This is a genomic window from Actinosynnema sp. NPDC059335 (assembly GCF_042752395.1).
In the GTDB taxonomy this organism is placed as follows: domain Bacteria; phylum Actinomycetota; class Actinomycetes; order Mycobacteriales; family Pseudonocardiaceae; genus Actinosynnema.
Map to the genome: position 1 here is coordinate 1 of NZ_JBHYXZ010000044.1, position 57,671 is coordinate 57,671.

General features: G+C 73.8%; 42 protein-coding genes and 1 pseudogene (1 of these 43 running past the window's edge). 22 read left to right on the forward strand and 21 right to left on the reverse strand.

The window, feature by feature from the left end; all coding sequences use genetic code 11:
- Positions 1-96 precede the first annotated feature (96 nt).
- A complete protein-coding gene (locus tag ACFXGA_RS16230) occupies positions 97-1,056 on the reverse strand; it encodes a hypothetical protein (RefSeq protein WP_378088501.1) in 960 nt (319 codons plus the stop codon).
- Positions 1,057-1,197: 141 nt separating this feature from the next.
- Here ACFXGA_RS16230 and ACFXGA_RS16235 point away from each other — a divergent pair, with 141 nt between their 5' ends.
- The 7 genes and pseudogenes from ACFXGA_RS16235 to secA form a co-directional block, all read left to right on the forward strand.
- Positions 1,198-1,839: a dTMP kinase gene (locus ACFXGA_RS16235; protein ID WP_378088503.1), complete on the forward strand. Its 642-nt coding sequence runs from the start codon at positions 1,198-1,200 to the stop codon at positions 1,837-1,839.
- A gap of 185 nt (positions 1,840-2,024) precedes the next feature.
- Positions 2,025-2,702, forward strand: coding sequence for an MtrAB system response regulator MtrA (gene mtrA / locus ACFXGA_RS16240; protein ID WP_015104936.1), 678 nt, complete (start codon positions 2,025-2,027; stop codon positions 2,700-2,702).
- A gap of 164 nt (positions 2,703-2,866) precedes the next feature.
- Positions 2,867-4,576, forward strand: coding sequence for an MtrAB system histidine kinase MtrB (mtrB, locus tag ACFXGA_RS16245; RefSeq protein ID WP_378088505.1), 1,710 nt, complete (start codon positions 2,867-2,869; stop codon positions 4,574-4,576).
- Entirely contained in the window at positions 4,573-6,303 is a 1,731-nt protein-coding gene (locus ACFXGA_RS16250; RefSeq protein ID WP_378088507.1) for an LpqB family beta-propeller domain-containing protein, read from the forward strand. The genes mtrB and ACFXGA_RS16250 overlap by 4 nt, the downstream gene beginning before the upstream one ends.
- Before the next feature lie 81 nt (positions 6,304-6,384).
- Positions 6,385-7,005, forward strand: a complete 621-nt coding sequence (locus ACFXGA_RS16255) for a ComF family protein (RefSeq protein WP_378088508.1) — start codon at positions 6,385-6,387, stop codon at positions 7,003-7,005.
- A gap of 431 nt (positions 7,006-7,436) precedes the next feature.
- Positions 7,437-8,129, forward strand: a complete 693-nt coding sequence (gene hpf, locus ACFXGA_RS16260) for a ribosome hibernation-promoting factor, HPF/YfiA family (protein WP_378088510.1) — start codon at positions 7,437-7,439, stop codon at positions 8,127-8,129.
- Between the two features lie 569 nt (positions 8,130-8,698).
- Positions 8,699-11,195 (forward strand): annotated as a pseudogene (gene secA / locus ACFXGA_RS16265) (preprotein translocase subunit SecA); the annotation flags it as partial.
- A 1,110-nt stretch (positions 11,196-12,305) separates the two neighbouring features.
- Here the strand turns inward: secA and ACFXGA_RS16270 are convergent.
- On the reverse strand, positions 12,306-12,686 hold the full coding sequence (locus tag ACFXGA_RS16270) for an Rv3235 family protein (RefSeq protein WP_378088512.1): 381 nt from the start codon (positions 12,684-12,686) through the stop codon (positions 12,306-12,308).
- A gap of 57 nt (positions 12,687-12,743) precedes the next feature.
- Between ACFXGA_RS16270 and ACFXGA_RS16275 the strand changes: the two genes are divergently transcribed.
- Positions 12,744-13,154 (forward strand): HAD-IA family hydrolase, encoded by a 411-nt coding sequence (locus ACFXGA_RS16275; RefSeq protein ID WP_378088514.1) that lies wholly within the window; start codon positions 12,744-12,746, stop codon positions 13,152-13,154.
- 337 nt (positions 13,155-13,491) lie between these two features.
- On the opposite strand, the gene ACFXGA_RS16280 is transcribed toward ACFXGA_RS16275, so the two are convergent.
- On the reverse strand, positions 13,492-14,262 hold the full coding sequence (locus ACFXGA_RS16280; RefSeq protein WP_378088516.1) for a TrmH family RNA methyltransferase: 771 nt from the start codon (positions 14,260-14,262) through the stop codon (positions 13,492-13,494).
- Between the two features lie 63 nt (positions 14,263-14,325).
- Here ACFXGA_RS16280 and ACFXGA_RS16285 point away from each other — a divergent pair, with 63 nt between their 5' ends.
- Genes ACFXGA_RS16285 through ACFXGA_RS16295 form a run of 3 tightly spaced genes read left to right on the forward strand, consistent with a single transcriptional unit; the run spans position 14,326 to position 16,869 of the window.
- Positions 14,326-14,994, forward strand: coding sequence for a phosphotransferase (locus ACFXGA_RS16285; RefSeq protein ID WP_378088518.1), 669 nt, complete (start codon positions 14,326-14,328; stop codon positions 14,992-14,994).
- A 10-nt stretch (positions 14,995-15,004) separates the two neighbouring features.
- Entirely contained in the window at positions 15,005-16,381 is a 1,377-nt protein-coding gene (locus ACFXGA_RS16290; RefSeq protein ID WP_378088520.1) for a wax ester/triacylglycerol synthase family O-acyltransferase, read from the forward strand.
- Entirely contained in the window at positions 16,378-16,869 is a 492-nt protein-coding gene (locus ACFXGA_RS16295) for a DUF6912 family protein (RefSeq protein WP_378088522.1), read from the forward strand. Before ACFXGA_RS16290 ends, ACFXGA_RS16295 begins: the two co-directional genes overlap by 4 nt.
- Before the next feature lie 170 nt (positions 16,870-17,039).
- Here the strand turns inward: ACFXGA_RS16295 and rsgA are convergent, their stop codons facing one another.
- Both rsgA and aroA read right to left on the reverse strand, forming a co-directional pair.
- Positions 17,040-18,050 carry a ribosome small subunit-dependent GTPase A gene (gene rsgA / locus ACFXGA_RS16300; RefSeq protein ID WP_378088524.1) on the reverse strand — a complete coding sequence of 337 codons (1,011 nt, stop codon included), beginning with the start codon at positions 18,048-18,050 and terminating at the stop codon, positions 17,040-17,042.
- A gap of 1 nt (position 18,051) precedes the next feature.
- Positions 18,052-19,326 (reverse strand): 3-phosphoshikimate 1-carboxyvinyltransferase, encoded by a 1,275-nt coding sequence (gene aroA, locus ACFXGA_RS16305; protein WP_378088526.1) that lies wholly within the window; start codon positions 19,324-19,326, stop codon positions 18,052-18,054.
- A 97-nt stretch (positions 19,327-19,423) separates the two neighbouring features.
- Between aroA and ACFXGA_RS16310 the strand changes: the two genes are divergently transcribed.
- Positions 19,424-20,185 carry an SOS response-associated peptidase gene (locus ACFXGA_RS16310; RefSeq protein WP_378088528.1) on the forward strand — a complete coding sequence of 254 codons (762 nt, stop codon included), beginning with the start codon at positions 19,424-19,426 and terminating at the stop codon, positions 20,183-20,185.
- Complete coding sequence (locus tag ACFXGA_RS16315; RefSeq protein ID WP_378088530.1) at positions 20,182-20,796, forward strand: alpha/beta family hydrolase; 615 nt, start codon at positions 20,182-20,184, stop codon at positions 20,794-20,796. The genes ACFXGA_RS16310 and ACFXGA_RS16315 overlap by 4 nt, the downstream gene beginning before the upstream one ends.
- Positions 20,797-20,800: 4 nt before the next feature.
- Here the strand turns inward: ACFXGA_RS16315 and ybaK are convergent, their stop codons facing one another.
- Positions 20,801-21,277 (reverse strand): Cys-tRNA(Pro) deacylase, encoded by a 477-nt coding sequence (gene ybaK / locus ACFXGA_RS16320; protein WP_378088532.1) that lies wholly within the window; start codon positions 21,275-21,277, stop codon positions 20,801-20,803.
- Positions 21,278-21,492: 215 nt separating this feature from the next.
- Between ybaK and ACFXGA_RS16325 the strand changes: the two genes are divergently transcribed.
- The 3 genes from ACFXGA_RS16325 to ACFXGA_RS16335 all read left to right on the forward strand — a co-directional run bounded on the left by ACFXGA_RS16325 (position 21,493) and on the right by ACFXGA_RS16335 (position 23,081).
- Positions 21,493-22,119, forward strand: a complete 627-nt coding sequence (locus tag ACFXGA_RS16325; RefSeq protein ID WP_378088534.1) for a sigma-70 family RNA polymerase sigma factor — start codon at positions 21,493-21,495, stop codon at positions 22,117-22,119.
- A complete protein-coding gene (gene rsrA / locus ACFXGA_RS16330) occupies positions 22,116-22,433 on the forward strand; it encodes a mycothiol system anti-sigma-R factor (protein ID WP_378088536.1) in 318 nt (105 codons plus the stop codon). The genes ACFXGA_RS16325 and rsrA overlap by 4 nt, the downstream gene beginning before the upstream one ends.
- Positions 22,434-22,544: 111 nt before the next feature.
- Complete coding sequence (locus tag ACFXGA_RS16335; protein WP_378088538.1) at positions 22,545-23,081, forward strand: cytochrome P450; 537 nt, start codon at positions 22,545-22,547, stop codon at positions 23,079-23,081.
- A gap of 587 nt (positions 23,082-23,668) precedes the next feature.
- Here the strand turns inward: ACFXGA_RS16335 and ACFXGA_RS16340 are convergent.
- From ACFXGA_RS16340 to ACFXGA_RS16380, 9 genes are all read right to left on the reverse strand, one after another.
- Positions 23,669-24,673: a sugar phosphate isomerase/epimerase family protein gene (locus ACFXGA_RS16340; RefSeq protein WP_378088540.1), complete on the reverse strand. Its 1,005-nt coding sequence runs from the start codon at positions 24,671-24,673 to the stop codon at positions 23,669-23,671.
- Positions 24,670-25,809, reverse strand: a complete 1,140-nt coding sequence (locus ACFXGA_RS16345; RefSeq protein ID WP_378088542.1) for a Gfo/Idh/MocA family protein — start codon at positions 25,807-25,809, stop codon at positions 24,670-24,672. Before ACFXGA_RS16345 ends, ACFXGA_RS16340 begins: the two co-directional genes overlap by 4 nt.
- A 58-nt stretch (positions 25,810-25,867) precedes the next feature.
- A complete protein-coding gene (locus tag ACFXGA_RS16350; protein WP_378088544.1) occupies positions 25,868-26,914 on the reverse strand; it encodes a substrate-binding domain-containing protein in 1,047 nt (348 codons plus the stop codon).
- A 60-nt stretch (positions 26,915-26,974) separates the two neighbouring features.
- Positions 26,975-27,982 carry an ABC transporter permease gene (locus ACFXGA_RS16355; protein ID WP_378088546.1) on the reverse strand — a complete coding sequence of 336 codons (1,008 nt, stop codon included), beginning with the start codon at positions 27,980-27,982 and terminating at the stop codon, positions 26,975-26,977.
- The gene (locus ACFXGA_RS16360) at positions 27,979-29,493 is read right to left on the reverse strand and encodes a sugar ABC transporter ATP-binding protein (protein ID WP_378088548.1); all 1,515 of its coding nucleotides are present in this window, start codon (positions 29,491-29,493) and stop codon (positions 27,979-27,981) included. Before ACFXGA_RS16360 ends, ACFXGA_RS16355 begins: the two co-directional genes overlap by 4 nt.
- Positions 29,490-30,686 (reverse strand): ROK family protein, encoded by a 1,197-nt coding sequence (locus tag ACFXGA_RS16365; protein ID WP_378088550.1) that lies wholly within the window; start codon positions 30,684-30,686, stop codon positions 29,490-29,492. The genes ACFXGA_RS16360 and ACFXGA_RS16365 overlap by 4 nt, the downstream gene beginning before the upstream one ends.
- A gap of 320 nt (positions 30,687-31,006) precedes the next feature.
- The gene (locus tag ACFXGA_RS16370; protein WP_378088552.1) at positions 31,007-32,212 is read right to left on the reverse strand and encodes an ROK family protein; all 1,206 of its coding nucleotides are present in this window, start codon (positions 32,210-32,212) and stop codon (positions 31,007-31,009) included.
- A 316-nt stretch (positions 32,213-32,528) separates the two neighbouring features.
- Positions 32,529-35,471 carry a hypothetical protein gene (locus ACFXGA_RS16375; RefSeq protein ID WP_378088554.1) on the reverse strand — a complete coding sequence of 981 codons (2,943 nt, stop codon included), beginning with the start codon at positions 35,469-35,471 and terminating at the stop codon, positions 32,529-32,531.
- A gap of 341 nt (positions 35,472-35,812) precedes the next feature.
- Entirely contained in the window at positions 35,813-38,539 is a 2,727-nt protein-coding gene (locus tag ACFXGA_RS16380) for a hypothetical protein (RefSeq protein WP_378088556.1), read from the reverse strand.
- 402 nt (positions 38,540-38,941) lie between these two features.
- Here ACFXGA_RS16380 and ACFXGA_RS16385 point away from each other — a divergent pair, with 402 nt between their 5' ends.
- Positions 38,942-39,751, forward strand: a complete 810-nt coding sequence (locus ACFXGA_RS16385) for a transglycosylase SLT domain-containing protein (protein ID WP_378088558.1) — start codon at positions 38,942-38,944, stop codon at positions 39,749-39,751.
- A 44-nt stretch (positions 39,752-39,795) separates the two neighbouring features.
- Here ACFXGA_RS16385 and ACFXGA_RS16390 read toward each other — a convergent pair whose 3' ends face one another.
- Together ACFXGA_RS16390 and ACFXGA_RS16395 are read right to left on the reverse strand one after the other, a co-directional pair.
- Positions 39,796-41,187: a BNR repeat-containing protein gene (locus ACFXGA_RS16390; protein WP_378088560.1), complete on the reverse strand. Its 1,392-nt coding sequence runs from the start codon at positions 41,185-41,187 to the stop codon at positions 39,796-39,798.
- The gene (locus tag ACFXGA_RS16395) at positions 41,184-42,662 is read right to left on the reverse strand and encodes a hypothetical protein (RefSeq protein ID WP_378088562.1); all 1,479 of its coding nucleotides are present in this window, start codon (positions 42,660-42,662) and stop codon (positions 41,184-41,186) included. The genes ACFXGA_RS16390 and ACFXGA_RS16395 overlap by 4 nt, the downstream gene beginning before the upstream one ends.
- Positions 42,663-42,984: 322 nt before the next feature.
- Between ACFXGA_RS16395 and ACFXGA_RS16400 the strand changes: the two genes are divergently transcribed.
- Positions 42,985-44,115 (forward strand): substrate-binding domain-containing protein, encoded by a 1,131-nt coding sequence (locus ACFXGA_RS16400; protein ID WP_378088563.1) that lies wholly within the window; start codon positions 42,985-42,987, stop codon positions 44,113-44,115.
- 742 nt (positions 44,116-44,857) lie between these two features.
- Here ACFXGA_RS16400 and ACFXGA_RS16405 read toward each other — a convergent pair.
- From ACFXGA_RS16405 to ACFXGA_RS16420, 4 genes are all read right to left on the reverse strand, one after another.
- The gene (locus ACFXGA_RS16405) at positions 44,858-45,403 is read right to left on the reverse strand and encodes a snapalysin family zinc-dependent metalloprotease (RefSeq protein ID WP_378088565.1); all 546 of its coding nucleotides are present in this window, start codon (positions 45,401-45,403) and stop codon (positions 44,858-44,860) included.
- A 71-nt stretch (positions 45,404-45,474) separates the two neighbouring features.
- Positions 45,475-48,927, reverse strand: coding sequence for a TM0106 family RecB-like putative nuclease (locus ACFXGA_RS16410; protein ID WP_378088567.1), 3,453 nt, complete (start codon positions 48,925-48,927; stop codon positions 45,475-45,477).
- Positions 48,928-49,171: 244 nt separating this feature from the next.
- Positions 49,172-50,314, reverse strand: a complete 1,143-nt coding sequence (locus ACFXGA_RS16415) for an aKG-HExxH-type peptide beta-hydroxylase (RefSeq protein ID WP_378088569.1) — start codon at positions 50,312-50,314, stop codon at positions 49,172-49,174.
- Complete coding sequence (locus ACFXGA_RS16420; protein ID WP_378088571.1) at positions 50,311-51,441, reverse strand: FxsB family cyclophane-forming radical SAM/SPASM peptide maturase; 1,131 nt, start codon at positions 51,439-51,441, stop codon at positions 50,311-50,313. The genes ACFXGA_RS16415 and ACFXGA_RS16420 overlap by 4 nt, the downstream gene beginning before the upstream one ends.
- Before the next feature lie 217 nt (positions 51,442-51,658).
- On the opposite strand from ACFXGA_RS16420, the gene fxsA reads away from it, so the two are divergent.
- The 4 genes from fxsA to ACFXGA_RS16440 all read left to right on the forward strand — a co-directional run.
- Positions 51,659-51,826: an FxSxx-COOH cyclophane-containing RiPP peptide gene (gene fxsA / locus ACFXGA_RS16425; RefSeq protein ID WP_378088573.1), complete on the forward strand. Its 168-nt coding sequence runs from the start codon at positions 51,659-51,661 to the stop codon at positions 51,824-51,826.
- A gap of 107 nt (positions 51,827-51,933) precedes the next feature.
- A complete protein-coding gene (fxsT, locus tag ACFXGA_RS16430; RefSeq protein WP_378088575.1) occupies positions 51,934-55,668 on the forward strand; it encodes an FxSxx-COOH system tetratricopeptide repeat protein in 3,735 nt (1,244 codons plus the stop codon).
- Positions 55,669-55,687: 19 nt separating this feature from the next.
- Positions 55,688-56,650 (forward strand): hypothetical protein, encoded by a 963-nt coding sequence (locus tag ACFXGA_RS16435; protein ID WP_378088577.1) that lies wholly within the window; start codon positions 55,688-55,690, stop codon positions 56,648-56,650.
- A 31-nt stretch (positions 56,651-56,681) separates the two neighbouring features.
- A protein-coding gene (locus tag ACFXGA_RS16440) for a hypothetical protein (protein ID WP_378088579.1) crosses the window boundary here: on the forward strand, positions 56,682-57,671 show its 5' portion. It continues 126 nt past the right edge of the window; only the first 990 of its 1,116 coding nucleotides appear in the window; its start codon is at positions 56,682-56,684; the stop codon falls past the right edge of the window.

Genomic DNA, 57,671 nt, shown 5'->3' on the forward strand with positions numbered 1-57,671 from the left:
TTGTTATTATCTACTCGCCCCCAAACTCCCAGATCAACTACCTATACGCACTGGCGTCATGACGGGGGGGGCCCGTCGCGGCCCCCGGCCGTTCCGCTACGTCCACTCGACGCCGATGCCCGCGACGCCGGGCCCGACGTCCTGGAAGTAGGCGCTGACGAACCCGCCGAGCCCGCACACCAGCTCCTCCAGGTCCACCGGGGCCGCGTCGGCGTCCACCCGGAACTGCCTGGTGCACCGCGCGGGCAGGGCGCGGCGGTTGAACGCCAGTTGCAGCAGGTAGCCGCGGCACGGTTCGCGGAACGACCGCCGGTGGCCGGGCGTCGGCCCGCCGGTGTCGTCCACCACGGTGAAGCTGAACACGTGCTCCTCGCCCTCGGCGAGCCGGCGGTCGAACAGCAGCTCGAACACGAGTCCGCGGGTGGCGAGCTGCCGGCGCAGCCGGCCCAGCCGGCACCCCTCGCCCGGTCGCACGAGCGCGTTGTCGATCAGGCAGCCCTCGTCGCCCTGGTGCACGGCCAGGTACCGGTCCGGCCCGGCCTTCGTCGCCCGGACCACCAGCCGCGTGCTGATCGACCGCTGCTCCCGCTCGGGCCCGATCAGCACGGTGTCGTGCACGGACAGCACCTCGATGCCGGCGTTCGCGCCGACGTCGCCGACCGGCTCGAACTCCGACACCACCGGTGTCGGCGACCCCCAGGCGCCCGGCCGGGCGGGCCGCGGCTGCGGCCGGTTGCCGACCAGCGCCACCAGCGACTCCGCCGGCAGCCTCAGCACCGTCTCCAACGCCCGCACGGTGTTGATGGCGCGGGGCACTTCGGGGTGCCGCAACCCGCGCTGCCAGTAGCTGAGGGTGGACTGCCCGACCTGGACGCCCAGTTGCCCGAGGTGCGCGCGCAGCCGGGCCAGCGAGAGGCCGCGGTGCGCGATGGCGTCGTGCAGCGCCCGGTGGAACGGCCCGTAGCGCAGGGTCTCGGCGAGGCCGTTGGGCAGGCTCCCCGGCGGCTGGGCGGCCTGGTCGTCGACCGGTCTGGCGTGCCCGGAATCCGCGGTCACCGCGGCACCACCCTTTCGCGCAACCGGAAATGGGGTTCACCGTAGTCACTCAATCTGGTGACGCAAAGGATCTCTCATCACCCAACTGGGGGAAGTGGTGCCGCCGATCGTGCAGAGGTGGTGCCCCTTAGGGTGTGCCTCGTGGGAAAACTCGTCGTGATCGAGGGCCTGGACGGCGCGGGCAAGCGCACGTTGGCCAGGGCGCTGACCGACGCCCTGGGCGCGCGGGGCGCGAAGGTCTCGACCGGCGCGTTCCCCCGCTACGACCAGGACGTGCACGCCGACCTGGTGCGCGACGCGCTGCACGGCCGGCTCGGCGACCTGACCGACTCGGTGTACGGCATGGCCGTCCTCTACGCGCTGGACCGGCGTGGCGCAGGGGACGCGATCCGCGCCGACCTCGACCGGTACGACGTGGTCCTGCTCGACCGGTACATCGCGTCGAACGCGGCCTACGGGGCGGCCCGGCTGGGCCAGGGCGCCGACGGCGCGTTCGTGGCGTGGCTGCGGGCGCTGGAGGTGGACCGCTTCGGGTTGCCGATCCCGGACCTGCACCTGCTGCTCCGCGTGCCCCCGGCCGTGGCGGCGGACCGGGCGGCGCACCGCGAGGCCGAGGAGTCCCGCGACCGCGACCTGTACGAGTCGGACGGCGGCCTCCAGGGGCGCTGCGCCGCCGTCTACGACGGGCTGGCCGCAGCCGGGTGGCTCTCCCCCTGGGAGGTGCTGGACGGCACCGCTGACCTGCGCGTCGATCCGCTCCTCGACCGGTGGTTCCCCCGTTAGTGTAAAAAAGTAACGAAACGTCACCACCCCACCGATGAGTCGCTGAGGATTCGCGTTCAGCGGGACGAGGTGGGCTCGTGGATCGGCGGCACAGACCGGCTACGGAGTGGACGCGCACGGCGACCAGCAGCGATGACCGCTGGGGGGTGCGTGGACTTCCGACCACTAGTGGGACGATGTTGGGTATGAAGGCACGCGTGCTCGTCGTCGACGACGACCCCGCTCTGGCGGAGATGCTGACCATCGTGCTTCGGGGCGAGGGCTTCGACACCGCTGTGGTGGCCGACGGCGCCCGCGCGCTGCCCGCGCTGCGCGAGTTGAAGCCGGACCTGGTCCTGCTGGACCTGATGCTCCCGGGCATGAACGGCATCGACGTCTGCAAGGCGATCCGGTCCGAGTCGGGCGTCCCGATCGTGATGCTGACCGCGAAGAGCGACACCGTCGACGTGGTGCTGGGCCTGGAGTCCGGCGCGGACGACTACGTGGTCAAGCCGTTCAAGCCGAAGGAGCTGGTGGCGCGCATCCGCGCCCGCCTGCGCCGCACCGAGGCCGAGCCCGCCGAGGTGCTCCAGATCGGCGACCTGACCATCGACGTGCCCGGCCACGAGGTGCTGCGCGAGGGCAAGCCGATCCAGCTCACCCCGCTGGAGTTCGACCTGCTCGTGGCGCTGGCCCGCAAGCCGCGCCAGGTGTTCACCCGCGAGGTGCTGCTGGAGCAGGTGTGGGGCTACCGGCACGCGGCGGACACGCGGCTGGTGAACGTCCACGTGCAGCGGCTGCGGTCCAAGGTCGAGCGCGACCCGGAGCACCCCGAGGTGGTGCTGACCGTGCGCGGGGTCGGGTACAAGGCCGGGCCGCCGTGACGAGGCGCCTCCCCCGGCGACCCCGCGAGGGCGGGTCGGTCGTCCGCGACGCGCCGGCCGGCGATCAGGCGCCCGGATCGTCGGACGACCGGTCGCGGACCCCCGAGCCCGGTGCAGCCGGAGGCGGCGCTCTCCGTCACCCCAAGCCCCGGTGGTTCGACCCCGTGGCGCGCGAGGCGCGTCGCGTGGTGCAGCGCGCGCGTCGGCAGGTCGTCGCGTTCGGCGAGCTGTGGCGGCGCTCGTTGCAGCTGCGGGTCGTGGTCAGCACGCTCGCGCTGTCCTCCGCCGTGGTGTTCGTGCTCGGCATGGTGCTCCAGGTGCAGATCACCGGGCAGCTGCTGGAGACCAAGATCGAGGCGGCGGTCCGGCAGACCGAGGCCAGCGCGGCGGCGATCCAGCCCGACCTGGCGGGCCTCAACCCCGGCCCGGACAGCGTCAAGACGCGGTTCACCACCGCCCTGAACAAGATCAACACGTCGGGGGTCGACCTCGACCCCACCAGTTCCGGCGCGGGCGCGTTCGAGCCGGTGCTCCGCGACCCCGTCGGCACCGGCTCCGACGGCCTGCCGGTCGCCGTCGGCCAGTACGAGGACGTGCCGGACGGCCTGTTCAAGATGCTCGAACGGGGCAGCGCCGGCTACCAGATCACCACCGTGGAACGGGAGACCGGGCCGACGACCCTGCTCGTGGTCGGCAAACCGGTGAACAGCTCCGCCCGCGCCATGCACCTGTACCTGCTGTTCCCGCTGACCAGCGAGCAGGCCACCGCCGACGTCGTGCAGAGCACCCTGGTCGTCGGCGGCATCGTGCTGCTCCTGCTGCTCGCGCTGATCGCGAACCTGGTCACGCGGCAGGTCGTGCGGCCCGTCCGGCAGGCCGCCGAGATCGCCGAGCGGTTCGCCGACGGCAGCCTCGACGAGCGCATGCCCGTGGTCGGCGAGGACGACGTGGCGCGCCTGGCCGAGTCGTACAACGAGATGGCCGCCAGCATCCAGCGGCAGATCCACCAGCTCGAGGAGTTCGGCCAGCTCCAGCGCCGGTTCACCTCCGACGTCTCGCACGAGCTGCGCACCCCGCTGACGACCGTGCGGATGGCCGCGGACGTGCTGCACGCCTCCCGGGAGCAGTTCCCCGGCGGCCTGGCCCGCTCCACCGAGCTGCTGGTCGACGAGCTGGACCGGTTCGAGTCGCTGCTCGGCGACCTGCTGGAGATCAGCAGGCTGGACGCGGGCGTGGAGGAGCTGGCCGCCGAGCTGGTCGACATCCGCGTGCTGGCCCGCCGCGCCCACGACGCGGTGCGCGCCATCGCCAACAGCAGCGGCACCACGATCGTGATGGACCTGCCCGACGAGGAGGTCACCGCCGAGCTGGACTCCCGCCGGGTCGAGCGGATCCTGCGCAACCTGCTGGCCAACGCCATCGACCACGGCGAGGGCATGCCGGTCGAGCTGACCCTGCGGGGTGACGGGGAGGCGGTCGCGGTGACCGTCCGCGACCACGGCGTCGGCCTGCGGCCCGGCGAGGCGGACCTGGTGTTCAACCGCTTCTGGCGCGCCGACCCGTCCCGCAACCGCCGCACCGGCGGCACCGGCCTGGGCCTGTCCATCAGCCTGGAGGACGCGCGCCTGCACGGCGGGTGGCTGGAGGCGTGGGGCGAACGCGGGCTCGGCGCGGTGTTCCGGCTCACCCTGCCGTGCCGCCTCGGCCACGAGCTGACGTCCAGCCCGCTCCCGCTGGAGCCCCCGGACCTGCCGCCCGTGGTCGAGCCCGAGCCCGACGAGCCGGAGGCGGCGGAGGAGGTCGAGCTGACCGAGGAGGAGATCACGTGGCAGCCCGCGCAACCCGTCACCGGCGAACGCGAGGAGGTCCGGTGAGGCTCCTCGCGGTGCTCCTGGCCGTGCTGGTGGCCGCGGGCTGCGCCGCGATCCCCACCGAGACCTCGCCGATCGCGGTCAACCCGTCGGTGGGCAACGCCACCCGGGCCGCCGCGCCCGAGCCGGTCCGGGACATCGACCCGCTGACGCTGGTCCGGGAGTTCGTCAACGCCTCCGCCAACCCCGAGGGCGACTACGCGGCGGCCAAGGCGTACCTGACCGAGGACGCCAAGAAGGCGTGGAACACCAAGGGCACGCCGACGATCATCGACACGACGTTCAACACCGTGCCGACGCCCGGCCTGACCGCCGACGACAAGCACCGCGTCGTGCTGCTCCAGGGCCGCAACGTCGGCCGGCTCCAGCTGGAGGACAACTCGTTCATCCAGCTCATCGGCGCGCTCGACACGCCGATCGGGATCGAGAAGGACGCCGACGACCAGTGGCGCATCTCCGCGCCGCCGGACGGCATCTACGTGCCGCTGGGCGGGTTCCAGCAGAACTACCAGCGGGTGACGCTGTTCTTCTACAGCCCGGACTTCACCGTCCTCGTGCCCGACCCGCGCTGGGTCGTCATCGCGCCGTCCACGTCGATCCCCAGCCGGGTGACGAGCCTGCTGCTCAAGGGCCCCGCCGTGGGCATGCGGGGCGCGCTGGTCACGGCCATCCCGAACGGCGCGACCCAGCGCAAGAGCACGTCCGAGGCCAACGACGGCGCGTTGGAGGTGGACCTGACCAAGGTCGGCGACATCACCGCGCAGGTCGGCAAGCAGATCGTGGCGCAGGTGGTGAAGTCGCTCGCGGGCGTCAGCAGCAGCCGCATCCGGGTGCTGGTCGAGGGCCAGTTCATCAACGCCGACCAGCACGAGTGGCGGCCCGGCGACGTGCAGACCGGCGAGGCGCTGACCACGCCCAACGCCGACCTGGCGGGCCTGCTGGTGTCCGGCGGCCGGGTCAAGCACCTCACCGGCGACCCGGTGCCCGGCCCGGCGGGCACGGGCGACTACCACGCGGTCGGCGCGGCGCAGTCGCTGGACGGCAGCCAACTGGCCGTGGTCAGCCGGACGGGGGAGAACTCCGTGCGGCTGCGGGTCGGGCCGACGGCCGAGCAGTTGGCCGAGGTGGACCTGCGCGCCTCCACCATGACCCGGCCGACGTGGCTGCTCAGCGGCCGGCAGGGCGAGCCGGGCACGGAGGTGTGGACCGTCGCCGACGGCGCGAACGTGGTGCGCGTGATCAAGACCGACGGCGGGTGGACGGCGAACGCGGTCAACGCCTCGGAGCTGGTCGAGCTGGGCCGGATCAGCGAGCTGCGGCTGTCCCGCGACGGCACCCGGGTGGCGGCCGTCGTGGACGGCAAGCTCGTGGTCGCGGCCGTGGTCAAGGGGCAGGACTCGGCGGTGTCGCTGCGGTCGCCGCGCCACCTCCAGCCGTCGCAGCTCGGCAACAGCGCGTTGGCGCTGGACTGGCTCGCGCAGGACGTGCTGGTGGCCAGCACGTCGCTGTCGGCGTACCCGATCGCGAAGGTGAACATCGACGGGGTGCGGGTCGAGCGGTACAACACGTCGAACCTGACCGCGCCGGTGGCCTCGGTGACCGCCGCGCCCGGCCGCAACGTGCTGGCGGTCGACCAGAGCGGGTTGTGGAGCGCGAACGACGTGGGCGACGTGTGGCGCGCGTCGCCGACCAAGGTGGAGGCGGGCACCCAGGTGTTCTACCCGGGCTGACCCATCTTCACCCGATCGGGAACCCCGCGCACCTGCGCGGAGGGGCCGGTTCTGTCGGTGCCCGCCGGCATCGTCGGTCGCATGCCGATCGAACTGCTGTTCCCGTCCCGTTGTCCCGGCTGCGGCGCGTGGGGCGCGCGCCCGTGCGAGTCCTGCCTGGCCTCGTTCGGCCCACCCGTGCGCGTGCCCGGCGCCGGGCCGCCGGTGTTCGCGCTCGCCGCGTACGGCGGTGCGGCGCGGGAGCTGGTGCTCGCGTTCAAGGAGCGGGGGCGGCGCGAGCTGGCGGCCGTGTTCGGCGCGTTGGTGGCCGCCGCCGTGCCGCGGCTGCCCGGCGTGGGTCCGGGCGCGTGGCTGGTGCCCGCGCCGTCGCGCGCCTCGGCCGCCCGCGCCCGCGGCGGTTCCCACGTGCTGAGAATGGCACGGGCGTCCGGCTTTTCCGCCGCGCCGGCGCTCGCGTTCGCGAGGGGAGTTCGCGATTCCGTGCGGCTGGACACCGCGTCCAGACAGGCGAATCTGGCGGGCCGGGTGCGGCTCGTCCCCGGACGGCTGCCCCCGCCGGGTGCGCCGGTTGTCCTGCTGGACGACGTGGTGACGACGGGATCCACGGCACGGGCGTGCGTTTCGGTGTTGAAAGCGGCCGGGATCGGGGTACCCGCTGTGCTCACGTTGACCACAGCGCGCCGAACCCACTCCTACGGGTGAATCGCGCCGGGAACCTCACGGGAGGCTTGCCCGTTGGCCGGTTATGACGCTCGTGCGGAGGCCGTTCGACGTAACCACTCTGCCGACGAGCGCCTGCGCCGGGGTCGGCCGTTCGGGTGAGCGGCCGACAGCGCGCGATGCCGGCACGCCCGCGTGGCGTGGGGCCGGCGCCGGATTTTCGTCGCTCTCCGTTACGAAGAGAAAATTCTGGACTTCCCCCGCCCCGGGGGCTGTCGCAGCGGCGAATACCGGGCTAACGTGCACCGCTATCAGCGTTCCCGGCACGCGGGGAGGAGGCGAACAGCCCATGACCCTGGCGCCGGCGGGGCGCTGAGGGGCCACCCTCAGCGACCGATCCGCGAAGACGATCGCGAAATCCGGCGCCCAGCGATCCGAAGCCATTGCTCGCAGCAAAGCGAGGGAGGTCGTGTATGGACATCGTCGTTAAGGGCCGCAACGTCGAGGTGCCCGATCACTACCGGGTGCACGTCGCCGAAAAGCTGTCCCGATTGGGGCGTTACGACCGCAAGGTCATCCGCTTCGACGTGGAACTCTTCCACGAGCCGAACCGCCGGCAGTCGAAGAACTGCCAGCGCGTCGAGATCACCGGCAAGGGACGGGGCCCGGTGGTCCGTTCCGAAGCGTGCGCGGGCGACTTCTACGCCGCCCTGGACGCCGCGGTGAACAAGCTCGAGAGCCGGCTGCGGCGCTCTCATGACCGCAGGCGCGTGCACCACGGGCGACGTGGCCCGACATCGGTCGCCGAGGCGACCAGCGGACTCGGGGAAGCGCTCCCCCTGCGTCCCGACAACGACGGCGGCCAGGCACAAGGCATGTGGCTGGGCCACACGGCCGTGCTGGAGGCGGCCGAGCCGGAACCCGAGCGCGAGGGCATGGCGGAAGTGCCCGCGCAGCGCTGGGAAGACGGCATCGAGGACAACCTGCCCGGCCGGATCGTGCGCGAGAAAGAGCACACCGCCAAGCCGATGACCGTCGACCAGGCCCTCTACGAGATGGAACTGGTCGGCCACGACTTCTACCTGTTCTCCGACGCCGACAGCGGACGTCCGAGCGTCGTCTACCGCCGGAAGGGGTTCGACTACGGCGTGATCAGGCTGGCCTGAGCGCCGCCTGACCACGGTCCCCAACCCGTGACTTTCGCGACCCCCGGCGCCCTCGCGCGCCGGGGGTCGCGGTGAATTGGCGGTACCGCGTCCGGGTCGTCCCGGCCGGTCGGCGAAGATCGGTGATTTCGCCGGATTCCCAGCTCAGGGCGTCCGCAATGACACCGGCGCGCGGCGGTCGTGATCGGTTCGCGTGATCACACCGGTGATCCGTGGCCGATTTCCCGACGATCACGTATTCGATGATCGGAAAAGCACGCGGAACGGCCCACCCCCGGCCCGCGCCGCGCGGTGGATCGGCGGACGCGTCCCGCCGGCGGGCTTTGCGTCCGACCGGGTGACGGGCCCTCGGAGCCGATCACTCACGGCGATCTCGGCGAGGTCGTGCCGGGGCGTGGTCCGGAGGGTGTAGAGGGCGGCGCACGAGGGTTCCTACCTGTGTCTGTGCACACACCTCCACGACTTGCCTACGATGGCGAGTGGTGAAGGCTCGCCATGGCCGTGGCGAGCCCCTGTGGAAGGCGCCCGTCCCCCGGGCGCGTCGCGATGAGGTAATGAGGTCGACCCGGATGGTGCTGTCCCGACTGCTCCGCGCTGGCGAGGGCAAGATGCTCAAGCGCCTGCGCAACATCGCAGCGCACATCAACAACCTCGAAGACGACGTCGTCGACCTCTCCGATGCGGAGCTGCGCGCGAAGACCGAGGAGTTCCGCAAGCGCTACGCCGACGGCGAGTCCCTGGACGAGCTGCTGCCCGAGGCGTTCGCGGTCGTCCGCGAAGGCGCCAAGCGCACACTCGGCCAACGCCACTTCGACGTCCAGCTGATGGGTGGCGCGGCGCTCCACCTCGGTCAGATCGCCGAGATGCGCACCGGTGAGGGCAAGACGCTGACCTCCGTGCTGCCCGCGTACCTGAACGCGATCGCGGGCGAAGGCGTGCACGTCGTCACGACCAACGACTACCTGGCCAAGCGGGACGCCGAGTGGATGGGGCGCATCCACCGGTTCCTCGGCCTGACCGTCGGCGCGATCCTGTCCGAGATGACCCCCGAGCAGCGGCGGGTCGCCTACAACGCCGACATCACCTACGGCACGAACAACGAGTTCGGCTTCGACTACCTGCGCGACAACATGGCGTGGAGCCGGGACGAGATGGTCCAGCGCGGCCACTTCTTCGCCCTGGTCGACGAGGTCGACTCGATCCTGATCGACGAGGCCCGCACCCCGCTGATCATCTCCGGCCCGGCCGACCAGTCCTCGCGCTGGTACGTCGAGTTCGCGCGCCTGGCCACGAAGATGCGCCGCGACACCCACTACGAGGTGGACGAGCGCAAGCGCACGATCGGCGTCACCGAGGCGGGCGTGCAGTTCGTCGAGGACCAGCTCGGCATCGACAACCTGTACGACTCGACCAACACCCCGCTGGTCGGCTACTTCCAGAACGCGATCAAGGCCAAGGAGCTGTTCACCAAGGACAAGGACTACATCGTCCGCAACGGCGAGGTCATGATCGTCGACGAGTTCACCGGCCGCGTGCTGGCGGGTCGTCGCTACAACGAGGGCATGCACCAGGCGATCGAGGCCAAGGAAGGCGTCGAGATCAAGGCCGAGAACCAGACGCTCGCCACGATCACCCTCCAGAACTACTTCCGGCTGTACGCCAAGCTCGGCGGCATGACCGGCACCGCCGAGACCGAGGCGGCCGAGTTCCACCAGACCTACAAGCTCGGCGTCGTGCCCATCCCCACGAACCGCCCGATGCAGCGCAAGGACGAGTCCGACCTGGTCTACAAGACCGAGGAGGCGAAGTTCGAGGCGGTCGCCGAGGACATCGCCGAGCGGCACCACAAGGGCCAGCCGGTGCTGGTCGGCACGACGAGCGTCGAGCGCTCGGAGTACCTGTCCAAGCTCCTGGTCCGCAAGGGCATCCCGCACGAGGTGCTCAACGCCAAGCACCACGAGCGCGAGGCGCTGATCATCGCCAAGGCCGGTCGCAAGGGCGCGGTCACCGTGGCCACCAACATGGCGGGCCGCGGCACCGACATCGTGCTCGGCGGCAACCCGGACATCATCACCGACCACGAGCTGCGCGAACGCGGCCTCGACCCGGTGGAGAACCCGGAGGAGTACGAGGCCGCCTGGGCGAAGCTGATCGAGGAGATCACCGCCGAGGTCAAGGCCGAGGCCGAGGAGGTCCGCGCGGCCGGCGGCCTGTACGTGCTGGGCACCGAGCGGCACGAGTCGCGGCGCATCGACAACCAGCTCCGCGGCCGTTCCGGCCGGCAGGGCGACCCCGGCGAGTCGCGGTTCTACCTGTCGCTGCAGGACGAGCTGATGCGCCGGTTCAACGCGGCGATGGTCGAGACCGTCATGACCCGGCTGAAGGTGCCGGACGACGTGCCGATCGAGCACAAGATGGTCACCCGGGCCATCCGCAGCGCGCAGACGCAGGTCGAGCAGCAGAACTTCGAGATCCGCAAGAACGTCCTCAAGTACGACGAGGTGATGAACGAGCAGCGCAAGGTCATCTACAACGAGCGCCGTCGCGTGCTCGACGGCGAGGACCTGCGCGAACAGGTCGAGCACATGATCACCAGCGTGGTCGGCGAGTACGTCGACGGCGCGACCGCCGACGGCTACGCCGAGGACTGGGACCTCGACCAGCTGTGGACGGCGCTCAAGACGCTGTACCCGATCACGCTCGACCACAAGAAGCTCCTCGAAGAAGAGGACGACATCACGCGCGAGTCGCTGAAGGCGAAGCTGCAGGCCGACGCCCTGGCCGCGTACGAGGCGCGTGAGGCGGACATCGACGGCCGGGTCGGCCCCGGCGCCATGCGCGAGCTGGAGCGCCGCGTCCTGCTCTCCGTCCTGGACCGCAAGTGGCGCGAGCACCTGTACGAGATGGACTACCTCAAGGAGGGCATCGGCCTGCGGGCGATGGCCCAGCGCGACCCGCTGATCGAGTACCAGCGGGAGGGCTTCGACATGTTCAACGCCATGTTGGACGCGTTGAAGGAGGAGACCGTCGGCTTCCTGTTCAACCTGCAGGTCGAAGCCGCCGAACCCGAACCCGCCGCCGAACCGCCCGTCCAGGTCTCCATCACCAACGGCGGCCCGCTGTCCGGCAGCCGCGCCAGGGCCCGCGCCGCCGCGGCCGCCGCCGCCCAACAGCAAGCCGCCGCCGCCAACCAGGCCCCCGCCGGCCCGGCCCTGGCCCAGCTGCAAAGCGGCAACGCCATCCCGCCCGCCCTGCGCGGCAAGGGCCTGGACGGCCGCGCCCAGCAGGGCCTGACCTACTCGGGCCCCTCGGAGAGCGGCGACGCCCAGACCAGCGGCAAGACCCCCCAGCAGGGCGGCCCCGGCCAGCAGGGCGGCACCCGCAAAGAACGCCGCGCCGCCGCCCGCGCCCAGGCGAAGGGCCAGCGCAAGGGCCCGCGCCAGTAACCCATCCCGATAAACCACACCTGCACACGCGAAGCGGGGCCCGACTCACCGGGCCCCGCTTCGCGCATCCGCACCCACTGCGCTCCCACACCGCAGCTCTCACGCACCGCACGGCCTCGCACCACCCGCCGACCACGCCTTCCCCCGCCGCATCCACCAGGGCCGCGGCCCGACCCCGCCACGGCTCCACCCGTTGCGACCCCCTCCGGCCGGCCTGACAGGCCCCATCTCGCGACCTCACCTGCCACAGCTCGCCCGCCGTGGCCTCACGTCCCCGGGCCGGGCCGTCGCCTGGCGAAGCGCCCAGTCGCCGGGCGGGGTGCCCGGAGGTCTCGGCCGGCGAGGTGGCGGGCTCATGCCCGCGGGCTCCGGGCGGTTCCGGCGTCGGCCTCCGGGCGCCGGCCGTGATGTGTGCTCGATGCGTGGCTGCGGTGTCGGGTTCGCGGTGGGCCTCCTGATGGGGTCGCGTCGGGTCGCTGGGCAGGTGGGTGGGCCGGCGGGTGTGTTGGCCGTCGGGTGGGGCGGCCGGTGGGGTGGTCGTTGGGTGGGGCGGTCGGTGGGGTGGTCGTTGGGTGGGGCGGTCGGGTGGGTTGGCGGTCGGGGGTGGTTGCCGGCTCGGTCTTAATCAACCGAGGTGCGGTAACAGTGTTTCCGTACATTTTCGGGCCAATGTCACCCGATTGTGTGACCAATGGGCCGGGAGGGGCATGGATCGGCCCAGGTCACGCCATCAAGGGAGCAGGTGGAATTCGGTGCAGTGCCAGCGCGAGCCCCGGCGCTCCACGCGGGCGGCGAATGCGCGGACTTTCGTCTCCATGTGCAGCGTGCCCGCCAGCTCCGCCGCGTCCGGCGACACGTGGCACAGCCGGTAGCGGCCCAGGCGGGTTCGGGTGGGGGTGGCGGCGCGGGCCACGGTGGTCAGGGCGCGTGGCTCGAACGTGGCCGACAGTTGGCGCGGTGGCCGGCGGCCGCTCAGGGCCTCCACCAGCGGGAACAGGAAGTGGCGGGCGTCGAGGGCGGGGTCGGGCGAGGTGCTCGGCGGGGGAGTGGCCGGCGGGGTGGCGGGCCGGTCGGCGTTCGCGGAGGACAGGGGGCGCAGTCGAGGTGGCATGCTGAACCGAGGGCGCACGCCCGGGTTTTCGTACCAAGATCACCCGATGGAGGCACGGTGCGGGGACTGGTCCTGGACTTCGGCGGCGTCCTCACGGACCCGGGCGACGACCTCGCGGCACTCGAACCGCCCCTCCTCGTGGCCACGCGCCAGGCCCGTCACCAGGGCATCCTCACCGCCGTGCTGTCCAACGCCGACTTCCGGTGGCGGCCGCCTGCGGGGTGGGAGGACGTGTTCGACGTCGTCGTCACCTCCGGCGACGTCGGCCTGGCCAAACCCGACCGCCGCATCTACCTCCTGACCGCCGAACGCCTCGGCCTGCCCGCGCACGAGTGCGTCTTCGTGGACGACCTCGCGGTCAACGTCCGGGGCGCGGCGGCGGCCGGAATGGTCGGTGTGCACCACCAGTCCGTGCATTCCACGCTCCAGGAACTCGAAATCCTGCTGGACATCCCCCTCCAGAGCTAATTCGGTCACGAACGGCGATCGGTATTCCACCGGGGCGAGGAATTGTCGGTCACCCGACGACGTCCGTAGGTTCCACCGAAACGTGGTCCCGCGATCCGCGTCGTGGGAAGCGGCGCGGACGCGGGACGTCCGAGGCTGGTCGGGACGGCCCGACGGGTACCGCGTCGGGTGGCTGTGGTGAGCCACCGATCAGCCGGGATAGGCAGCGCGGGTGCCGGAGCGGCCCTCGGGCACCCGCGCTGCGCCGAAGCCCGACCGCCACGACACCACGACCGATCGACCACGCCGCGCCCGATCGACCACGCCCGAACGGCCACCACCGAGCAAGGCCGGCCGGCTACGACCGAGCGCCGGCCCCGGTCGTCCGCCGCCGGACCACTTCGAAGCACAGCACGGCCGCCGCACTGGCGACGTTCAACGACTCGACCCCCGCCGCCATCGGGATCGACAACCACCCCGTCACGTGCGGCCGCACGTCGGGCGAGATCCCGGCCGTCTCGCTGCCCAGCACGAACGCCGCCCGCGCCGGCAGGTCCGCCGAGTACACCGACGACCGCGCGTCGGCGTCGAGCGCGAAGACCGGGTACCCGGCCTCCCGCAACGCGACCACGGCCTCCGCGGCCGTCGCGCACCGCAGCACCGGAGCCCGGAACGCCACCCCCGCCGACGCCTTCACCACCAGCGGGTCGAGGGACGCCACACCCCGCCGCGGCACGACGATGCCGTCCATCCCCGCCGCCGTCGCCGTGCGCAGGATCATGCCGACGTTCGCCGGCGTGGTGATCCCGTCGAGCACGAGCACGCACCCCCGCGACCCCAGCTCGCGCAGCCCCGCCCCCAGTGGCCGCATGCGGGGCGCGACCACGTCCGCCAGCACGCCCTGGTCCTGCTTGCCGTTCCCGGCCAGCACCTTGACCCGCTGCGCGGAAGCCCGCTGCACCGCGACACCCCGCCGACCGGCCGCGTCCAGGATCTCCCGGGCGGCCGGGCCGCGGGCCGTGTCGGCGAGCACGACCTTGTCGACGTCGAGCCTCGGGTCGTCCAGGGCCTCCAGCACGGGCTTGCGGCCGTACACGGTGACGAACTTGTCCTTGGGTGACACATCCACGGAACAAGTGTCCTCTACCCGATTGGGGCTTGTTTCTTCGCTGTCAATCATGATGATCGTCACATGACATCGCGCGACGAGGCGCACCGTCTGCTGGCCAGCGGCCGGGAGGCGGACGTCTACCTGCGACCCGACGGCCTGCTGGTCAAGCGCAGCCGCACGGGGCGCGACCTGCGGCCCGAGGCCGAGCTGATGCGCTACCTGCGCGGGCACGGCATACCGGTGCCCCGGGTGGCGGAGGCGTCGGGGCCGGAGCTGGTCATGGAGTACGTGCCCGGTCCGCGCATGTCGCAGGAGCTGGACGCGAAGCCGTGGCGGGCGGGTGCGCTGGGCCGCGAGCTGGCCGGGCTGCACGGCCGGCTCGACCGGGTGCCCGCGCCGACCTTCCTCGACGGCGACGGCGACCTGCTGCACCTCGACCTGCACCCCGGCAACGTGGTGCTCGGCCCCGAGGGCGCGGTGGTCGTCGACTGGGGGAGCGCGGTCAAGGGCGACCGGAAGCTCGACGTGGCGCTGAGCTGGCTCGCGATGGCGGTCGCGCCGCTGCGGCCGGTGATGCGGCTCGCCCGGTCGCGGATGGTGCGCGGGTTCCTGTCCGGGGTCGACGGCTCGGTGCGGGCCGAGGCCCGGCGGGCGATGCCGGCCGCCGCGGCGATCAGGCTCGCCCGGCACGAGCGCGACGCAGCCGAGGTCAGCGCCGTGCAGCGGCTCGTGCGGCACTGCAGCGACTAGCCTGGGCGGCATGCCCGACCGCCTGTCCGCGCTGGACGCCTCGTTCCTGTACCTGGAGGACTCCACGACGCCGATGCACGTCGGCGGGGTGGCGGTGTTCCGGCGGCCGCGCTCGGGCTTCGACTACGACCGCCTGGTCGACCTGATCGAGCAGCGGCTGTCGCTGGTGCCGCGCTACCGGCAGAAGGTCGTGCACGTGCCCGGACGGCTCGCGCGGCCGGTGTGGGTGGACGACGCGGACTTCGACGTCACGTACCACGTGCGGCGCTCGGCGTTGCCGAAACCGGGCAGCGACCGGCAGCTGCACGACCTGGTGGCGCGGCTGATGTCCCGGCCGCTGGACCACACCCGGCCGCTGTGGGAGGTCTACCTGGTCGAGGGCCTGGCCCGGAACCGGACCGCGGTGATCACCAAGACGCACCAGGCGATGGTCGACGGCATCGGCGCGCCGGAGATCGGGCAGGTGATGCTGGACGTGTCGCCGACGCCGCGGCCGCCGGTCGAGTCGCTGTGGATGCCGTCGCCGGAGCCGAGCGGGTTGCAGCTCGTGGCCGACGCGGTGGCGGAGGCCGTGCAGCGGCCCGGCGAGGTCGTGGAGAACGCCCGGTCGGCGGCCATGGACACGGTGGCCACGGTGCGCAAGGTGGCCGGGGTGTTCGGCGGGCTGGTGTCCGCGGTGCGGACCGCCGCGACGCCCGCGCCCGGCAGCCCGCTGAACGTGCGGATCTCGCCGCAGCGGCGGTTCGCGGTGGCGCGGACCGAGCTGGAGGCGTTCCGGGCGGTCCGGCGGGCGCACGGCGGCACGGTGAACGACGGCGTGCTCGCGGTGCTGTCCGGCGCGCTGCGGAACTGGCTGCTGTCGCGCGGCGAGGTCGTGACGGCGGGCACCACGATCCGGGCGATGGCCCCGATGTCCGTGCGGGACGACGAGACGCAGGTGTCGGCGTACCTGGTCGACCTGCCGGTGGGCGAGCCGAACCCGGCCGTGCGGCTGCACCACGTGTCGCACGCGATGCGGGCGCACCAGGAGTCGGGGCAGTCGGTGGCGGCGCAGACGCTGGTGCGGTTGTCGGGCTTCGCGCCGCCGACGCTGCACGCGTTGGGCGCGCGGGCGGCGTCGTCGTTCTCGCGGCGGTTGTTCAACGTCGTGGTGACGAACGTGCCGGGGCCGCAGGTGCCGCTGTACGCGGCGGGCGCGAGGATGATCGAGATGTTCCCCGTGGTGCCGTTGGCGAAGAACCAGGCGTTGTCGATCGGCGTGACGTCGTATGACGGTGGCGTGTACTTCGGCCTGAACGCGGACCGCGACGCCATGTCCGATGTGGACGTGCTGGCGGCGATGGTCGAGGAGTCGGTGGAGGAACTGATGGGAACGGTGTCCGCATGAGGGTGTACCTCCCGGCGACCGTCGCGATGCTGCGCGACCTGCTGGAGCGGGGCGAGTTCGTCCCGGTGGGCGGGACGGGGTTCGCCCTGACGCCCGCGTTGCGCGAGTCGTACGCGACCGGCGACACGGAGGAGCTGGAGTACTCGGCGATGCTCGACGCCGCGCGCGGCTCGCTGCGGCTGATCGCGGGCGACGAGAAGGCCGCGCCGAGGCGCGCGGTGGTGTCCGCGGACGTGGACGACGTGAAGCTGCGGCCGGACCTGGACTTCTCCGTGGTGAAGCTGTCCGGCCCGGTGCCGATGAAGGCCATCGCCGCGATCCACCTGGACACGCTGGACGCCGAGGACGACGTGCGCGCGGCGGCCGAGGTGATCGACGCGGCGGACCTGGGCGATCCCGACGCCGAGTTCGCGCTGGGCGGGGCGGAGGACCACGAGCTGGCCTGGTACGCGCCGCAGGAGCTGCCGTTCCTGCTGGAGCTGATGTAGGCGTCGGCGTCACCCCGGCAGCGGCCCGCCGCCGGGGTGCGAATGCCCTGGTCGCCCGTTCCGAGCGTTGAACTCAGGGGTCCCGAACGTAGGACTCACGCGACCTGAACGTAGGACTCTCGCGTTCTGAACGTAGGACTCACGCGTTCTGGAGGTAGGACACGCGCGGGTTAGTCGTATTCCTCCAGCTTGGAGCGGGAGGACAGCAGGCGGCGCAGGGAGGCCAGCCGGCCGGGTGACGCCTCGCCGGTGCGCACCAGCTCGTCCAGCATGCAGTCGGGGTCCTCCGGCGGGCCCTGGTGGCCGCAGCCGGACGGGCACTCCTCGGCCATCGCCTTCATGTCCGGGAACGCGGCGACGATGTCGTCCGGCGTGATGTGCGCCAGGCCGAACGAGCGGATGCCCGGCGTGTCCACCGCCCAACCGCCCTCGGGCAGCGGCAGCGCCACGGTCTGCGTGGACGTGTGCCGGCCCTTGCCGACCCCGCTCACCACGCCCACCGCCCGCCGCGCGTCCGGCACCAGCTTGTTCACCAGCGTGGACTTGCCGACCCCCGAGTGGCCGATCAACGCCGACAGCCGGTGCGCCATCCGCGCGCGCAGCTCGGCCGGGTCCTGGTCGGACCGCGTCACGACCACCGGCAGGTCCAGCTCGGCGTAGGCGGCGAGCAGGTCGTCGGGCGGCGCGAGGTCGGACTTCGTCAGGCACAGCAGGGGCTCCAGCCCGCCCGCGTACGCGGCGACCAGGCAGCGGTCGATGAAGCCGCGGCGCGGCTGCGGGTCGGCCAGCGCCGACACGATCACGAGCTGCTCGGCGTTGGCCACCACCACCCGCTCGAACGGGTCCGTGTCGTCCGCCGTGCGCCGCAGCACGGACCGCCGCTCCGCCACCCGGACGATCCGCGCCAGCGTGTCCGGCTGCCCGGACGTGTCGCCGACCAGCCCGACGTGGTCGCCGACGACGACCGGCGTGCGGCCCAGCTCCCGCGCCCGCATGGCGACCACCATCCGCGCCGGGTCCTCGTCCAGCGCGCACGTCCACCGCCCGCGGTCCACGCCGACGACCATGGCGGGCACCGCGTCCGCGTGCTCGGGCCGGCGCTTGCTGCGCGGCCGGGTTCCCTTGCCCGGCCGCACCCGCACGTCGGACTCGTCCAACCGCCGCCAGTCGCCCCGCGCCACGTCAGCGCGCCCCCGGCTGCGACAGCATGGCCGCCCACATCCCCGGGAAGTCCGGGATCGTCTTCGTCGTGGACCCGATGTCGTCCACCGACACACCCGGCACGACCAGGCCGATGATCGCCCCCGCGGTCGCCATCCGGTGGTCGGCGTAGGCGCGCCAGACGCCGCCGCGCAGCGGCCGGGGCGTGATGACCAGGCCGTCCTCGGTCTCCTCGGCGTCACCGCCCAGGCGGTTGATCTCGGCGGCCAGCGCCGCGATCCGGTCGGTCTCGTGGCCGCGGATGTGCGCCACGCCGCGGATGCGGGTCCGGCCCTCCGCGAGCGCCGCCAGGGCCGCCACGGTGGGCGTCAGCTCGCTCTCGTCGCGCAGGTCCACGTCGATCCCGGTCAGCCGGTCCGGGCCGCGCAGCACCAGGCCCTCGTCGGTCAGCCCGACCTCGCAGCCCATCCGCTCGAACAGGTCCCGCGCCGCCCCGCCCGGCTGGGTCGTCTCCGCGGGCCACCCCGGGATCGTCACCCGGCCGCCGGTCACGGCCGCCGCGGCGAGGAACGGCGTGGCGTTGGACAGGTCCGGCTCGACGTGCCAGTCGCGGCCCGCGATCGGGCCCGGCTCGACCCGCCACTCGTTCGCCGCCGAGTCGTCCACCGCGACCCCGGCCTCGCGCAGCATGGTCACGGTCATCTCGATGTGGGGCAGCGAGGGCACCGGCTTGCCGTCGTGCCGCACGGTCACGCCGCTCTCGTACCGCGCGCCCGACAGCAGCAGCCCCGACACGAACTGCGACGACGCCGACGCGTCGATGGTCACCTCGCCGCCGGGCAGACCGCCCTTGCCGTGCAGGGTGAACGGCAGCGCGTCGCCCGCCACGTCCGCGCCCAGCGCCCGCAGCGCGTCCAGGATCGTGGTCATGGGCCGGACCCGCGCGTGCGGGTCGCCGTCGAACGTGACGTCGCCGACCGCGAGCGCGGCGGCGGGCGGCAGGAACCGCATCACGGTGCCCGCCAGGCCGCAGTCGACCTGCGCCGGTCCGCGCAGCTCGTGGGGTGTGACCAGCCAGGACCCGTCCGGGCCGTCGGCGACGTCGACGCCGAGCGAGCGCAGCGCGGCGGCCATCAGGTTCGTGTCCCGGCTGCGCAGCGGGGCGTGCAGCGCGGACGGCCCGTCGGCCAGCGCGGCGAGCACGAGCGCGCGGTTGGTGATCGACTTGGAGCCGGGCACGGGTACTGTCGCGTCGACCGGGCCGTCGGCGGTGGGAGCGGACCACTGCTGAGTCATGGCCCGATGATCCCGCATCGGGTTGACGACAGCTCGCACCGGGCACTCCGACGTGCGACGATGGCGGACCCGAGGCAATCCCGGAGAGGTGATCGGTGTGTGCGGCAGGTACGCGTCCACGAAGAACCCCGCGCTGCTCGCGGCGGAGTTCGACGCGGTCGACGGCACCGAGGGCGCGGCGCCCGGCCCGGACTACAACGTCGCGCCGACCAAGCAGGTGCTGGCCGTGGTGGAGCGGCACCCGCGCGACGAGGACGGCAACCCCGACCCGGACACCACCGAGCGCAGCGTCCGGGTGATGCGCTGGGGCCTGGTGCCGCACTGGGCCAAGGACCTGTCCGGCGCCGCGAAGATGATCAACGCGCGGGCCGAGAGCGTGCTGGACAAGCCCGCCTACCGCGACTCCGCGGCCAAGCGCCGCTGCATCGTCCCGGCCGCCGGCTGGTACGAGTGGCAGCCCGGCGAGGGCCGCAAGCAGCCGTACTTCATCAACCCCGGCGACGACTCCAGCCTCGCCCTGGCGGGCATCTGGTCGGTGTGGTGGCAGCAGGAGGGTGACGAGCGCAAGCCCGTCATCACCTGCGCCGTGCTCACCACGGACGCGATCGGCGAGATGGCGCAGGTGCACCACCGGATGCCGCTGGTGCTGCCGAAGGACCGCTGGGCGGCGTGGCTCGACCCGGACAACGGAGACCCCAAGGACCTGCTCGCGCCCGACCGCGACCTGGTGGACGCGCTGGAGCTGCGGCCGGTGTCGATGAGGGTCAACAGCATCAAGAACAACGATCCGTCGCTGATGGACGCGGTCCGGCTGGGCGAGGCCGAGAAGCCGGAGCCCACCCTGTTCGAGCTGACATGACCTCCCGGCAGGTCGACACGCCCCACGGCCCCGCGCGGGCCGAGCTGCACTGCGCCTCCGGCAGTCGCGCCGCGCTGCTCCTCGGGCACGGCGCGGGCGGCGGGATCGCCGCGCCCGACCTGGTCGCGGCGGCGCGGGCGGCGGTGGGCGTCGGCGTGCACGTGGCGCTGGTGGAGCAGCCCTACCGGGTGGCCGGCCGCCGCGCGCCCGCGCCCGCCGGGCAGCTCGACGCGGCGTGGCTCGCGGTCGCCGAGGAGCTGGGGTCGAGCTGGTTCGCCGACCTGCCCCTGGTGTTCGGGGGCCGCTCGTCCGGCGCGCGGGTGGCGTGCCGGACGGCGGCCGAGGGGCAGGCCGTCGCGGTGCTGTGCCTGGCGTTCCCGGTGCACCCGCCGGGCAAGCCGGAGAAGTCCCGGCTGCCCGAGCTGGACGGCGTCGAGGTGCCCGTCCTGGTCGTGCAGGGCGAGAACGACCCGTTCGGCCGGCCGGGCCCGGCGCACCACCGCGACGTGGTGCTGCTGCCCGGCGACCACAACCTCAAGGCCGACGTGGCCGCGCTGGGCCGGTCCGTCGGCGAGTGGCTCGACCGGGTGCTGCGCCCGCTGGACGTGTGACCGGTCAGGCCGAGATCGGCGCCACGACCGCCTGCGTCAGCCGGACCAGGTCCTCCGGCGCCAGCTCGACCTCCAGCCCGCGCCGCCCGGCCGAGCAGTAGATGGTGTCGAAGCCCCGCGCCGAGGCGTCCAGCGCCACCGGCAGCCGCTTCTTCTGCCCCAGCGGCGAGATGCCGCCCGCGACGTACCCGGTGGCCCGCTCGGCGGCGGCGACGTCGGCCATCCTCGCCTTCTTCCCGCCCACGGCGGCGGCCAGCGCCTTCAGGTCGAGCTGCCCGGTGACGGGCACCACACCGACGGCCAACCTGCCGTCCACCTCCGCGACCAGCGTCTTGAACACCCGTTCGGGCGCGATCCCCAACGCCTCGGCCGCCTCCAGCCCGTACGACTCGTGGCGGGGGTCGTGCTCGTAGGCGTGCAGCGCGTAGGCCACCTTCTGCTTGTCCAGCAACGCGGTGGCGGGCGTCCCACGTCCGGCCATGGACGCGCACCCTAGTACGGGGAATGCCCGGCACGTCCGTCGCGTTGGTGCGGGATGTGGCTACCGAGGTGATGGAGCAGCAGGTCAGCAGGCAGGTCAGGGCACGTCCACCGCGAGGCTCCGCCCCCTGCCGCCCCGGCGAGCGCCGCGTATCCTCGACTGCGTCCCAGACAGTACCGGCCACCGCGCTGACCAGCCGGTGGGAAGGGAGCGCGGTGCCAGCCACGCGAACGCAGGACACGCCGACTGACGAGACAACGGCCGAGCGCGCAGCGCGGTTCGAGCGCGACGCGATGCCGATGCTCGACCAGTTGTACTCGGCGGCCCTGCGGATGACCCGCAACCCCGCCGACGCCGAGGACCTGGTCCAGGAGACCTACCTGAAGGCGTACGCGGCCTTCGCGTCCTTCTCGGAGGGCACGAACCTCAAGGCGTGGCTGTACCGCATCCTCACCAACACCTACATCAACGGCTACCGCAAGAAGCAGCGCCAGCCGATCCAGCAGCCGACGGACGAGATCACCGACTGGCAGCTCGCGCAGGCGGAGAGCCACACGTCGACCGGGCTGCGGTCGGCCGAGGTGGAGGCGATGGACCGGCTCCCCGACTCGGACGTCAAGGAAGCCCTGCAGCGACTGCCGGAGGAGTTCCGGATCGCCGTCTACCTCGCCGACGTCGAGGGCTTCGCCTACAAGGAGATCGCAGACATCATGGGCACCCCCATCGGCACCGTGATGTCCCGGTTGCACCGGGGCCGCAGGCAGCTTCGCGACCAGTTGGCGGACGTCGCCCGCGAGCGCGGCATCATCCGCGACGGCCGGCAGGAGGTGGCGGACCGATGAGCTGCGGCGAACCGCACGAGACGGACTGCTCCGAGGTGCTGGCCGAGGTGTACCTGTTCCTCGACCGCGAGTGCGACGAGAAGCGCAAGGCCCTGCTCCAGACGCACCTGGAGGAGTGCCACCCGTGCCTGGAGCAGTACGGCATCGAGGAGCACCTGAAGGCGCTGCTGGCCCGCAAGTGCGGCGGCGAGCACGCGCCGGAGGAGCTGCGGCGGCGGCTGCGCGCCCGGCTCTACCAGACCGCGGACACCACGTCGGTGGAGGTCGAGGTCACGACCACGCTGACCAGGTCGTCCGAGTCTTCCGACGCCTGAACCCCAGTCGATGGGGGGCGGGCGCCGGGGGCGGGGGGGTCTGGGGGCGGGGGGGCCCGCCGCCCGCCCCCCCCCCACGACCTGGTCAGCCGCCTGGTGCGGGAGCCCGGGTTGACCGACGAGGAGGCCGTCGGGATGACCGTGCTGCTGCTCGTCGGCGGGCACGAGACGACCGCGAACTCGATCGCGTTGTCCGTGCTGGCGCTGCTGCGGGACCGGGCGGGGTGGGAGGCGCTGGTCGCGTCGCCGGACCTGGTCGAGGGCGCGGTGGAGGAGCTGCTGCGCTACCTCAGCCCCGTGCACCACGGCGTGGTGCGGGCGGTGGCGCGTGACGCGACGGTCGGCGGGACGGCGGTCGGCGCGGGCGAGGGGGTGATCGCGTCCCTGTTCGCCGCCAACCGCGACCCGGCCGCGTTCCCCGACCCGGACCGCCTCGACCTGCGTCGGGACGCGCGGGCGCACCTCGCGTTCGGCAGCGGGGTGCACCAGTGCGTCGGGCAGCTGTTGGCGCGGCTGGAGATGCGGGTCGCGTTGCGGGCGCTCGTGACGGAGCTGCCGGACCTGCGCCTGGCCGTGCCGTTCGAGGAGGTCGCGTTCCGGTTCGACGCGCCGATCTACGGCCTCCGATCGCTGCCGGTCACCTGGTGATCCCCGAGCCGCCGCCCCCCGGTCACGCCGCTGAGGGCGGCGTGACCCGGGGTTTCGGCGGTGGAGGTCGGCGGGGTTCAGCGCGGGCGCGTGCCGGGGCCGGGGCGCGTGCCCGGGCCGGGACCGGAGTGTGGGCCGGGTCCGGAGTGTGGGCGCGGGCAGGGCATCGCGCGCGGGCCTCGGCGGGTGTGGCCGGCCGCCGGGAGCGGCGGGCAGGTCGGGGCCGGGTGGAGTGGCGCGCCCGGCACGCCGGGGACCGACTGCGGGTTCCGGATGCGGGCCCGGTCGGGGCTCGACGGCCGGTTCGGGCTCGACGCCGGGTTCGGGGTCTCCGGCGGGGCTGAGCCCGGCTTCGGGGGCGGGCTCGGGAGGTGGGTCGCCGGCGGGGCGGCTGGGAGCGGGGCGGTCGGCGGGGGTGGGGTCGGGGTTGGGTGGGTTGGGGTTGGGGGTTGGTCGCGGTTCCTCATGTGCAACCGAGGAGCGGTAACGGTGTTTCCGTACATTTTCCGGCGATGATCACCCGATCGTGTCGGGAAACGGTCGGGGGTGGTCGACGCCCACGGGCGGGTGGGCGTCGACCGGTCCACTCACTCCCCCGTGCTGAACGCGGCGTCGAAGGACGCGGCGGGCGGGTCGAACAGGTGCCGCCGGATGAACCCGACCGCCTCCTCCGCCCCGCGCAGCCGGTCCATCCCGGCGTCCTCCCACTCGACCGAGATCGGCCCGCTGTACCCGATCGCGTTCAACGCCCGGAACGACTCCTCCCACGGCACGTCGCCGTGGCCGGTCGACACGAAGTCCCACCCGCGCCGGGGGTCGGCCCACGCCAGGTGCGACCCGAGCCGCCCGTTGCGCCCGTCGAGGCGCTTCTTCGTGTCCTTGCAGTCCACGTGGTAGATCCGGTCGGCGAAGTCGAGGATGAACCCGACCGGGTCGAGGTCCTGCCAGATGAAGTGCGACGGGTCCCAGTTGAGGCCGAACGCGGGCCGGTTGCCGACCGCGTCCAGCGCCTTGCGCGTGGTCCAGTAGTCGTACGCGATCTCCGACGGGTGCACCTCGTGCGCGAACCGCACCCCGACCTCGTCGAACACGTCGAGGATCGGGTTCCAGCGGCGGGCGAAGTCGGCGTAGCCCTCGTCGATCACGGCCTGCGACACGGGCGGGAACATGGCGACGTACTTCCAGGTCGACGAGCCGGTGAAGCCGACGACCGTGTCCACGCCCAGCTTGGCCGCCGCACGCGCGGTGTCGGCCATCTCCGCGGCGGCGCGCTGCCGCACGCCCTCCGGCTCGCCGTCGCCCCAGACGCGGGCCGGGAGGATGGCCTGGTGCCGGAAGTCGATCGGGTCGTCGCACACGGCCTGCCCGACGAGGTGGTTGGAGATCGTCCACACGTCGAGCCCGTACTTCTTGAGCATCTCGCGCTTGGCCGGCACGTAGTCGTCGTCCGCCAGCGCCTTGTCCACCTCGAAGTGGTCGCCGCCGCAGGCGATCTCCAACCCGTCGTAGCCCCACCCGGAGGCGAGTCGGCACACCTCCTCGAACGGCAGGTCGGCCCACTGGCCGGTGAACAGCGTGACCGGTCGGCTCATCCCAGGTCTCCAATCGTGGTCCACGTCGACTGCCGCGCGGCGCTCTCCTCGACCGCCGCCAGCACCCGCTGCACGCGCAGGCCGTCGGCGAAGCTCGGCGCCGGGTCGACGCCGTCGCCGATGGCCGTCAGGAAGTCGGCCGCCTCGTGGGTGAACGTGTGCTCGTAGCCGAGGATGTGCCCCGGCGGCCACCACGCGGCCACGTACGGGTGGTCGGGTTCGGTCACCAGCACCCGCCGGAACCCGGCGGACGGCCCGTCGTCGGCGGAGAACACCGACAGCTCGTTCATCGACTCGAAGTCGAACGCCAGGCTGCCGCGGGTGCCGTTGACCTCCAGCCGCATGGCGTTCTTGCGCCCCAGCGCGTACCGGGTCGCCTCGAACGTGCCCAGCGCGCCGCCTTCGAAGCGGGCCAGGAACACGGCCGCGTCGTCCACCGTGACCTCGCCGCGCCCGTCGCCGTCGGGCCGTTCGCGGACGAACGTCTCGGTGGTGGCGCTGACGCCGGTGATCAGGTCGCCGGTGACGTACTGGGCGGCGTCCACGATGTGCGCGCCGAGGTCGCCCAACGAGCCGGAGCCGGCCTTCTCGCGCCGCAGCCGCCACGTCATCGGCGACTCCGGGTCGGACAGCCAGTCCTGCAGGTAGACGGCGCGCACGTGCCGGATCTCGCCGATCCGGCCCTCCTCCACCAGCCTGCGGGCCAGTGCGATGGCGGGCACGCGCCGGTAGTTGAACGCGACCATCGACCGGACGCCCCGCCCGGCGGCCTCGGCCGCGGCGGCGGCCATCGCCTCGGCCTCGGCGACCGTGTTGGCCAGCGGCTTCTCGCACAGCACGTGCTTGCCGGCGGCGAGCGCGGCGAGCGCGATCTCGGCGTGCGTGTCGCCGGGGGTGCAGATGTCGACGAGCTGGACGTCGTCGCGGGCGACGAGCGCGCGCCAGTCGGTCTCGACGGCGGCCCACCCGTACTTGGTCGCCGCGTCCTTGGTGCGCGCCGCGTCACGGCCGCCGAGGACGGCCAGTCGGGGCGTCAGGGGCACGTCGAAGAACCGGTGGACGCTGCGCCAGGCGTGCGAGTGCACCGCACCCATGAACGCGTGGCCCACCATGCCCACACCGATCTCTTCCGTCATCAGCAGCCTTTCGCAGCAGCAGTGTCGATCCGGCGACGGCGTCGATCCCGATCCGGGATCAGGAGTCGAAGCCGACGTCGAGGTACTGGTCGACGTTCTCCTTGGTCACCACGGCGGAGTAGGTGGTGATGGAGGCGGGGATGTCGTGCTCGGCCATGTCGCCGATGCCCTTGGCCTGCCCGAGCAGGCGGGCGAGCGCGATCGCGGAGGACGCCATGGAGGGGCTGTAGAGCACGGTGGCCTTGACCACGCCGCTGTCGGCCTTGATCAGGTCCATCATGTTGCGCGACCCGGCGCCGCCGACCATGACGAACTCGTTGCGGCCGGCGCTGTCGATCGCGGCCATCACGCCGATGCCCTGGTCGTCGTCGTGGTTCCACACGGCGTCGAGCCTGGGGGCGGACTGGAGCAGGTTGGCGGTCTGCTGCTCGCCGCTCTCGGAGGTGAACGACGCCGAGACGCGGGGGCCGACGGAGAACCCGGCGCGGGCGAGGGCGTCGCTGAAGCCCTTGCTGCGCTCCTGGGTCAGGGGCAGGGAGTCGATGCCGGCGATCTCGCCGATGACGGGGTTGCTGATGTTCTTGGCCTTCATCTGGGCGACGATGTACTCGCCCGCGTTGACGCCCATGCGGTAGTTGTCGCCGCCGATCCACAGCCGGTAGGCGAGCGGGGTGTCGAAGACGCGGTCGACGTTGATGACCGGGATGCCCGCGTCCATGGCCTGGCGGCCGACCTCGGTGAGCGCCTTGCCGTCGAACGGCAGCACGACCAGCACGTCGACCTTGTCGTTGATCAGCGTCTCGACCTGGCCGATCTGCTGGTTGACGTCGTTGGTGCCCTCGGTGGCCTTGAACGTGACGTCGGAGAACTGGTCGGCCTGCGCCTTGGCGTTCTTGGTCATGGCGGCCATCCAGCCGTGGTCGGCGGCGGGCGCGGAGAAGCCGATGGTGACCTGCTTGCCCGGCTGGGTGTTCTGGCCGGAGCCGCCGGCGACGGCGTTGGGCGCGTTGTTCGCGGTCTCGTTGGAGGTGCAGCCCGCGAGCAGGGCGGCGGTGCCCACGGCGGTGGTTCCCCAGAGGAAGCGGCGGCGGTCGAGTGAGGGCATGGCTGTCTCCCGGGCGGTGTGTCGGGGTGGGGTCGGGGTCGGTGGGCCGGGCGGGGAGGATCAGGTCGCGTGCGCGCCGCGGCGGCGGGCGGTGGTGCGCTGCAGGAGCACCGCGGCGACGATGATCACGCCCTTGGCGATGTTCTGGATGTCGGTGTCGAGGTTGTTCTGGGTGAAGATGTTGCCCACCACGGTGAAGATGAGGACGCCGATCAGGGTGCCGATCAGCGAGCCGCGGCCGCCGGTGAGCAGGGTGCCGCCGATGACGACGGCGGCGATCGCGTCCAGCTCGTAGAACATGCCGTTGGTGGACGCGCCGGAGGTGGTGCGGGCGACGACCATGAGCGCGGCGATGCCGCAGCACAGGCCGGCGATGCCGTAGACGAGGGCGGTGTGCCGCCGGACGTCGATGCCGGCCAGGCGGGCGGCCTCGGCGTTGCCGCCGACGGCGAACGTGCGGCGGCCGAACGTGGTGCGGTTCAGCACCACCCAGCCGACCGCGAACACCGCGGCCAGCATCCAGATGAGCACCGGGATGCCGAGGATGTCGCCCCGGAAGAAGGTGGTGAACCCGGTCTCGGTGACCACCTGGGTGCGGCGGCCGGAGAGCCGTTCGGCCAGGCCCTTCGCCGACGCGTACATGGCGAGGGTGGCGATGAACGGCACGATCTTGCCGTAGGAGATGAGCAGCCCGTTGACCAGGCCGCAGCCCAGGCCGACCAGCAGCGCGCACACCACCATCACCACGGGCCCGTAGGACTGGGTGGCGACCGTCGTCATCCACACGCCGGACAACGCCACGATCGAGCCGACGGACAGGTCGATGCCGCCGCTGATGATCACGAACGTCATGCCGACGCTGACCACGCCGATCGCGGCGGCCAGCCGCAGCATGGTGGAGATGTTGGCTTCGGTGAGGAAGCTGTCCGGCCGGGTGGCGTAGCCGACGACGCACAGCACCACCAGCACGCCCAGCAGCCCGGTCAGCCTCAGGTCGAGGTTGCGGCGCTGCCTGCCCCGCTCCGCGGGCGGAGCGGCCTTCGGGTCGAGGACCCTCGTCTCGGTCACGGGACCTCCTCGGTCACGGCACTGCCGGCCATCACGATGTCCAACACGGCGGATTCGGTGAGCTCGTCGGCGGGCCGGTCCGCGACCACCTCGCCGTCGCGCAGCACCAGCACGCGGTCGGCGAGGCCCAGGACCTCGGCGACCTCGCTGGAGACCAGCACCACGGCGACGCCGGCGGCGGCCAGCTCGTGCACCACCCGGTACAGCTCGGCGCGGGCCCCGACGTCCACGCCGCGCGTCGGCTCGTCCAGGAGCAGCACCTTGCAGCCCCGGACCAGCCACCGCGCCACGACGGCCTTCTGCTGGTTGCCGCCGGAGAACTCGGCCACCAGCCGCCTCGGGTCGGCGGGCCGCAGGTCGAGCCGTTCGAGGGTGGCCTTGGAGTCCTTCAGCTCGCGGGCGCGGTCGAGGAAACCGGCGCGGCTGTAGGCGGACAGGCTGGACAGGGTCACGTTGTCCGCGACGGTCAGGTCCAGCAGCAGGCCCTGGGCCTTGCGCTCCTCCGGGGCGAGGCCGATGCCCGCCCTGACGGCGGCGACGACGCTGCCCGGCCGCACCGGCTTCCCGTCGACCGCGACGTGCCCGGCGTCGGGTTTGCGCGCGCCGAACACGGTTTCGAGGATCTCGCTGCGGCCCGCGCCGACCAGGCCCGCGATGCCGAGCACCTCGCCCGCGTGCACGTGGAAGCTGACGTCGTGGAACTCGCCCTGCCGGGTGAGGCCGGCGACGGTCAGCACCTCGCGGCTCCTGTCCACGGTGGACACGTCGCGGTGCGGGAAGACGGTCTCGACCTTGCGGCCCGACATGAGGTCGACCAGGTCGGCGGTCGGGGTGTCGGCGGGGAGGTTCGCGGCGACCGTGCGGCCGTCCTTGAGGACGGTGACGCGGCTGCCGATGCGGCGGATCTCCTCCAGGCGGTGGGAGATGTAGAGGACGGCGACGCCGTCGCCGGTCAGCTCGCCGACGATGCGGAACAGGTTGTCCACCTCGTCGGCCGCCAGGGCGGCGGTCGGCTCGTCCATCACGATCAGCCGGGCGTCGTGGGCCAGCGCGCGGGCCATGGACACCAGCTGCTGGCCGGCGGCGGACAGCCGGCCCACCTCGCGGTCGGGGTCGATCTCCGGGTGGCCGAGGCGGGCCATCAGCGTCCGGGTGCGCTCGCGGGCCGCGCGGCGGCGGGTGAAGCCGAACCGGGTGGGCTCGTGGCCGAGGAACACGTTCTCCGCGACCGAGATGTCCGGCACCAGGTCCAGCTCCTGGTACATGGTGGCGACGCCGAGCCGCAGCGCGGCCACCGGCGACGGCAGGGTGGCCTTCGCGCCGCGCCACTCGATCACGCCCTCGTCGGGCTGGTGCGCGCCCGCCAGCACCTTGATCAGGGTGGACTTGCCCGCGCCGTTCTGGCCGAGCAGGCAGTGCACCTCGCCCTCCACGACCTCCAGGTCCACCTGGTCCAGGGCGCGCACGCCCGGGAACGACTTGCCGATGCCGGTCATCCGGAGCAGGGTCATGCCGAGGCCCCTTCGTGTGAACCGCCCGTGCGCGGGGTGTTGTCCTTGACGGGCACGACGGTCGGGTCGTCCAGCACCCGGCGCAACGCGGCCAGCGCCGCGCCGGTCCCGCCGGCGGCGAAACCGAGGGTGGAGGCGGTGATCCGGGTGCGGCCCTGCCGCTGCGGCGCGACCAGCCAGTCCTGCAGCGCGGCGAAGTAGCCGCCGAGCACGACCTTCCGCGGGTTGAGCAGGGTGGTGAGGACCGCGATGCCCGACGCCAGGGCGGCGGCCGTGCGGGCCAGGGCGTCGAGGGTGCGGGCGTCGCCGCGTTCGGCGCGGGCGCGCAGGATCGACATGCGCTCGCCGGGCGCCAGCTCCGGGTTGTGCACCTCGTCGTGGCGGGGCGCGCAGGCGTGCAGGAACGCGTCCAGCCCGACCTGCGTCTCCCAGCAGCCGCGACGGCCGCAGGCGCAGTGCGCGCCGCCGAGCGGGTCGAGCACCAGGTGGCCGACCTCGCCCGCGTGGTTGTCCGCGCCGCGCACCAGCTCGCCGTTGGCGATGACGCCCGCGGCCACGGTGTGGTCGCCGTTGAGGTAGACGAGGTGGTCGACCGGGTCGCGGTCGTGCTCGGCGTAGGCGGCGAGGTTGGCCTCGGTGTCCACGTCGAGGCGGCCGATGGGCAGGCCGGTGCGGGCGGCCAGGCCGTCCACCACGGCGACCTCGCGCCAGCGCAGCCGGTGGGCGGTCGCGGTGCCGGTGGCGCGGTCGGCGCGGCCGGGGATGGCGACGGTGACGCCCGCCCAGTCGGCGTCCGGCACGTCCGTGAGGGCCTTGCGGGTCAGGTCGGCGAGCCGGTCCAGGGCGTGCTCGGGCGCGCTGGTGTCGCAGCTGGTCCGGCGGCGCAGGTGCACCTCGCCGGTGAGGTCGGTGACGGTCGCGCCGAGGTGGCCGGGGTGGACGTCCAGGCCGATGCCGCACACCGCGCCGGGGCGCAGCTGGACCAGCTGGCCCGGTCGGCCCTGGGTGGTCGTGGTGCCGGCGCGCTGGGTGAGGCCGCGGTGCTCCAGGTTCGCCAGGAGCGGCGACACGGTGGCCTTCGACAGGCCCGACCCGGCGGCGAGCTGGGTGCGGGACAGGGGGCCGCGGGCGCGGAGCGTGCGCAGCAGGAGGGCGAGGTTCGCCTCGCGCCTGCCTTCGCCCTGCGCCTGCATCGCCTACTCCGACTTCGTTGAGGGAGCCGATCGAACCAGGTGGTCCAGCTCACGTTCCGGCGTGAGTTGCGGCCGATCCTGGCATTTGGCTGCTCGGCCTGACAAGAACTTGGCCGCACTTTTGTCGGTTCGTTGCAAAAGTTGGCTGCGTTTCGACGGAAGCTCGTGATTGCTTTTGCGAATGCCGGAGGTGGGCGGCGGTGGTGTCATCGGGGGACGGGGTCGGGCGGGGACGGGGTCGGGCGCGGGGTACGCCGGGACGCCCATCGGACGCCCGACGGCCCGGTGTGCCGGGTGGTCGCCGCGTCGGGCGGCTCGGGTCAGCCGGCCGGGGAGAACGCGCGGTCGGTGGCGGACCAGGCCGCGCCCGTCACGCCCGCGAGGTCGCCCAGCTCCGACAGCACGATGGGCAGGTTGCCCGTGGCCAGGGGCAGGGAACGGCGGTAGACGGCGCTGCGCACCTCCGCCAGCAGCGAGTGGCCCAGCCGCGACACGCCGCCGCCGATGACGACCATGCCCGGGTTGAGGAAGCTGACCAGCGACGCGACCACGTGCCCGAGCCTGCGGCCGCCCTCGCGGACCAGGTTGGCGGCGGCGAAGTCGCCCGCGGCGGCGGCCGTGCCGACGTCCTCGGCGGTCAGCACGCCCTTGTCGTGCAGGGCCGTGGCCAGCGCGACCGACCGGCCGCTGCGGGCCAGCGTGGTCGCGTCCCGGGCCAGCGCCGAGCCGCCGAAGTACGCCTCCAGGCAGCCGACCTCACCGCACGCGCACGCCGGGCCGAAGTCGTCCAGCCTGATGTGCCCGATGTCGCCCGCCGTGCCCGCCACGCCCCGGTAGACCCGGCCCCCGAGGACGATGCCGCACCCGATGCCCGTGCCGACCTTGACGAAGATCAGGTCCTCCAGCGACCGGGCCACGCCCGCGTGCCGCTCGCCCAGCGCCATGGCGTTCACGTCGTTGTCGACCGTCACCGGGCAGCCCCACCGGCCGGCCAGCTCGTCGCGCACGGGGTAGCGGTCCCAGCCGGGCATGATCGGCGGCGCGACCGGCATGCCGTCGCGGAAGCTCACCGGGCCCGGCAGGCCGATGCCCGCGCCGATCAGCCGGCCCGGGGCCTTGGCGTAGACGACGTCGGCCAGCTCGGCGACGCGGCTCAACACTTGCGCCGGGCCGCTGCGGACGTCGCACTCCTCGCTGCGGCTCTCCAGCACCTCGCACCGGCCGTCGGTGACCGCGACCGTCACCGACGTCGCGCCCACGTCCACGCCGAGCACGCGCAGGTCGCCGGCCAGGTGCACGAGCGTGGACCGCCGCCCGCCCCGACTGGCCGCCGGTCCCCCGACCTGGACCAGGCCGACGTCCACCAGCCTGCCCAGCTCGGCGGTCAGCTTGGCGCGGGGCAGCTCCAGCCGTTCGCCGAGGGCCACGCGGGACATCGCGCCCTCGTCGCGGAGCAGGCCGAGCAGCTCCGACTGCCGTCCGGAGACCACCCGCGGTTGCTGACCGCTGCCCGTCGCGCTGCTCATGGCACCAATTTACGGCCAGGGCGCGGGCGGCCGCGTGGCGATCCGGCGGCCGGGCGGGACAGGCGTGGGACGGCGGGAGAGGCGACGCAGGACGGTGGGTAGGCCGGGCAGGGCGTTGGGCAGACGGCGGAGGGCGGTCGGAAAGGCGGCGCAGGGCGGTGGGGCGGCGGCGGGGGACGGCGGGGCAGGCCGGGCGGGGTGCGGCGGCCCCGTGGACCGGGGACTCACGGCCACCGGTCCTCCACGTGCGCTCCCCTCCTCGACAAGGCGGTGGTGCCGAAGGGGTCCGACATTCCCCGTGCCGGCGAGACGCCCGCTAGTGGATCCGCGCCGACGTGTAGACGAGGGCGAAACCGCTGTCCGCCACCACACCGGACGGGCCGAAGCACCCGACCCAGATCGTCGCGTCGTCCGGGAAGCTGTAGTCGTTGAACTGCATGACGCTGCAGTGGTGCCCGGCGCTGGTCGCGGTGACCTGCATGGTGCTCGGGATGTAGCCGTTGGTGAAGTGCGCCCGGTACCGGCCGGTCGACAGCCGCTCGACCGTCATCGGCGCGTCGCCCGACGCCCACCGCGCGGTGACGACGCCCGAGCCGGTCACGACGACGTGGTCGCCGACCGGTTTGCGCGGGTCGTCCAGCAGGTTCTGGCCGACGCCGAACGTCGCCGCGAACGCGCTGTCGGCGGGCGAGCCGTCCGGGGTCGTGCACGCCAGGTCGGCGAGCTGCCCGCGCCGGCCCACCACCGCGCAGTGCCGCGGCGCGTCGCCGACCGCGGTCACCTCCACCACGCCCCCCGCCGATCCGGGGAAGTCCGCGGTGTAGCGGCCGACACCGGTCCGGGTGACCGTGCCCGCGTTCACGCCGTGTTCCCGATCGGGCGTGAACGTCGCCGCGGTGGGCCGGTCGTCGTGCACGAACCCGCGCGTGGCCGAGGCGGAACCGGCCACGTACCGCAGGAAGAACGGCACGTCGTCCGGGTTCCCGTCGCGGTCGAAGCACACCACGTCGACCACCTCGTCCACGCCGTCGGGGAACCACCCCGCCGGCTGGCACGACACACCGGGCCGGTAGCCGACCGCGCCGCCCCACGCGGCGTAGTCCTGGGCGGTCACCTTCACGCTGCCGCCCGGCGCGCCGACCGCGGGCAGCCGCACCCGCTGCCGGCCCACGGCGACGTGCGTGGCGGTCGCGTGGCCGGCGGCGGGCGTGGTCATCGCCCACGGGCCGTAGGTCCAGTTCGCCTGGCCGTTGTCGGGCACCGGCCCGGACAGCGGCTGGGTGGTCCCGATCGGCAGTTCGACGGACCACACCCGGGCGAACCCCCACGTGGCCGGGATCGGCGGCGGCGGGGTGGTCGCGGACGTCCGTCCCCCGGTGCGCCCGTTGTCCACCGCGCCCGACGTGCGCTCCCCCACCACACCACCCGGCGCGGTGGTCGTCGGCACGCCGGTCCGGCTCACCCCGGCGGTATCCGCGCCGGTCGGGTCCGCGCCGGTGGGATCGGCGCCGGTCGGCCGCGGGTCCGCGGTGCCGCCGGGCGTCACGGACGGCGCGCCGGTCACCGTGACGTCGGGCGGCGGCATGGCCGTGGCCGGGTCGCCGACGCCCGACGCGGACAGGGTGGCCAGCACGAGACCCGCCACGGCGGTGATCGACGCGACCCCGCGCACCAGCGCCGGGTGCTCCTGCGCCAGCCGGACGAGCTGGACGCCTCCCGGCACGCTCGTCACCGCGTGCGCGCACGCGTCGCGCACGGCCCGCGCGCCCGCCAGGACGGAGTCCACTGTGGACAGTGGTCGCCGGGACGCCAGGCCCCGGACCTCCCCGTCCAGCTCGCGCAGGCGGGAGGCGAGGCGACCGTCGCCCTCGTCGCGCTCCAGGCTCAGCGCCCCGGCCACCAGCTCGGCGGCCTGCCGGGTGTGGCCGTCGTTGAGCCGGCACACGGCCAGCGCGTAGCGGAACGACAGCTCGTCGCGCACCGACCCCGCGGTGACCGCGGCCCGCACCCCGAGCCCGAGCACGGTCGCCAACGCGCCCCAGTGCCGCGTCCAGGCCAGCGCCGAGGACGCCGCGCGGGCCAGGTCCAGCGCGGTCTCGGGCAACCCCGCCGCCATCGCCCGCCGCAGCGCCCGCTCGACGACCTCCAGCTCGGCGGCCACGGCATCGGGCCGCGCACCCGCGACCCACTCCCCGACGCGCTCCACCACCGCGGCCAGCTCGGCGTCCGCGACCGCCGGCGCGTGCTCCGCCACCAGCGCGTTCACCCGGTAGCGGCCGTCCTCGCGGTGCGCCAGCCGCTTGCGCGCCAGCCGGCCCCCGCCCTCGGCGTCGGGCACGCCGCAGACGGCGGCGAGCAGCCCCGCGCCCCACCCCACGTCCCCCAGCGCGACGAGCGGGCGCAACGCGGCCCCGGCCTGCCCGGTCAGCGAGCCGAGGACCACGGGCACGGCCTGCGCGAGCGCCCCGGGGCCCGTCGCCCCCTGCGGCAGCACACCGAGGCGGTGGGCGAGGTCCCGGACCACGGCGCGTTCCACGACGTCGAGCGGGTTGCCGTCGCACGCCCGCCAGTCGTCGGCCACCGCGTCGGGGTCGACCCGGTCGCCCAACTCGTCGCGCACCATCGCGACCGCGTCGTCGAGCGGCAGCCCGCCGAGCGGCCGCTGCGCGCCCAGCGGCCACAGGTCCTCCCGCCGCGACGACAGCACGAACACGCTGCGCGGCATCGCCGACAGCACCAGCCGCGCCTCCTCGGGCGGCAGGTCGACGCCGTCGAGCACGACCAGGGCGCGCACCGCGCCGAGCACGTCCCGCGCCAGGCCCTCGGGCAGCACGGTGCCCGCGTCGACCTCGTGGCAGCGGTGCGCGATCTCCCGGAGGACGTCGGCGGCGGACCCCGGGTCGCGGTCGAGCCACACCACCCCCACGCCGTCGCCGAGGGCCCGGCCGGACAGCGCGCCCGTGTTCGCCGCGTGCTGGAGCAGCAGGGTCTTGCCCGCGCCGCGCGGGCCCGTCAGCACGACGTGCCGGCCGGCGGCGACGGTGTCGCGGAGGAACGCCAGGTCGTCCGCGCGTCCCCGCATCGGCGCGCGCGGGACCCGCTGGACGGTCGACGGCAGCGGCCGCGGCACGAGGTCGCCGGGCCGCGACGGCGGGGGCGGTTCCGCGAGCCTCCGGTCGACCACCTCGTGGACGTGCAGGTCCCGCCCGGCCTGGTAGACCCGCGCGGCTCCGACCGCCACGGCCCGCTGGCCGAGCACCCCTCGCCCACCCCGGGGCCGACGCCGAGTACCCACCGCGGCCCATGGTCCTCCGCGTCCGCGCGGCCACGGCCGCAAAGCTGCGGCCCGACACCGGGCCGATACCGGACCGCCGTGCTCCCGCCGCCCGCCCCGCCCCGCCGAACGCCCCGGGCCACCCGCCCCGACCCCGCCGGACACACCGCGCCGCCCGCCGTCGACGGCCCCAATTCCACCGAACAGCCCCGGCCACCCGCCGTCGAGGGCCCGTCCCGGCCGACCTGCTCGCCGAAACCCCCCGCCCCGAGCCCGCCGACCTGGTCGCCGGACACCCCCGCGTCCGGGCTCCTCGCCGGACACGGTCAGCGTGGCGTGGTCGGGCACCACGGCGCGCGCCGCAGGTCCACGTCGTGCCGGTTGGGGTAGTCGCCGCACGAGGCCAGCACCTCGGGCGGCCGGCCGTCGGACACCCGCAGCACGGCCAGGAACTTGTCGATCGGCACCTGCCCGCCCCCGAAGTCGATCACGCCGCTCTCCCCCGACAGCGCCCGCGCGCCGCCGACGTCGCTCATCTCCTTCCAGACGTGGCCGGGCGAGACGGGGATGCGGCCCAGCTGGATCATGGCGTGCACGTAGAGGTAGAGGGCGTCGTAGGTGAGGGCGGCGTGGCCGTCCAGCGACGGGTTCGCGTCGCCCGAGCACTGCTCCGGCACCAGCTCCCGCAGCGTCTGGTGCATCTCCGTGGCCGCCCCGCAGCCCGGCGCGCCGACCGCGAACGACACGTACTCGAACGGGATCTCGGGGTGCTCGCCGCGCAACGCGTCGTTGGCGGCGTAGCGGGCGATGTCGTCGCCGGCCAGCAGCGCGGGCGGGTCGGTGCGGCACCCGGCGCTCACCCCGTCCAGGAGCTTGCCGAAGTCCGCGGGCCGGCCCGCGAAGAACACCACCTCGTCGTCGGCCACGTCGCACAGGTCCCGGCCGAGCTGCCGGGCGTCGGAGCCCTGCCCGTCCGACACCGGCCGGTACGGCGACTCCCGCACGGCCAGGCCCAGCTCGGCGAACCGCGCCCCCACGTCCAGGCGCAGGTTCGCCGCGTAGGAGTCCGCCTCGTCGCTGGAGTGCACGACCACCACGCCCCGCTTGTCCGGGTGGGCCGCCCGCACGTACCGCGCCGCGACCTGCGCCTGCCGGTCGTTGGTGGGCGAGATCTGGAAGTACATCCGCGACGCGGTGGGCATCGCGTCGTCCGACAGGGTCGCGGCGACCACCGGCAGGCCCACCGCGCCCAGCTCGGTGATCGTGTTCCTGGTCGGCGTGCTGCTCAAGGCCATGCCGAGCACGCCGACGATGCTCTTGTCCCGCTCCAGCATGCCCTTGAGCCGGTCGGCGACCACGTCGCCGTGCTGCATGGCCGAGCCCGCGTTGCCCAGCAGCACCCGGATCAGCGGCTCGTCGGGCCCGGTGCGGTCGAGCAGGCGGGCCTGCCGGGCGGCGACGCCGACCAGCCTCGCGGTGTTGCTGTTCAACGCGTCGCGGGTCGCGCCCATCGCCGACACGTACACCACGGACGCGTAGGGCCGGTCCGGGTCGCGCTCGTGCGCCTCCACCACCCGCTCGTTCTGGCGGACGATCAGGTCCTGCACGGCGGTGAACCGGTCGAGGTCCTCGCGGTCGGCCTCGCCGAACAGCGGCAGGCGGCCCGTGGTGACGCCCACGCAGTCGTCGCCGACGCGCAGCAGGGTGTGCGCGTCCGGGTTGTCGCGGCCCAGGCCGCAGTGCTCGTGCCGCCACCGGGCGTCCTCGGCGGCCAGCTCCCGCACGTGCCGGTAGCCGAGGGTCGCCGACGACGCCAGCACCAGCAGCGCCACGACCAGCAGCACCGACGTGCGGGACCACACCGGCGGCCGGCGCACCGACAGGGTCGCCGTCGGCGTCGCCTCGTCCCGCGCCACCGCCACGTCCGGCGCCAGCAGCGGCAGGAACCAGGCGGTGGGGCGGCGGGCGCGGGTGTCGGTGGCGAGCTTGCGCGCCCACGTCTCGTAGGCGTGGGTCGCCTGGCCGACCGGCGCGGGCCGGCGCTCGGCGGTGGTCTCCGCGTCCGGCGGCACCTTGGCGCTGCCGCTGATGAACACCAGCGGGTCGAACGCGCCGGTGTCGTTGCGGACGTCGTTGATGATCTTCAGCAGGGCGTAGCCGCCGTTGTCGCGCCGGATGCCGTCCAGCAGCACCACCGGGTAGACCGTGCGGCGGGCCGACCGGATCCGCCACCACGACCGCCGGTAGGCGGCCCGCACGTCCTCCAGGAACGCGTTGACCAGCAGCTTGGCCAGCTGGCCGGTGTCCTCGCGCGGCCCGGCCCCGCGGCCGGGCACCAGCGCGGAGGTCAGCCGCTCGGCGAAGCCGAGGAACGTGCCGGGGTCGTGCGGCGCGAGGTAGGGCTGGCGCAGCAGCCACCGGTACTCGCTGCCCGGCACGACCCCGCGCAGCTTCGCCCGGAACAGGAAGGACGGCACGAGCCGCACCACCAGCCGCACCCACCACGGCGCGGTGTCGGCGGCGGTGTCGAGCACGTCCTTGAGGTCGTCGCCGCTGCGGCGGCTCAGGTCCCGCTCCCGCAGCCGGGTCAGCAGGGTGGCCGCCGACTCCGGGCTCGCACCGTCCACGCGCTGGTTCATCAGCCAGTAGACCAGCTCGAAGCGGCGGAACTCGTGCCGGCCGTAGCGGGCGTTGGCGCCGTGCGCCAGGCCGCGCGCGACGTGCACCAGCACCGAGCCGACCGCCTCCAAGGTGGCGGTCTCGGCCGTGCCCGCGTCCGGCTCCGGGTCGGGGAAGCGGTGGTAGGCGTGCGGCACGCGGCCGGGGTACGCGCCGCGCAGGTGCGACGCCAGCGCGGGCAGCAGCCCGTCGGCCCGCTCGCCCCGGACCAGGGCGACCAGCGGCATGCCGCGGTCGGCGCCGGCGCGCCCGCCCGCCCGGCGGCCGGGCAGCTCGCCGAACCGCGGTCGCTCGGTGAGCTCCTGCAGGAGCTTCACCAGCTCGTCCACGACGTCGACCGACGATAATCGGTCCGTCGCACCGTCTTCCGCCACCGGACTCCCCCCACGCGGACCGGGCTCGTCGCACGCCGCTCCGGCGGGACGCAGGACTTCCGACTGTAGCGGCGCGGACGATCCGGTTCGGGCCGTTCCGCGTCGTCGCCGTCCGGACGGACCGGTCACGACCAGTCCGTACACCCGTTAGATACCGCCCTGACGCTCCGCCGCGACCCGGTACAACAGAGAGTAGTTACAAGACGCAGGAAACGTGACGCACGTCACCCATTATTGCCGTTTCCTTGCCTCTTTGAAACACGAACGGTTACGTTCCCTGCCGCAGATCACGGTTCCATCACCGACAGGACACGGGCCCGACTCCCCCGACGCGGCCCACGTCCACCTGGATCCCCCGCCAGGCCCGGTGACGGAGTTCCCCGACCGCAGGAGGCTGCACCCTTGGCACGGCACGTCCGTCACAAGAACAAACCCGGGCAGACCACCTTCCGGGTCCCGCCCCCGCCGCCCGGCTACAAGGGCGCGCACCGGGCGGAGGCCGAGAAGGTGCTCCCCCGGCGCATCGCCGGGGTGGCGGTGGCCGTCGGCATCGTGTCCGGCTCCGGCGCGGCCGCCTACGCGATGAACGGGCCGTTCAGCCCGATGGCGGGCGGCGCGGACCTCGGCGGCGTCCCGGACGACACGGTCCGCACCGGCAAGGTGGACACCCGGCACGCGGTGGACCTCGGGTCCGAGACCGCCCGGATCATCCGCCAGGAGCAGCTCGCCGCGCTGCACCTGTTCAACCAGGCCAGCGGCGTGGCGCAGGACGGGTACGCGGCCCGCAAGGCGGCCGAGGAGCAGGCGGCGCGCGAGGCCCGCGAGGCCGCCGAGGCGCGCAAGCCGCCGAAGCAGCGCCAGATCGAGGGCTGGATCCGCGAGGCCATCGCGGTGCTCGCCGCCAACGGCACCCCGATCACCGAGGACAGCCTCGACGAGATCTACACGATCATCATCAAGGAGTCCAACGGCAACCCCAACGCCGTCAACACCTGGGACTCCAACGCCGCCCGCGGCACACCCTCCAAGGGCCTGATGCAGTGCATCGACCCCACGTTCCAGGCGTACAAGCTGCCGGGCTACGACGACATCTACGCCCCGGTCGACAACATCATCGCGGGCGTCCGCTACACCTACGCGCGCTACGGCGGCTTCGGCAACCACCCGGGCCTGGTCGGGATCAGCGCCGGCACCGGGTACGTCGGCTACTGAACCGGTGGTCCCGTCGCCGGGACCACCGGTTGCCCCGGCCGCCGTCAGCCCAGGCGGAAGTCCGCCACCCGGATCGGCGACGGCGTCGTGCCGCTGGAGCGCTGCTGGTACTGGAACGACAGGACCCCGTCCGCGGCCACCCGGGACGTGTCCACGTTGACCTCGCCGAACGCGTTCATCGACGGCTGGTCGAACACCAGCGCCCAGTCCGTCCACCCGCTCGCCCGGCTCGCCGACACGATCCGGCCGCGCGGCATCACCAGGTAGGCGTTGTCGTCCCGGTCGAACACGAGCTTGGTGCGCTGCGTGCTGCCCGGCGGCACCGGCACCTCCCGCTTGGTCCACGTGCCGTCGGCGTCGCGCACGACGTGGAACGTGCGGCCGTACTGGGCGCGCTGCTGCGCGTAGTTCGACACGCACTGGGTGAACCGGCCCGGCACGTAGCTGATCACCACGTGCGGCGTGCCGGCGGAGTCCGCGTTCTGGCCCTCCTGGTTCATCAGCCCGTGGTTCGGGTCGAGCGGGTCGACGACCAGGCCCGGCGAGGTCACGGAGACCCGCGTGCCGCCCGTGGTCCCGACGACCGCGCCCGCCCCGTTGCGCCACGTGCGGCCCCGGTCGTCGCTGTAGACGTAGCCGGTGTCGTGGTTGGTCAGGCCCCCGGGGTGGCACAGCACGCCCGTGTTGCCCTCGCGCCACGTGAACGCGGCGTGCAGCCGTCCGCGCCGGTCGTAGGTGAGGCCGTGCAGGTACATGTTGCGGGTGGTGGAGACGACGCCGTTCGGCCCGGTGTAGTCGCCGGTCGCCGACGACCACGCGCCCAGCCTCCGCCACGTGCCGCCGGTGTACTCGGCCAGCTCGTTCACGCCGTTGCCCGAACCGCCGGTGCGGTAGCTGAACTGCAACGCGCCCTCGGGCGTGACCACGAACTGCGGGTAGGTCATGTTGCCCAGCTCGACGCCGCCCAGGGTCCGCTGGACCGCGCCGAACACCGACGCCGACCACCGGAAGGAACCCGGCTGCGACGCCAGGCCCGCGACGGACTTCGCGTAGTACAGCCGCGAGTTGTGCGTGTCCATGGCGACGTGCAGGGCGCCGTCCTGGGGCGAGATGCCCAGCGAGATCACGTTGTGCGAGTCGTTCGTGCCGAGCTGGTGCGGCAGCACGGCCTTCTCCCACGCCCCGCCCAGCGGGCGGCGCGCCACCACGGCGTTGCGGGTGGAGGTGTACCAGGCGGCATACTGGTGACCGTTGTAGGTGATCAGCGCGTCCTGGAACGCGTTGTTGTTCACCAGGCCGTCGTAGGACACGAAGTACAGCGCCGACTGGTCGAGCAGCGTGTCGGACAGCAGGGTGACGCGCGGCGCGGCGTGCGCGACACCGGGCTGCACGAGCGTCGCGGCCAGCACGGCCGCCGCCAGGGCCGCCGCCCTCACCGGACCACCCCGTCCACCTGGACCGTCTGCACCGCGCCGGCCGCGAACGGCACCCGCAGGAGCCTGCCCGACACCCGCTGGTCCTGGCGGCGCGCGTACCGGTCCCCCGGTCCGGAGGTGAGCGTGGACCACCGGGTCACCGCGCCGTCCGGCGCCTGGCCGAACCGGGACAGGTCGAACGTCAGCGTCTGCGCCGCCCCGGTGTTGGCCGCCACGATCACCAGGCGGCGCGCGGCCGCGTCGTGGGCGGCGACGGCGTAGTCCACGCCGGTGCCGAGGATCCGCATGCCGGGGCGGATGTGCCGGGTGAACTGGGCCAGCACGTACAGCTTCGTCTCCACCGCGCCCGCCTGGCCGGTGCCGCCGTCGTAGCGGATCGCGCCCCAGCCGGAGGTCGGGTCCATCACCTGCCAGTAGCACCAGGCGGTCGGCTTGAGCCAGCGGAAGTCCATCAGCAGGCACCGGGCCGTCTGCATGCCGGAGCCGTCGCCGTCGCCGTGCTCGGAGTTCCACAGCACCTTGCCCGCCGCGCGGACGTCGTCGGCCAGCAGGTCGCGCCGGCCGCCCAGCCCTTGGTAGCCGTGCACGTTGACCTGCCGCACCAACCCCTTGGTGGTGGCGTCGAAGCTGTTCCAGGTGGTGCGGGCGAGGTCGTAGCTCGTCTCGTCGGACGCGGCGACCCACGTCCCGGTCAGGCCCTGGCGGTCCAGCTCGGCGCGCAGGTGCGCCAGGACGCTGCGCTGGGTGGTGGCGTCGATGTGGCACCCCTCCTGCGTGCCGTTGGCGTGCCAGTACGCCGAGGACGGCTCGTTGAACGGGTCGACGGTGCGGAAGGTGACGCCCCACTGGTCGCGGGCGCGGCGCGCGGTGGCGGCCAGGTGCAGGGCGTGCTGCCGGTGGTTCCACGGCTGGAGGTTGGTGTCGGCCGCGTCCGCCGCGCCGGACGGGTTGTGGTTCAGGCACATCCACCACATCGGCGAGTTGGCGAACAGCTCGCTCATCGCGCCCCGCTGCGTGGCCTTGACCAGCATCGCGCGCTGCTTGGCGTCGGCGTTCCAGTTCCAGGCCGACGAGGTCGGGTCCTCGTTGGTCCAGTCCTGCCAGAACCCCTCGACCTGCTTGAAGCGGGGGATGTTCGGCGAGGCGACCATCCGTTCGCCGTTCACCGCGTTCCAGCTCGACGCGCCCAGGTTGTAGCGGGCGATGGTCAGCCCGAGGCCGGGCAGCGCCGTGCCGTTGTAGGTCACGGTCTTGGTGGTGAAGAACAGGTCGGCGAGGTCGTCGCGGTCGCCGAACACGGTGGCCCACCACGCCAGGGAGGTGCCCCAGCCCTCCCACGTGCCGTTGTCGGCGGTGGGGTCGACGCCGATGGTGGCGTCCGCCGCGGCCACGCCGGCGCCGAGCGCGCTGCCCGCGACCGCGGCGCCGGCCGCGGTGAGCAGCTTCCTGCGGGTGAGCCTGCCCGATGGGTCCATGGGGTGCCTCCTCGTCGGAAGGGGGATCGGGGACGGGACCGTCGTGCCGGGCGACGTGTGCGCTTCGGCGGCGACGGTGGGTGGCGGCGGTGGTCGGCGACGGCTGGGCGGCTGGTTCTGCGGTGGCGGGCGGGCGGTGGCGGGCGGGCGGTGCGGCGAGGGTTTGCGGGTGGCGTGTTGGGTGATGTTGGGGCGGTGGTCCGGTCGGTTCGGGTCGGGAGTGCCGTCCCCCTGGTGGAGTCCTGTGGATCCACTCCAGTCCGTGGCATAGTCCAAGGTCAACGAACCGAACAGGAACGATCAAAGTCGATCGGAACCGACAATGCGACTCGCGGCTCAGCGGCGTGAACTGATCCTCGCGGCGGTGCGGGCCGAGGGCGTGGTCCGGCTCGCCGACCTGGTGGAGCGGTTGGGCGTGACGGCGGTGACCGTCCGCCGGGACGTGACCGCGCTGGCCGACCGCGGCCTGGTGGCGCGCGTGCACGGCGGCGTCACGCTGCCCCACCGCGGCGACCCGGCCCCGCGCGCGCCGCACGTCCTGGTGGGCATGGTGACGCCGTCCGAGGACTACTACTGGCCGGCCGTGATCCAGGGCGCGCAGACCGCCGTGACGGCCGCGGGCGGGAGGCTGGCGTTGCGCACCTCCTGCTACGACCCGGCCGAGGACCGGCGGCAGGTGGCGAAGCTGCTGGAACGGGGCGTGCGCACGCTGCTCGTCGCGCCGAGCACCGCCGGGCCGGCCGGGCTGGACCTGCTGCGCTGGCTGGCCGGGCTGAGGGTGCCGGTGGTGCTGGTGGAACGGGTGCCGCCGCCGGAGCTGCCGCTGATCGGGCTGGACGCCGCGGTGACCGACCACGCGTCGGGCGCGGGCCTCGCGGTGCGGCACCTCGCGGCGCTGGGGCACCGGCGCGTCGGGCTGGTGCTGTCGCGGCCGAGCCCGCACCGGGCGGCGATCCGGGCCGGGTGGACGGCGGCGGTGTCGGCGCTCGGCCTCCCGGCGGACGGCGCGCCCGCGGTGGAGGTGCCGTCGTACGGGTCGCCGGGGTGGGCACGGGCCTGCGACGACGTGCTGGACCGGTGCGCGCGGGCCGGGGTGCGGGCGCTGCTGGTGCACGCCGACCGCGAGGCCATCGGGCTGCTGCACCGGGCCCGCGACCGGGGCTGGGACGTGCCGGGCGACCTGGCGGTGGTGTCCTACGACGACGAGGTGGCCGCCGCCTCCGACCCGCCGCTGACCGCCGTGCGGCCGCAGAAGCACCGGGGGGGGGGGGCGGGGGCCGAGCCGCGGGCACCTAGTTGTTCGCCGCGCGCTTGCGCAGCACGATCAGCACGGCCGCGCCGCCGCCGAGCAGCACCAGGCCGATCACCAGCGGGATCGCGATGCTCGCGCCCGTGCTGGCCAGCGCCTCGGTGTCACCGGCGGGCACGACGGCGGCCTCGGTGGTCGTGGTGACCGCCGGGGCGGACTCCGTCGTCGTCTCGACCGTCGTGGTGGTCGCCTCCACGGTCGTGGTCGTCGCCTCGACGGTGGTCGTCGTCGTGGTCGTGGTGGTGGTCGTCGTGGTCGGCGGGATGTTCTCCACGCACGCCTCGGTTCCGCGGTCGAACGTCCGCGTGTACTTCAGGCTGCCGGTCGGGTCGTCCCACGCCTTGACCTCGACCTTGTACTTGTGCGCCACCGTGGCGGGCTCGGCGGTGAAGGTCTCGGTGAAGTCCTTCCCGAACTCGAAGGTCTTCGGCTCCTGGTCGTCGACCGTCACGACGACCGTGTTCTTCTTGCCCTGCTCGACCCGGTAGTCCTTGAGGTTGACGGTGAGCGTGCTGACCTTGTCGACGCAGGCCGCCTCGACCCTCGGGGTGTGGGCGGAGGCGGGGACGGCGGCGAAGACGGTCGCGGCGACGGCGGCGGTGACTGCGCCGACCAGGGCGCCGACTCTGGCGAACTGCATGTGAGGGCTCCTGAGGGAAGGGCAAAGGAACCGCGTCACCATATCGGGGACTATGTAACAACTCGATCCGGGGTTAGGTAACTACTTCCCGTAGTTTCGAGACCTGGCGGACACCCCATGAGGTGGAATCGGCTGATCCGTTCGGACGGTCCCGGACGGACTGATCGGTTTCCTCCACTTCGGGCTGTTCCGCCGCTCGGACCGGGGTGGCGCGGCGGTCCCGGACCACCGCGCCACCCGTCGCCGTCAGCCCCTCGCGTACACGCCGGCCGCGGGCACCGGAGCGCTGTAACCGCCCGCGAACAGCTGGTTCACCCGGTTCGCCTCCTGGGCGTTGGGGTAGGGGTTGCGGCAGGACGTGCCCGCGCTGCCGCCCGACATCAGGTACGAGCAGATGCCGTTGTACGTGTCCGGCAGGCCGAGGCCGTGGCCGATCTCGTGGGTCACGATCCGCAGCGCCGAGTTGCCCGCCGCCACGTCCCGCGAGTCGATGTAGATGGTGGCGCACCCGAGCCCGCAGGGGTAGGCCCGGGAACCGCCGCCGGTGGTCGCGTAGATCCGGATCGTGGCGCTGCCGCCGCGCACCATCCGCACGTTCGGCGCGCTGGAGTTCCAGATCTGCGCGGCCTGGTCGGCCTCCGCCGAGTAGCCGGACGCGCTGTAGTAGACGGTCCTGGCCAGGGCCGACGGCGGGGCCGCCGACGCCGACGCCGGGCCGACCAGGGCGGTGCCCACCAGCGCGATGGTCGTGAACAGCGCCCCGGACAGCAGGCGCAGCACTCTCTTCGTCACACGATCTCCTTCGGTGCAGGGTGAGGAGGTGTTCGTGTGTCACGACATTAAGAGCGGGTGAACGCCCCGGGTCATACGGTTTGGCCATAGCCCCCGTCGATGTCCCACCGGACGGCGTCGGCCATCAGGCCGATCATCCCGGAGACCAGGCGGAGCTGGTCGACGTCGCGGATGTCGGCCTCCACCAGCCGGGGCGAGCACACCACGACCGCCACCGCCTGCGCCCGCGACAACGCCACGTTCAACCGGTTGCGGGACAACAGGAAGTCCAGCCCGCGCGGCAGGTCCACCGCGGCCGAGGACGTCATCGTGGTGATCACCACGGGGGCCTCCTGGCCCTGGAACCGGTCCACGGTGCCGACCCGGACGTGCTCGTAGCCGTGCTTCTCCAGCTCCCGCCGCACCAACCGCACCTGGAGGTTGTACGGGGCCACCACCAGGATGTCCGAGTCGTCCAACGCGCGCGCGTCCGGACCGTCCGTCCACATGCGACCCATCAGCGAGCGCACCACGCCCACCACGGCCGCGGCCTCCTCGATCGAGGAGGTGGTGTTGTGCGAGTGCGGTACGGAGTGGACGTACACACCGGACGGCACGCCGTCGATGGCGCGCGCGGCGGCGCTGGGGTGGGCGTGCAGCAGGCCGGCGTACGACAGGTTCGACACCGGCGCGCACACCGCCGGGTGCATGCGCCGCGTCTGGTCGAGGAAGTAGCCCAGCTCCGGCGGGATGACGTCGGCGTCGCCGATCAGGTGCCCCAGCGCCGACGCCTCCGCGCCGGCCGGGTGCGTGCCCTGCACGACCTGCGGCAGCTGCTGCGGGTCGCCGAGCAGCACCAGGTTGCGCGCGCACGTGGACACGGCGAGCGCGTCGGCCAGCGCGAACTGCCCGGCCTCGTCCACGATCAGCACGTCGAACGGCCGTTCCCGCAGCGCGGCGTTGGCGAACGTCCACGCCGTGCCGCCCACCAGGTGCCCGCCGCCCTGGTCGTCGCGCCACCGCACCAGCGCCGGGTTGTCGCGCGGCTGCTCCCACGCGCAGTCCTTGACGGGCGCGCCCTTCGCCCGCTTGGCCGTCGGGATCGGCACGCCCAGCTCGCGGCCCGCCGCCAACGCCGCGCTCAGCACGTTCTCCACCGCCTTGTGGCTGGTGGAGGTCACGCCGACGCTCCGTCCGCCGCGGATCAGGTGCGCGATCAGCCGTCCCGCCAGGTAGGTCTTGCCCGCGCCCGGCGGGCCCTGCACGGCCAGCGTGGAGCCGTCCAGGGCGTCCACCGCCGCGATGACGTCCGCGATCAGGTCGTCACCGCGCGGCAGCGCGCCCGTCCTCAGCCGGGGCGGCGTGCGGCGGACGAGGTCGACGCCGGGATGGGGCGGCAGCTCCGGCAGCCCGTCCACGACGGCGCGGGCCAGGTCGTACACCGCCTCGTCCTTCGGCGTGGGGCGGACCGGGCTGCACGGCAGCACCGCGAGGGGCCGGTCGTGGTGCACGTCGTCGGGCGCGACGCTCTCCAGCACCACCAGGTCCTCGGCCGACTCGGCGAGCACGACCGCGTCCCGGGTGACGTTCGCGGGCGTGCCGGGGTAGAGCAGCCGGACCTGGTCGCCCTTGGCGAACGGGTGCGGCCGGTCCGGGTCGCACCACACGCGCACCTCGCGCTTGGCCTTGCGCACCCGCCCGGACGGCATCTCCCAGTCCTGCGCCCGCACCGACACCGGCACCGCGCACGCGCTGTCGGACTCCAGCTCGCTCAGCGGCGCGGCCACCTGCCGGAAGAAGTCCCACCACGCCGGGTTCGTCTCGCGCCGGTGGTAGCCGACGGCGGCGGCGAGCAGCGCGCGTGCCCGTTCGTCGTCGGTCGCCTCCGCCGGGTTGTCCGGCAGCCCCTCCAGCAGCGGGTCCACCACGGCGGCGAGGCGTTCGGCGCGTTCGGCCCGGCGTTGGGCGGCCAGCTCGTCCTCGATCTCCTCGGTGAACGACGGCTCCGGCACGTGCGGCTCGATGCCCGCCTCCGCGCGGACCTCCAGCAGGAACCGGTAGAGCCGCAGCGTGGAGACGCAGTCGTAGGCGTTGTAGTCGGCGATGCCGGAGAGCACGTCCTCGGCGCGCGGCGGGTCCGCGTCGCGCAGCGCCAGGAACTCCTCGTACGCCTCGATGCTGGAGACGGCGGTCGTCACCTCGCCCGCGCGTGCCCCGGGCATGTAGAGCGGTTCGAGGTACTTGATCGAGTACGACCGCTGGGACACGCGCAGCGCCTTGCGCACGACGGAGTACAGGTCGACCAGCGCGCCGGAGCGCAGCAGGTGGTCCACCGCGTCCTCCCGGGTGCCGTGCAGGGCGGCGAGCTTCTTGAGGGCGTTCACCTCGTACGGCGCGTAGTGGTAGACGTGCGCGTCCGGGTGCTGTTCGAGCGTCCCGGTGGCGAAGTCGACGAACCGCTCGAACGCCGCCTTCTCCTGCGGCCGGGTGTGCGCCCAGAAGGGCGTGAACCGCTCCTCGGCGTCCACCACGCCGAAGAGGTACTCCAGGCCCTCGCCGTTGAGCGCGAACGGGTCGCCCTCCATGTCGAAGAACAGGTCGCCGGGGCTCGGCACGGGCAGGCCGGCCAGGGCCTCGGGGGCGACGACCTCGTAGGCGACCTTGCCGACCGGGTCGTCCTCGGTGCGGGAGTCGTCCTGGATGACCTGGAGCGCGGCCTGGGCGCGCAGGCCGGTGAACGTGGCGGCGGACATCGTGGCGGGGCGGTCGGCGCGGGTGGCGTTGGCGAGGGCGTCGATCGTGCCGAGGCCGGCGGCGGCGAGCTTGCGGCGCTGGTCGGCGCGGATGCCGGCGACGAGCGACAGGTCGCGGTCGCGTTCCCGGCCGCCGGCGCAGTGCCGGCCGAACCGGCAGGTGGCGCAGGCCGGGCGTTCGTCGGCCCAGAGGCGTTCGGGCAGGGACGGCGGCGCGGCGAGGCGGGTCCTCAGCCGGGCCTGGAGGTCGCGGACCAGGGGGAGGAAGTCGGCGACCCGGAACGACTTGGTGGTGCCGTCGCCGAGGAGCAGGTGCATGGCGGGGCCGGCGTGCGGGCCCAGGGCGGCCGCGTAGGCGGTGAGCTGGACGACGGCGGCCGGGGTGGCGTGCCGGGCGAGCTTGGCGTCGTGCGGCTCGTAGCCGCGGTCGGTGGCGACCAGGAAGTCGGCGCGGCCGTGGAAGCCGTCGGCGTAGAAGACGGCCTGGTAGATCACCGGCGCGCGGGCCGCGAGGGCGTCGGCCGTCAGGGCGGCGGCGTGCGTGAGGGCTTCGTGGGTCGGCGCGGGCTGCGGGATCTCGACCACGTCGTGCTCGGCCCGGAACCGGGCCAGGACCGCCTGCTCGTGCGCGAGGCCGTGCCGGGTGGCGAGCGTGGTGGGCCGGTCGTCCGGCAGGGGCGCGCCGGGGAGGCCGGCGGCCAGGGCGTGCGCGAGGCGGCTGCGGTGGTCGCACTCCACCAGGTCCACCAGGTCCGCGGGGGAGTGCACCAGGTGGCCGTCGGCGGTGAGCATGGCGGGCAGTATCGCGGCCGAACGGCTCGACCCGGCGGACCGTGCCCGGCGAGTCGCCGCACCGTGCCCCGCGCCACGTCCCGAACGTAGAACTCACGCGTTCCGAACGTAGGACTCACGCGTTCCGAACGTAGGACACGCACGACCTGAACGTAGGACACGCGCGGCCTGAGCGTTCGACTCTCGCGTGAGTCCTACGTTCGGAACGCGTGTGTCCTACGTTCGGGTCGGGTGAGGTGAGCGTTCAGGGGAGGGGGCCGTGGGCGGCGCGCCAGCGGGCCCGGTGGGCGGTGGCCTCGGCTTCGGCGGCGGCCAGGGCGGTGGCCGGGAGCGGTTCGGCGCACCAGGCGCGCAGGACGTCCGCCATCTCGGTGACGAACGCGTGGCCGGTCGGGGTGAGGTGGCCGCAGGCCAGCAGCGTTTCGGCGGTGACGAGGGCCGCCGAGCGCCAGCGCGCGTACTCCGCCTGCGCGGCCGGACCGGGACGGCCACGCCAGAAGCCCGCCACGCCCAGGTGCGCGTACGTGCCGTGCAACAGGCCGGCGGCCGGACGGGGGTCTTCCCGCCACGGGGCGTAGAACACCGCGTCCCGACCCGGCTCCACCAGCGGGAACAGGTCCATCAACGCCACCAGCTTGCTGTGCTGCGCCTCGTGCACGAGCGTCACGGCCAGCGTCTCCGCGTCCGGCGTCGGCGACAGGAACACGCACCCGAACGCGTCCGCCACGGTGGCGCTGCTGGTCCCCGTCGGCGACGACGGCATCGGCGTCACCACCGACACCACCTCGGCGAACTCCGCCGCGAGCGCCGGGTGGTCGCGGGCCAGCAGGTCCCACGCCGCGCCGAGCGACGCGCGCCACCGCGGCAGGTCCACCGACGGGGCCACCGACAGCCCGTCCGGCACCCCGCCGCCGTGCCACAGGTCCACCTGCAGCGTCACCCCGCCCAGCGCCACCTCCGGCAGCGGCGAGTACGCCAACCCCGGACCCACCACCACGCCCAACGACGGCAGCGAGAACACCTCCACCGGCGGGAACTCCAGGTCCACCGCCACCCCGGCCCGCACCGCCGCCGCGGCCGCCGTGAACGCCAGCTCCGCCGGCCGCGCGGCGTCGCCCCGCCGCATCGCCAACGCCGTCCGCGTCGCCCACGCCCCGACCGACGGGTGGTCCAGCACCCGGTCCACCGCCTCCGGCGCCACCCGCGCCACCTCGCGCAACGCCGCGAACGCCGGCCGCGCCGCCGGGTCCCGGGCGATCGACCGGATCAGCAGCAACGTCCGGCTGCGCCGCGCCCGCCGCAACGTGCGCACCGCCGACGCGCCGCCACCGCCCCGCGCGAGCGCGACGAAGTCCGCGGCCGGCACCCGGAACGGCGCGACGGTCACGCCAGCGCCGCCAGGTCCGACGCGACCCGCGACCGCACGTGCCCGATCAGCCGCGCGAGGTCCGGGCAGTACACCGACGGCCGGTCGAACCCGCCGCCCTCCCGGAACCGGTGCGCCCGCAGCCCGCCGCCGCACGCCGACACCACCGGGCACCCCCGGCACTCGGCCGACAACCCGGCCAACCCGGAACGCCCGGCCCGCACGTCCGGCAGGTCCAACGCCGCGTCGAACGGGTCGCGCGCGACGTGCAGCCCGGTCGCCGAAGCCTCGGGCGACGACGACGCGAGGATGTCCGACGCCTCCACCGTGCCGTCGGTCTCCACCACCACCTGCGCCGACGGGCTCAACCCGATCCCCTCCACCCCCGAACGCCCTCCCAGCAGCACCGCCAGCAGCTCCTCGAACAGCCGCACCCGGGTGCGCGGCCTGCCGTACCAGACGTCGAACACGGCGATCAGCCAGTCGGCGTACGGCGTCGCGGCCGGGTCGGCGACGCGCCCCGGCGGCGGCGCGGACCAGTTCCCGTGCGGCAGCAGGAAATCGACCGCGGGCGGCGCGAAACCCAGCAACGACTCGTAGACCCGCACCGGGTCCTCCCGCACGTCCACCACGCACAGCAGGCCGCCGTACACCTCCGGGAAGGACCGCAACGACTCCAGCGCCGCGCGCACCGACGCCCAACTGCCGCCGCCGTCCGGCCGCACGCGGTGCCGGTCGTGCGCTTCCGGCGTGCCGTCCACGCTCACCCCGACCCGCACGCCGAGCGCGGAGAACAACCCCAGGAATTCGCGGTCCAGCAATGTCGCGTTGGTCTGCACCGAGAACCGCACCCGCGCCGGCACGGCGGAACGGAACCGCGTCACCAACGACTCGATCGCGGCCCGGCCGAACAGCAACGGCTCACCGCCGTGCAACACCACTTCGACTTCGGGCAAACCGTGCGCGCGCACGTGTTCGGCCACCCGGTCGGCGGTGTGCGCCACGATCTCCGGCGACATCGCCCGCGGTCGCGAACGCCACCGCTGGTCGGCCAGTTCGTACACGTAGCAGTAGTCGCAGGCCAGGTTGCACCTGCTGTGCACCTTGAGCACGAACTGGCGGAACGGCAACCCATTCGCCGAGTCCACCGTCAACGACCCCCCGGGCAATCCGGCCACGCCCCGCGCATTCGACACACCCCCACCAGCAATCAAACACAGCGCGCCGCCCGCTACCTCCGCCGATCGGAGGATTCCCGACGGTGACCGTTGTCGTTCACTACGATGGGAACCGCGCCGCCGGCGTCGCCGGCAATCGGGCGACTGCGGGTGAACCGCAGCATTGCGGTGAGGGGGTACGTCGCACATGGCTTCCGAACCCGTCCTGGAGTCCGAACTCCTCGACGTCACGGGTGTGGACCTGGCCCGGCTGGCGGAGTTGCCGGACACCGCGCTGCGCGCCGCGCTGCACCGGATCCTCGCGGAGAACGCCGAACTGCCCACCCGGTTCGCCGCGTTCGAGAGTTCCCTGTGACGACCGCCGCCCCGCGCGGGGCCGTTCGGGTGAAGCGGGGCTGAGTCGCGGGCGCGCGGTCGCCGTCACCGGTATCCCCCAGTCCCCACGCCGCCCTGGAGCAGCAGATGAGCACCCCGCGCACCACCCCGGCCCGCACCGGGGTCACCGCCTTCCTGTCGGCGACCGGCGGCACCGGTCGCACCAGCGCGGTGGCGAACCTGGCGTGGGTGCTCGCCGCGGCCGGCCAACGCGTCCTGGTCGTGGACTGGGGCTCGGAGGTGCCGCGGGTGCGCGAGTACCTGGAGCCGTTCCTGGTGGAACGCCTCGCGTTACCCGACGCCCTGGGGCGCGGCCTGGTCGCCGCGTACCGGGGCGACGCCCCGGGCGAGGACGACACCGCGCCCGCCGTCGAGCGGTTCGCGCCGCCCGCCGGCGACGTCGCCGAACCCGGCCACGTCGACGTGGTGTCGCCGGCGGCGACCGACGCGGCCGGCCGTCCCCGGCCCGAGACCCGGCACGGCGACGCGGGCGTGGTCGCGGACCTGCGCGCCCGGCTGGCCGAGTCGGACTACGACCAGGTGCTGATCGACGCGCCCACCGGCGCGGGCGACGAGTCGCTGACGCTGATCGCGACGCTGTGCGAGCTGGCCGTGGTGTGCTTCCGCCCGCGTCCCCGCGCCATCGCCGACGCGGCGGACCTGGCCGCGCGGCTGCGCAAGCGCGCCCCGATCCGGATCGACGTGGTGCCGGTGGCGACGCTGTTCGACGACGCCGACGAGCTGTCGCGGGCGCAGCGGATCCGGTCCGCGATCCACGCGGCGTTCGCGGAACTGCTGGCGGGGCAGGCGAAGCGGGTGCCCGACGGCGGCACGGTGGAGATCCCGTACCGCCCGTTCGACGCGTTCGACCCGTTGCTGGCGATCCTGGTCGAGGAACCCGCGGGCGGCGGCGCGCTGGAGGCCCAGTACGGCCGGCTCGCCGCGGCCGTGACGGGCGGCGCGGTGACCGAGGTCGTGCCCGTGTCGCCGGTGCTGCGCGCCCGCTACCGGCGGGTGTTCGGGCTGACGTCCACCACCGAGCCGGACCGCGTGGTCCTGGTGCACGCGCCCCGCGACCGGGCCTGGGCGGACTGGGTGCGCGGTCAGCTGGAACGCGCGGGCGCGCAGGTCCGCCGCCTGGCCGACGCGGGGGAGTGGTTCGCCGCCGACGTGCCGCCGGGCGTGGTGGTCCTGTCGTCGCCGCACCTCGGCCCGCTGGAGCTGCCCGCCGTGCCGCTGACCGTGCTGCGGCTGCACCTGTCGGAGGACGCGGCCCCGCACGGCGCGCTGGCCGTGCACGAGCACACCCCGGACACGCTGGCCGCCCGGCTGCTCGCCCACTTCGGCCTGATCGACCGGCCCGGCACGGTGCACGAGCCCGGCATGAGGGTGCCCGGCAGCGACCCAAACGTGTTCGAGCTGCCGCCCCGCCACCCCGGCTTCGTGGGCCGGGACGACGAGCTGGAGGCGTTGCGGGACCGGTTCGTCGCGGCGGGCGACGCGCGGGCCGTGGTGACGGTCAACGGCGCGCCCGGCGTCGGCAAGAGCGAGCTGGCGCTGGAGTACGCCTACCGGTTCTCGTCGGACTACACGGCGGTGTGGTGGCTGTCCGCGCACGACCGGCAGTCGGTGCTGACGGGCCTCGCCGAGCTGGCGGTCCGGCTGCACCAGCCCGGCTCCACCGACTACGGCACGCTGTCCGCGCTGGAACGGCTGGCGAACGACCCGGCGTACGCCCGGTTCCTGCTGGTCTACGACAACGTGGACGACCCGGGCTCGATCGCCGACCTGCTGCCCGCCGGCGCCGCGGGGCACGTGCTGATCTCCGCCCGACCGGCGACCGGGCAGGCCGTCGAGCTGGTGCCGATGCGGCCCGACGACAGCACCCGCCTGCTGCTGGACCGCGTGCCCGGCCTCACCGCGGCCGACGCGCGGCGGGTCGCGGACGCGGTCGAGCACCTGCCCCTGGCGCTGGACCTCGCGTCCTCGTGGCTCGGCGAGGTGGCCCGGCTGGAGGTGGCCGCGGGCGCCCGCGACGCCGACGCCGCGACCTGGGCCACGCGGACCCTGTTCGAACGCCTTGAACGGTCCGAAGTGGACGGTGTGGCGCGGGTCGTCGACATCGCGGTGGACGCGTTGCGCGGCAGCGCCACCGGGCGGCTGGCGGTGCTGGTCGCGGAGCTGTGCGCGTTCCTGTCGCCGGAGGGCGCGGACCTGGGCCTGGTGCGCTCGCCCGCGTTCCTCGGCCGCGTGGTCGCGGCGGGCGGCGTGGACGCCGAGCCGCTGGAGCTGGACGCGGCCGAGATCGACCGGGTGCTCTGGTACGGCGCGCGCTACGGGTTGTTCCGGGTCGACTGGGGCGACCAGTACTCGCTGCGGCTGCACCGCGTCGTGCAGCGCGCGTTGCGCGACCGGATGACCCCGGCCGAGGGGGCACGACGGCAGGCCGACGTGCTGAGCGCGCTCGCCGCGCTGGCGCCCACGGAGGTGGAGGACAAGTCGCCCACGCGGCGGGCGCGGTTCGCGGAGCTGCAGAAGCACGTCATCCCGTCCGGCGCGCTGGACAGCGGCGATCCCCGGGTGCGCCGCTGGCTGGTCAACCAGGTGCGGTTCCTGTTCACCGACGGCGGCGCGGGCGTGCGGCGGGCCGCGCTGGGACCGGGCCGGGCGTTGCTGGAGGCGTGGACCCGCGCGTTCGGCACGGCCGACCCGCTGCGCAACCGGCTCGCCACCGAGCTGGCCAACGTGCACCGCGTGCTCGGCGAGCCGACGGAGGCGCTGCGGCTGGACGACCTGGCGCTGGCCCGGCAGCGGCGGGCCCTGGACCTCACCCACCCGCGCCCGCTGATCACCGCCCGCGGCCGGGGCGGCGACCTGCGCGGGCTCGGCCTGTTCGCCGAGGCGCTGGCCGAGGACCAGGCCACCTGGGAGGGCCTGCGCTCGGTGCTCGGCGACGACCACCCCGAGACCCGCCGGGCCGCGAACAACCTGGCGTCGTCGATGTTCCTGTCCGGCGACGCGGCGGGCGCGCTCGCGCTGGAGGAGGACAACTACCGCAGGCGTCGCCGGCTGTTCGGCACGGGGGACGAGCGGACCTGGGCCACGCTCGCCCAGATCGGGCTCTACCAGCGCGAACTCGGCCGCTACCCGGAGGCGCTCGACTCCCTGCTGCACGCCTCGCAGCAGCTCCAGGCGCTGCGGCACGAGCTGAACCAGGCGCAGGTCGGCGTGCAGTGGAACCGGGCGATCGCGTTGCGGCTCGTGGGCCGGGCCAAGGAGGCGAAGGAGCGCACCGGCAAGGCGTTGCGGGACTACCGCGAACTGCTCGGCCCGCACCACCCGTACACGCTGGGCTGCGCGCTCAGCTTCGCCGCCGACCACCGCCGGGTCGGTGTGGACGCGGAGCTGGCCGTGGAGCTGGCGCGCACCGCGCTGACCGGCTTCCAGCGGCACGTCGAGCTGCGCGACGATCACCCGTTCGTGGCGTTGTGCGAGTTGGGCCTGGGGTTGGCGCTGCGCGCGGCGGGCGACCACGCCGGCGCGGTGGGCCACGTGGAGGCCGCGGTGCTGGTGCTGCGCGACCGCCTCGGCGACACGCACCCGTGGACGCTCGCGGCGGCCGTGGACGAGGCCCGGGTGCACGCGGCGGCCGGCGCGGCGGACCGGGCGGCCGAACTGATCGCCGAGGCGCACACCGACTGCCTGGAGTTCCTGGGGCACGATCACCCGCACACCGCCGCGGCGGCGCACAACCTGCGGCTCGCGGCGCACCCGACCGACCAGGACTGGCGGGAGTGCGATGTCGACATCCCGCACACGTGAGCGCCCAGGAGGGACCGGCGTGGAGCTGCACGAGGAGCAGGCCGAGCACGTCGGCCCGGAGTTCGACCTGACCAGGCAGGCGTGCCGGGAGGCGGTGGCCGACAGCCCCGCGCTGCACTACCTCGCGCACTACAGCAGCGGGGTGTTCGACTTCGGCGTCGACGTGCTCGGCGACCCGCCGCCCGCACCGGACGCGCTGCCCGGCGGCACCCGCCGCGAGGAGCTGAAGCGGCTCGGCAGGCACCTCACGTTCCAGGTCGCCACGCTGGACCGGGCGTTGCAGGAGGTCCGCACCGGCCGGCTCATCCGCACCGTGCTGCACACCGACGAGGGGGCGCTGTTCTGCGACTCCGTCGTGCCGACCGAGCACGTCGTCGGCCTGGTGCTGGACCACGCGGGTGCGGGGCCGCTGTTCACCCACCCGGCGGTGGAGGAGGCCGACCGGGCGGTGTCGGGGCTCGCCACCCGGCTGCGCCGCCAGCTCAGCCTCGGCTCGCTCAACCCGGGCGGGTGGGAGAGCGCGGCGGACGACGAGCCCCTGCCGGTGCGGGAGGGGGTCAGGCCGCACGTGACGGCGGGCGACGGCCCGCTGACCGCGTGCCTGGCCGCGGTGCGGGCGCAGGACCTGCACCTGGTCGCGCACGTGGCGGGCGGCGAGGTGCGGGCGATGGCCGACTGCCTCGGCGACCCGTCGCTGTCGCCGTTCTTCAAGCAGATCACGGTGGACGCGCGCCGCCGCTTCTACCACGGGTTCGCGCAGGAGCTGGGCGCGTTGGCGACCAGGCTGAACCGGGCGGTGAACCCGGTCGTCGGCGGGCTGCTGGAACGGCTCGTGCTGGACGTCGAGATGGGCGCGGTCTTCTACTACCGGCTGCGCGCCGGGGAGTACCTCGTGGGCGTGACGATCGACCAGTCCCGGGTGCGCGCGGCGGACGAGCGGATGTCCGCCCTGGCGGAGGAACTCACTCCGATCGGTCCTTGAACGCCCCCGCACCCCTGCTTACCGTGGGACGGTGACGCCGGTGATCCGTTCGGTCGCGCTCTTGTCGGCCCTGGGCGCGGGATGGCTGGCGGCGGCCGGGGCGGGGCTCGACGAGGTCGACCGGTCACCCGTATACGGGTTCTTCATCACCGCGTTGTTGGGGTTCGGCCTCTACGCGAGCACGAGCGGCATCGTCATCGCGGAGTTCCGCCGGCAGCTCGGCACCGTGGTGGTCGCGGTGACCCTGGGCGTGCTCGCGAAGGTCGCGCTCATCTTCGGCGCGGTGTTCTTCGTGTTCCGGGAGCCGGAGCACCTCGTGCTCGCGGTGGCGGTGGCGCAGATCGACCCGCTGTCGGTGGCCGCGATGCGGGCCGGGTCGCGGATGTCGGACTCGGCGAAGGCGCTGCTGTCGGCGTGGGCGTCGTTCGACGACCCGATCACCGTGCTGCTGACCGTGTACCTGACCGCGTTCGCGCTGCGGGGCGGCGCGGTCGGCGGCGTCGGGTCGTTCGCGGTGAACCTGCTGCTCAACCTGGCGTTGGCCGGGGTGGCGTTCGTGCTGTGGGCGCTGGTGCGCGGTCGGGTGCGGCGGGCCGAGGCCGGTGGGCGCGCGGTCCGGTACGCGGTGCGCGCGGTGATGGTGGTGGCGGTCCTGGCGCTCGGGTTCGTCGCGGTGCAGCACTCGTTGCTGCTGGCGCTGGCGTTGCTGGGGCTGTTCTTCCGGCCGGACCTCGGGCGGTGGGTCGACGGGCTGGCCGAGGTGGGCATGTTCCTGGCGACCGCCGCGGTCGGGCTCGTGCTGGCCGCCGAGTTCAGCTGGGCGCTGGCCGGGGTGGGCGCGGTGCTCGGGGTGGCGGCGTTCGGCGCGCAGGCGGTGGTGGCGTTCGCGCTGACCGTGCCGCGGCAGTGGCGCGGCGACCGGGTGCGGCTCGCGTTGGGCCAGCAGAACGGGCTGACCGCGATCATCCTCGCGTTGCTGCTGGAACCGACGTTCCCGGGCGCGATCGCCGTGGTCGCACCG

Coding starts and splice junctions, on each gene's coding strand:
- ACFXGA_RS16270 (WP_378088512.1), bottom strand. CDS start 12,686: ATGCCACCTCGACTGCGCCCCCTGTCCTCCGCGAACGCCGACCGGCCC.
- ACFXGA_RS16400 (WP_378088563.1), top strand. CDS start 42,985: ATGCGACTCGCGGCTCAGCGGCGTGAACTGATCCTCGCGGCGGTGCGG.
- ACFXGA_RS16340 (WP_378088540.1), bottom strand. CDS start 24,673: ATGAGCCGACCGGTCACGCTGTTCACCGGCCAGTGGGCCGACCTGCCG.
- ACFXGA_RS16290 (WP_378088520.1), top strand. CDS start 15,005: ATGCCCGACCGCCTGTCCGCGCTGGACGCCTCGTTCCTGTACCTGGAG.
- ACFXGA_RS16395 (WP_378088562.1), bottom strand. CDS start 42,662: ATGGACCCATCGGGCAGGCTCACCCGCAGGAAGCTGCTCACCGCGGCC.
- fxsA (WP_378088573.1), top strand. CDS start 51,659: ATGGCTTCCGAACCCGTCCTGGAGTCCGAACTCCTCGACGTCACGGGT.
- ACFXGA_RS16295 (WP_378088522.1), top strand. CDS start 16,378: ATGAGGGTGTACCTCCCGGCGACCGTCGCGATGCTGCGCGACCTGCTG.
- ACFXGA_RS16345 (WP_378088542.1), bottom strand. CDS start 25,809: ATGACGGAAGAGATCGGTGTGGGCATGGTGGGCCACGCGTTCATGGGT.
- ACFXGA_RS16360 (WP_378088548.1), bottom strand. CDS start 29,493: ATGACCCTGCTCCGGATGACCGGCATCGGCAAGTCGTTCCCGGGCGTG.
- ACFXGA_RS16350 (WP_378088544.1), bottom strand. CDS start 26,914: ATGCCCTCACTCGACCGCCGCCGCTTCCTCTGGGGAACCACCGCCGTG.
- mtrA (WP_015104936.1), top strand. CDS start 2,025: ATGAAGGCACGCGTGCTCGTCGTCGACGACGACCCCGCTCTGGCGGAG.
- ACFXGA_RS16370 (WP_378088552.1), bottom strand. CDS start 32,212: ATGAGCAGCGCGACGGGCAGCGGTCAGCAACCGCGGGTGGTCTCCGGA.
- ACFXGA_RS16365 (WP_378088550.1), bottom strand. CDS start 30,686: ATGCAGGCGCAGGGCGAAGGCAGGCGCGAGGCGAACCTCGCCCTCCTG.
- ybaK (WP_378088532.1), bottom strand. CDS start 21,277: ATGGCCGGACGTGGGACGCCCGCCACCGCGTTGCTGGACAAGCAGAAG.
- aroA (WP_378088526.1), bottom strand. CDS start 19,326: ATGACTCAGCAGTGGTCCGCTCCCACCGCCGACGGCCCGGTCGACGCG.
- hpf (WP_378088510.1), top strand. CDS start 7,437: ATGGACATCGTCGTTAAGGGCCGCAACGTCGAGGTGCCCGATCACTAC.
- ACFXGA_RS16315 (WP_378088530.1), top strand. CDS start 20,182: ATGACCTCCCGGCAGGTCGACACGCCCCACGGCCCCGCGCGGGCCGAG.
- ACFXGA_RS16410 (WP_378088567.1), bottom strand. CDS start 48,927: ATGCTCACCGCCGACGGCCACCTGGTGCACTCCCCCGCGGACCTGGTG.
- fxsT (WP_378088575.1), top strand. CDS start 51,934: ATGAGCACCCCGCGCACCACCCCGGCCCGCACCGGGGTCACCGCCTTC.
- ACFXGA_RS16285 (WP_378088518.1), top strand. CDS start 14,326: ATGACATCGCGCGACGAGGCGCACCGTCTGCTGGCCAGCGGCCGGGAG.
- ACFXGA_RS16255 (WP_378088508.1), top strand. CDS start 6,385: ATGCCGATCGAACTGCTGTTCCCGTCCCGTTGTCCCGGCTGCGGCGCG.
- rsrA (WP_378088536.1), top strand. CDS start 22,116: ATGAGCTGCGGCGAACCGCACGAGACGGACTGCTCCGAGGTGCTGGCC.